Source organism: Oerskovia sp. NPDC057915, from assembly GCF_042887685.1.
Taxonomy (GTDB): Bacteria; Actinomycetota; Actinomycetes; order Actinomycetales; family Cellulomonadaceae; genus Oerskovia.
The window spans coordinates 130,145-187,815 of the sequence record NZ_JBHVOS010000003.1; the positions used below are offsets into that span (position 1 = coordinate 130,145).

49 protein-coding genes and 2 tRNA genes (2 of these 51 running past the window's edge) are annotated in these 57,671 nt (G+C 69.8%); 32 read left to right on the top strand and 19 right to left on the bottom strand.

Annotation, left to right across the window (positions count from 1 at the left end; all coding sequences use genetic code 11):
* Window positions 1-1,322, top strand: partial view of an MATE family efflux transporter gene (locus tag ACFVQ3_RS03105; protein ID WP_387634947.1) — the 3' portion only. 187 nt of this gene lie to the left of the window's left edge; the window shows 1,322 of its 1,509 coding nt (coding positions 188-1,509); its start codon lies beyond the left edge, outside the window; its stop codon occupies window positions 1,320-1,322.
* A 179-nt stretch (window positions 1,323-1,501) separates the two neighbouring features.
* Entirely contained in the window at window positions 1,502-2,860 is a 1,359-nt protein-coding gene (locus ACFVQ3_RS03110) for an MFS transporter (RefSeq protein WP_387634950.1), read from the top strand.
* A 47-nt stretch (window positions 2,861-2,907) separates the two neighbouring features.
* On the opposite strand, the gene ACFVQ3_RS03115 is transcribed toward ACFVQ3_RS03110, so the two are convergent.
* A complete protein-coding gene (locus ACFVQ3_RS03115; RefSeq protein WP_387634953.1) occupies window positions 2,908-4,209 on the bottom strand; it encodes an MFS transporter in 1,302 nt (433 codons plus the stop codon).
* An 86-nt stretch (window positions 4,210-4,295) separates the two neighbouring features.
* On the opposite strand from ACFVQ3_RS03115, the gene ACFVQ3_RS03120 reads away from it, so the two are divergent.
* Window positions 4,296-4,937, top strand: a complete 642-nt coding sequence (locus tag ACFVQ3_RS03120; RefSeq protein ID WP_387635140.1) for a GntR family transcriptional regulator — start codon at window positions 4,296-4,298, stop codon at window positions 4,935-4,937.
* Between the two features lie 190 nt (window positions 4,938-5,127).
* Here the strand turns inward: ACFVQ3_RS03120 and rplI are convergent, their stop codons facing one another.
* From rplI to ACFVQ3_RS03145, 5 genes are all read right to left on the bottom strand, one after another.
* Complete coding sequence (rplI, locus tag ACFVQ3_RS03125) at window positions 5,128-5,577, bottom strand: 50S ribosomal protein L9 (protein WP_138827012.1); 450 nt, start codon at window positions 5,575-5,577, stop codon at window positions 5,128-5,130.
* 17 nt (window positions 5,578-5,594) lie between these two features.
* Entirely contained in the window at window positions 5,595-5,831 is a 237-nt protein-coding gene (gene rpsR, locus ACFVQ3_RS03130) for a 30S ribosomal protein S18 (RefSeq protein ID WP_030152654.1), read from the bottom strand.
* A 97-nt stretch (window positions 5,832-5,928) separates the two neighbouring features.
* Window positions 5,929-6,468, bottom strand: coding sequence for a single-stranded DNA-binding protein (locus tag ACFVQ3_RS03135; protein ID WP_387634956.1), 540 nt, complete (start codon window positions 6,466-6,468; stop codon window positions 5,929-5,931).
* 148 nt (window positions 6,469-6,616) lie between these two features.
* On the bottom strand, window positions 6,617-6,907 hold the full coding sequence (gene rpsF, locus ACFVQ3_RS03140) for a 30S ribosomal protein S6 (protein WP_030152648.1): 291 nt from the start codon (window positions 6,905-6,907) through the stop codon (window positions 6,617-6,619).
* Window positions 6,908-7,103: 196 nt separating this feature from the next.
* The gene (locus ACFVQ3_RS03145; RefSeq protein WP_387634960.1) at window positions 7,104-9,524 is read right to left on the bottom strand and encodes a transglycosylase domain-containing protein; all 2,421 of its coding nucleotides are present in this window, start codon (window positions 9,522-9,524) and stop codon (window positions 7,104-7,106) included.
* Window positions 9,525-9,881: 357 nt separating this feature from the next.
* On the opposite strand from ACFVQ3_RS03145, the gene ACFVQ3_RS03150 reads away from it, so the two are divergent.
* From ACFVQ3_RS03150 to ACFVQ3_RS03165, 4 genes are all read left to right on the top strand, one after another.
* Window positions 9,882-10,490, top strand: coding sequence for a PadR family transcriptional regulator (locus tag ACFVQ3_RS03150; protein WP_387634963.1), 609 nt, complete (start codon window positions 9,882-9,884; stop codon window positions 10,488-10,490).
* 52 nt (window positions 10,491-10,542) lie between these two features.
* Window positions 10,543-11,634 carry an inositol-3-phosphate synthase gene (locus ACFVQ3_RS03155; protein WP_191791221.1) on the top strand — a complete coding sequence of 364 codons (1,092 nt, stop codon included), beginning with the start codon at window positions 10,543-10,545 and terminating at the stop codon, window positions 11,632-11,634.
* A 463-nt stretch (window positions 11,635-12,097) separates the two neighbouring features.
* Window positions 12,098-13,429, top strand: coding sequence for an MFS transporter (locus ACFVQ3_RS03160; protein WP_387634965.1), 1,332 nt, complete (start codon window positions 12,098-12,100; stop codon window positions 13,427-13,429).
* 225 nt (window positions 13,430-13,654) lie between these two features.
* Window positions 13,655-15,187, top strand: a complete 1,533-nt coding sequence (locus tag ACFVQ3_RS03165) for an MDR family MFS transporter (protein ID WP_387634967.1) — start codon at window positions 13,655-13,657, stop codon at window positions 15,185-15,187.
* A gap of 165 nt (window positions 15,188-15,352) precedes the next feature.
* Here the strand turns inward: ACFVQ3_RS03165 and ACFVQ3_RS03170 are convergent, their stop codons facing one another.
* Window positions 15,353-16,831: a CCA tRNA nucleotidyltransferase gene (locus ACFVQ3_RS03170; RefSeq protein ID WP_387635143.1), complete on the bottom strand. Its 1,479-nt coding sequence runs from the start codon at window positions 16,829-16,831 to the stop codon at window positions 15,353-15,355.
* A 123-nt stretch (window positions 16,832-16,954) separates the two neighbouring features.
* Between ACFVQ3_RS03170 and ACFVQ3_RS03175 the strand changes: the two genes are divergently transcribed.
* The 8 genes from ACFVQ3_RS03175 (at window position 16,955) to ACFVQ3_RS03210 (ending at window position 27,914) form a co-directional block, all read left to right on the top strand.
* Complete coding sequence (locus ACFVQ3_RS03175; RefSeq protein ID WP_387634969.1) at window positions 16,955-17,614, top strand: NUDIX hydrolase; 660 nt, start codon at window positions 16,955-16,957, stop codon at window positions 17,612-17,614.
* Entirely contained in the window at window positions 17,611-19,941 is a 2,331-nt protein-coding gene (locus ACFVQ3_RS03180) for a DUF6049 family protein (RefSeq protein WP_387634971.1), read from the top strand. The genes ACFVQ3_RS03175 and ACFVQ3_RS03180 overlap by 4 nt, the downstream gene beginning before the upstream one ends.
* Before the next feature lie 107 nt (window positions 19,942-20,048).
* The gene (murJ, locus tag ACFVQ3_RS03185) at window positions 20,049-21,782 is read left to right on the top strand and encodes a murein biosynthesis integral membrane protein MurJ (protein WP_387634973.1); all 1,734 of its coding nucleotides are present in this window, start codon (window positions 20,049-20,051) and stop codon (window positions 21,780-21,782) included.
* Window positions 21,783-21,841: 59 nt separating this feature from the next.
* On the top strand, window positions 21,842-23,746 hold the full coding sequence (locus ACFVQ3_RS03190; RefSeq protein ID WP_387634976.1) for a protein kinase family protein: 1,905 nt from the start codon (window positions 21,842-21,844) through the stop codon (window positions 23,744-23,746).
* Between the two features lie 141 nt (window positions 23,747-23,887).
* Window positions 23,888-24,934 carry a thioredoxin-disulfide reductase gene (gene trxB / locus ACFVQ3_RS03195; protein ID WP_387634979.1) on the top strand — a complete coding sequence of 349 codons (1,047 nt, stop codon included), beginning with the start codon at window positions 23,888-23,890 and terminating at the stop codon, window positions 24,932-24,934.
* On the top strand, window positions 24,931-25,257 hold the full coding sequence (gene trxA, locus ACFVQ3_RS03200) for a thioredoxin (protein WP_387634981.1): 327 nt from the start codon (window positions 24,931-24,933) through the stop codon (window positions 25,255-25,257). The genes trxB and trxA overlap by 4 nt, the downstream gene beginning before the upstream one ends.
* A gap of 214 nt (window positions 25,258-25,471) precedes the next feature.
* Entirely contained in the window at window positions 25,472-26,803 is a 1,332-nt protein-coding gene (locus tag ACFVQ3_RS03205; protein WP_387634983.1) for a PLP-dependent aminotransferase family protein, read from the top strand.
* 133 nt (window positions 26,804-26,936) lie between these two features.
* Window positions 26,937-27,914: a D-alanine--D-alanine ligase gene (locus tag ACFVQ3_RS03210; RefSeq protein ID WP_387635146.1), complete on the top strand. Its 978-nt coding sequence runs from the start codon at window positions 26,937-26,939 to the stop codon at window positions 27,912-27,914.
* 118 nt (window positions 27,915-28,032) lie between these two features.
* Here ACFVQ3_RS03210 and ACFVQ3_RS03215 read toward each other — a convergent pair whose 3' ends face one another.
* The 8 genes from ACFVQ3_RS03215 to rpmH form a co-directional block, all read right to left on the bottom strand.
* Entirely contained in the window at window positions 28,033-29,271 is a 1,239-nt protein-coding gene (locus ACFVQ3_RS03215) for a ParB/RepB/Spo0J family partition protein (RefSeq protein ID WP_387634986.1), read from the bottom strand.
* Complete coding sequence (locus ACFVQ3_RS03220) at window positions 29,268-30,278, bottom strand: ParA family protein (RefSeq protein ID WP_387635148.1); 1,011 nt, start codon at window positions 30,276-30,278, stop codon at window positions 29,268-29,270. The genes ACFVQ3_RS03215 and ACFVQ3_RS03220 overlap by 4 nt, the downstream gene beginning before the upstream one ends.
* Before the next feature lie 374 nt (window positions 30,279-30,652).
* Window positions 30,653-31,333, bottom strand: coding sequence for a 16S rRNA (guanine(527)-N(7))-methyltransferase RsmG (gene rsmG, locus ACFVQ3_RS03225; RefSeq protein ID WP_387634989.1), 681 nt, complete (start codon window positions 31,331-31,333; stop codon window positions 30,653-30,655).
* Window positions 31,334-32,123: 790 nt separating this feature from the next.
* The gene (locus ACFVQ3_RS03230) at window positions 32,124-32,597 is read right to left on the bottom strand and encodes a protein jag (protein WP_387634991.1); all 474 of its coding nucleotides are present in this window, start codon (window positions 32,595-32,597) and stop codon (window positions 32,124-32,126) included.
* Between the two features lie 120 nt (window positions 32,598-32,717).
* On the bottom strand, window positions 32,718-33,782 hold the full coding sequence (gene yidC, locus ACFVQ3_RS03235) for a membrane protein insertase YidC (RefSeq protein ID WP_387634994.1): 1,065 nt from the start codon (window positions 33,780-33,782) through the stop codon (window positions 32,718-32,720).
* A gap of 58 nt (window positions 33,783-33,840) precedes the next feature.
* Window positions 33,841-34,155 (bottom strand): membrane protein insertion efficiency factor YidD, encoded by a 315-nt coding sequence (gene yidD / locus ACFVQ3_RS03240; RefSeq protein WP_387634997.1) that lies wholly within the window; start codon window positions 34,153-34,155, stop codon window positions 33,841-33,843.
* Window positions 34,152-34,517 (bottom strand): ribonuclease P protein component, encoded by a 366-nt coding sequence (gene rnpA / locus ACFVQ3_RS03245; RefSeq protein WP_191794689.1) that lies wholly within the window; start codon window positions 34,515-34,517, stop codon window positions 34,152-34,154. Before rnpA ends, yidD begins: the two co-directional genes overlap by 4 nt.
* 6 nt (window positions 34,518-34,523) lie before the next feature.
* Window positions 34,524-34,661, bottom strand: a complete 138-nt coding sequence (gene rpmH / locus ACFVQ3_RS03250; RefSeq protein WP_010849920.1) for a 50S ribosomal protein L34 — start codon at window positions 34,659-34,661, stop codon at window positions 34,524-34,526.
* A gap of 494 nt (window positions 34,662-35,155) precedes the next feature.
* Here rpmH and dnaA point away from each other — a divergent pair, with 494 nt between their 5' ends.
* From dnaA to ACFVQ3_RS03305, 11 genes are all read left to right on the top strand, one after another.
* A complete protein-coding gene (gene dnaA, locus ACFVQ3_RS03255) occupies window positions 35,156-36,589 on the top strand; it encodes a chromosomal replication initiator protein DnaA (protein ID WP_387635000.1) in 1,434 nt (477 codons plus the stop codon).
* Between the two features lie 1,342 nt (window positions 36,590-37,931).
* Complete coding sequence (dnaN, locus tag ACFVQ3_RS03260; RefSeq protein WP_205307270.1) at window positions 37,932-39,062, top strand: DNA polymerase III subunit beta; 1,131 nt, start codon at window positions 37,932-37,934, stop codon at window positions 39,060-39,062.
* A 49-nt stretch (window positions 39,063-39,111) separates the two neighbouring features.
* Window positions 39,112-40,011, top strand: a complete 900-nt coding sequence (gene gnd / locus ACFVQ3_RS03265; RefSeq protein ID WP_387635004.1) for a phosphogluconate dehydrogenase (NAD(+)-dependent, decarboxylating) — start codon at window positions 39,112-39,114, stop codon at window positions 40,009-40,011.
* A gap of 178 nt (window positions 40,012-40,189) precedes the next feature.
* Window positions 40,190-41,404 carry a DNA replication/repair protein RecF gene (gene recF / locus ACFVQ3_RS03270; RefSeq protein WP_387635007.1) on the top strand — a complete coding sequence of 405 codons (1,215 nt, stop codon included), beginning with the start codon at window positions 40,190-40,192 and terminating at the stop codon, window positions 41,402-41,404.
* Window positions 41,405-41,465: 61 nt separating this feature from the next.
* A complete protein-coding gene (locus ACFVQ3_RS03275) occupies window positions 41,466-41,984 on the top strand; it encodes a DUF721 domain-containing protein (RefSeq protein WP_387635150.1) in 519 nt (172 codons plus the stop codon).
* 316 nt (window positions 41,985-42,300) lie between these two features.
* Window positions 42,301-44,370, top strand: coding sequence for a DNA topoisomerase (ATP-hydrolyzing) subunit B (gene gyrB / locus ACFVQ3_RS03280; protein WP_387635152.1), 2,070 nt, complete (start codon window positions 42,301-42,303; stop codon window positions 44,368-44,370).
* 217 nt (window positions 44,371-44,587) lie between these two features.
* On the top strand, window positions 44,588-47,272 hold the full coding sequence (gene gyrA, locus ACFVQ3_RS03285; protein WP_387635010.1) for a DNA gyrase subunit A: 2,685 nt from the start codon (window positions 44,588-44,590) through the stop codon (window positions 47,270-47,272).
* Window positions 47,269-48,258 (top strand): DUF3566 domain-containing protein, encoded by a 990-nt coding sequence (locus ACFVQ3_RS03290; protein ID WP_387635013.1) that lies wholly within the window; start codon window positions 47,269-47,271, stop codon window positions 48,256-48,258. The genes gyrA and ACFVQ3_RS03290 overlap by 4 nt, the downstream gene beginning before the upstream one ends.
* A gap of 128 nt (window positions 48,259-48,386) precedes the next feature.
* Window positions 48,387-48,460 (top strand) — tRNA-Ile (locus tag ACFVQ3_RS03295).
* A 30-nt stretch (window positions 48,461-48,490) separates the two neighbouring features.
* Entirely contained in the window at window positions 48,491-48,610 is a 120-nt protein-coding gene (locus ACFVQ3_RS03300; protein WP_210410998.1) for a DLW-39 family protein, read from the top strand.
* A 30-nt stretch (window positions 48,611-48,640) separates the two neighbouring features.
* A tRNA-Ala gene (locus tag ACFVQ3_RS03305) sits at window positions 48,641-48,713 on the top strand.
* Window positions 48,714-48,874: 161 nt separating this feature from the next.
* Here ACFVQ3_RS03305 and ACFVQ3_RS03310 read toward each other — a convergent pair.
* Window positions 48,875-49,849, bottom strand: coding sequence for a hypothetical protein (locus ACFVQ3_RS03310; protein WP_387635016.1), 975 nt, complete (start codon window positions 49,847-49,849; stop codon window positions 48,875-48,877).
* A gap of 149 nt (window positions 49,850-49,998) precedes the next feature.
* On the opposite strand from ACFVQ3_RS03310, the gene ACFVQ3_RS03315 reads away from it, so the two are divergent.
* Complete coding sequence (locus ACFVQ3_RS03315) at window positions 49,999-50,538, top strand: peptidylprolyl isomerase (protein ID WP_138826988.1); 540 nt, start codon at window positions 49,999-50,001, stop codon at window positions 50,536-50,538.
* 155 nt (window positions 50,539-50,693) lie between these two features.
* Window positions 50,694-51,422: a rhomboid family intramembrane serine protease gene (locus tag ACFVQ3_RS03320; protein ID WP_387635019.1), complete on the top strand. Its 729-nt coding sequence runs from the start codon at window positions 50,694-50,696 to the stop codon at window positions 51,420-51,422.
* Window positions 51,423-51,610: 188 nt separating this feature from the next.
* Here the strand turns inward: ACFVQ3_RS03320 and ACFVQ3_RS03325 are convergent, their stop codons facing one another.
* On the bottom strand, window positions 51,611-51,865 hold the full coding sequence (locus tag ACFVQ3_RS03325) for a cell division protein CrgA (RefSeq protein WP_387635022.1): 255 nt from the start codon (window positions 51,863-51,865) through the stop codon (window positions 51,611-51,613).
* Window positions 51,866-52,040: 175 nt separating this feature from the next.
* On the opposite strand from ACFVQ3_RS03325, the gene ACFVQ3_RS03330 reads away from it, so the two are divergent.
* From ACFVQ3_RS03330 to ACFVQ3_RS03345, 4 genes are read left to right on the top strand one after another with little or no spacing between them, the layout of a single operon-like run.
* Window positions 52,041-52,877, top strand: coding sequence for a DUF881 domain-containing protein (locus tag ACFVQ3_RS03330; RefSeq protein ID WP_387635024.1), 837 nt, complete (start codon window positions 52,041-52,043; stop codon window positions 52,875-52,877).
* Complete coding sequence (locus tag ACFVQ3_RS03335) at window positions 52,874-53,755, top strand: class E sortase (RefSeq protein WP_387635027.1); 882 nt, start codon at window positions 52,874-52,876, stop codon at window positions 53,753-53,755. Before ACFVQ3_RS03330 ends, ACFVQ3_RS03335 begins: the two co-directional genes overlap by 4 nt.
* On the top strand, window positions 53,752-53,922 hold the full coding sequence (locus tag ACFVQ3_RS03340; RefSeq protein WP_157283436.1) for a hypothetical protein: 171 nt from the start codon (window positions 53,752-53,754) through the stop codon (window positions 53,920-53,922). Before ACFVQ3_RS03335 ends, ACFVQ3_RS03340 begins: the two co-directional genes overlap by 4 nt.
* A 4-nt stretch (window positions 53,923-53,926) precedes the next feature.
* Entirely contained in the window at window positions 53,927-54,574 is a 648-nt protein-coding gene (locus tag ACFVQ3_RS03345) for an aminodeoxychorismate/anthranilate synthase component II (RefSeq protein ID WP_387635155.1), read from the top strand.
* 159 nt (window positions 54,575-54,733) lie between these two features.
* Here the strand turns inward: ACFVQ3_RS03345 and pknB are convergent, their stop codons facing one another.
* Window positions 54,734-56,788 carry a Stk1 family PASTA domain-containing Ser/Thr kinase gene (gene pknB, locus ACFVQ3_RS03350; RefSeq protein ID WP_387635030.1) on the bottom strand — a complete coding sequence of 685 codons (2,055 nt, stop codon included), beginning with the start codon at window positions 56,786-56,788 and terminating at the stop codon, window positions 54,734-54,736.
* Window positions 56,789-57,671, bottom strand: partial view of a serine/threonine-protein kinase gene (locus ACFVQ3_RS03355; protein WP_387635032.1) — the 3' portion only. It continues 842 nt past the right edge of the window; the window shows 883 of its 1,725 coding nt (coding positions 843-1,725); its start codon lies beyond the right edge, outside the window; its stop codon occupies window positions 56,789-56,791.

Genomic DNA, 57,671 nt, shown 5'->3' on the forward strand with positions numbered 1-57,671 from the left:
CGAGCCGGCGTCTCATCGACAGGCAGATCCTGGCCCTCGCGATCCCCGCCCTGGGGGCGCTCGTCGCGGAGCCGATCTTCGTGCTCGTGGACAGCGCCGTCGTCGGGCACCTGGGGACCGCCGAGCTGGCCGGGCTCTCCCTGGCCTCCACGGTCCTGCTGACCCTCGTGGGACTGTGCGTCTTCCTCGCGTACGCGACCACCGCGGCCGTGGCCCGACGCATCGGCGCGGGCCACCGGCGCGAGGCGCTCCAGTCGGGGATCGACGGCATGTGGCTCGCGCTCGGCCTGGGCCTGGTTCTCGCGGCGACCCTGTGGATCGGTGGCGGGTGGGCGATCGGCGCGATGGGCGGCACGGGCGAGGTCGCCGAGCACGCCCTGGTGTACCTGCGCTGGTCCGGGCTGGGACTGCCGGGCATGCTCGTGGTGCTGGCGTCCACGGGCGTGCTGCGCGGCCTGCAGGACACCCGCACGCCCCTCTACGTCGCCGCGGGCGGCGCGACGTTCAACGCGGTCCTCAACGTCGTCCTCGTGTACGGCGTGGGCCTGGGGATCGCGGGCTCGGGCATCGGGACGGCCGTCGCTCAGCTCACGATGGGCGCGGTGCTCGCGGTCGTCGTCGTGCGCGGTGCCCGACGCGAGGGCGCGTCTCTGCGCCCCGCCGCGGGCGGCATCTGGTCGAACGCGCGCGCGGGCGCGCCGCTGTTCGTGCGCACGCTCTCACTGCGCCTCGCGATCCTCCTGACGGTCTTCGTCGCGACGGGCCTGGGCGAGGTCACGCTCGCGGGCTACCAGGTGGTCGCGTCGGTGTGGGGGCTCGCGGCCTTCGCGCTCGACGCCCTCGCGATCGCCGCGCAGGCCCTCGTGGGCCACGGCCTGGGCGCGGGCGACCGCTCGCACGTCCGTTCGGTGCTGCGCCGCACGCTCCAGTGGGGCGTCGCGGCGGGCGCGCTGCTGGGCCTCGTGATGGCCGTGGGCGGCTGGTGGTTCGCGCTGTTCTTCACGTCCGACCCGGACGTGCGCACCGCGGTCGCGCTCGGCATGGCCGTGTGCGGGCTGCTGCTGCCCATGGCGGGCTGGGTGTTCGTCCTGGACGGGGTGCTCATCGGCGCCGGGGACGGCCGCTACCTCGCGTGGGCGGGCATGGTCACGTTCGTCGTGTACGTCCCGGTCGCCCTGGCGGTCCGCGCTCTCGCGCCCGACGGCGCCGCTGGGCTCGCGTGGTTGTGGGCAGCCTTCGCGGGGGTCTTCATGGCGGCGCGCGCCCTGACGACGGGGCTCCGTGCGCGCGGCGACCGCTGGATGGTCACCGGGGCTCCCTGACCGACCGCTCGGCGGCAGCGGCGCCGACAGCGGCACCGGCGGCGGCACCGGCAGCGGCACCGGCAGCGGCGCCGACGCTCGGCCGCCGCACCTCGTTCGCCCGTCGTCGACCACGGGATACTCAGCTCTACTCGATTGTCATACAATCCACTCACACGTCTAGCACGAGGGAGTGACTGATGACAGACCCGAGCACGAGCACCATCGCCGCAGCGGCCGACGGGAAGCCCGGCGAACAGCCCATCGACCAGTACCAGCGGCAGCAGCCCGAGAAGTTCTCCACCTACATGTCCCGGCGCAAGGTGGTCTTCCTCGTCGCCTACGTCGGGTACGTGTGCGCCTACATGGTGCGCAACAACTTCAAGCTGCAGAGCGAGACGATCCGCCTCGAGAACGGCTGGGAGCTCAGCCAGGTCGGCCTGATCCTCACGGCCTTCACCATCACCTACGGGTTCGCGAAGTTCTTCATGGGGGCGCTGGCGGACCGGGTGAGCCTCAGGCGCATCTTCGCCGGCTGCCTCGGCCTCTCCGCGGTCCTGTGCATCGGCATCGGGTACGTCGACAACTTCTACCTGCTCTTCGGGCTCATGCTCGCCCTCGGCGTCGTGCAGGGCGCGCTCGCTCCGTCGTCCATGGCCATGATCGCCAACTGGTACCCCAACAAGTCACGCGGCTCGGGCATCGCGATCTGGAACACGTCGCAGAACCTGGGCGGCGCAGGGCTCCCCCTCCTGCTGACCTGGCTCGTGACGACCGTGAGCCCCGGCTCGACCTCGATCGGTTTCCTGATCCCTGGGATCCTGGTGCTCGGCCTGAGCTTCATCTTCTGGAAGTTCGGCGGCGACCGCCCCGACCGCGAGGGCCTCGACCGTCTCTCCACGATGTACGGTGCCGCGGGCGAGCCCCAGGTCGAGGTCGTCCCCGACGAGTCGTACCTGCGCAGCTTCGTGCGCTACGTGCTCACGTCGCAGGTCGTCCTCACCATCGGCCTCATCAACGCGATCCTCTACTTCGTGCGGTTCGGCGTGCTCAACTGGATGCCGGCGTTCCTCGGGACGGAGATGGGCTTCTCCGAGGCCCAGTACCTGACCGCGTTCGCGCTCCTGGAGTGGGTCGCGATCCCGGGCTGCTTCTTCTTCGCGTGGATCGCCGTCAAGATGCCGAACAAGCAGGCTCTCGTCGGCGGGATCGGCCTGCTCGTGCTCGCGGCCGCCGTGTACCTCTACATGGGCAACACCAGCTACCCGGCCCTGCTCGTCATCAGCGGTGTCATGGGGGCGCTCATCTACGGGCCCCAGCTGATCGTGAACATCATGACGCTCAACGTCGTCCCGCTGAAGGCCGCCGGGGTGGCCGTCGGATTCGTCGGCCTCTTCGGCTACATCGTCGGTGAGATGGCCGCGAACCTCGTCATGCCGATCCTCGCCGAGCGCCTGAGCTGGAACGCCAGCTTCCTGGTGCTCTCCGCCTTCGCCGTCCTCGGCGGGGCGCTGTACCTCTCGCTCTCCCGTTACGAGCGCCGCATCGTCGCTGCCTGAGAGCACGACCGACCGTCCGGGCGGGGCACCGCCGCCCCGCCCGGACGTCACCCCCCGATGCCCAGGCCCATCTCGTGGCGCCGCAGCCGCAGGCAGATCAGCGCGCACGCCCCGCAGACGGCCACCAGCACCCACAGGCTCACGTCCCACGTCGACCGCTCGGCGATGCGAGGGATCGCCGTGTTGGCGAGGAGGGCCCCGACGAGATAGCCCCCCAGCCCGACCCACCCGACCGCGACCCCCACCGCGCGCGGCGACACGAAGTTCAGGGTCAGCACGTTGACGATGACCTGGGGCCCGTACACCAGCGCACCGAGCGGGACGACCGCCGCGACGACCATGTCGGCCGTCCCGCTCGCGGAGTAGACGACGACCGCCACCCCGAGCAGCAGCACCGCGACCGTCGCGGCCGTCGCCATACGGTCGGGCCAGCGCGCCGCGACGACCGCGAAGACCAACGACCCCGGGATGGCTCCCCACTCGAACGCGGTGATCGCCAGCGACGCCTCGAACTGCGTGAGGCTGTTCTCCTGGATCTGGTAGATCGGGATCCAGTTCAGGACACCGAACCGCAGCAGGTAGAGCAACGAGTTGAGCACGAGCAGGAGGCCGAGCACCCGGTTGCCGATGACGTGCACGCGCACGAGCTTCCAGTACGACACCTCCCCCGGCACCGTGAGTCCCGGGTTCGCGTCCGCCCCGTAGAGGGTCCGCAGGGTCGGGTACCCCTCCTGCCACGGGCGCTCGCCACCGACCTTGCCCACCAGGAACGCGCACGCGAGCGCGACGAGCCCGGGCGCCCAGAAACCGATCCGCCAGTCCGTGGGGCCGGTCAGCGCGAGTCCTCCCGAGATCATCATCGGCAGGGCGAGCGCCCCCACGTTCTGCGACGTGTTCCAGACCGCGACCCTGCTCCCACGCTGTGCGGGCGGGTACCAGGCCCCGATCATCGCGAGCGCTGCGGGCGCGCACGCGCCCTGGACGAGGCCGATGAGGACGAGCGCGAGGCCGAGCGCCCACGGGTCGCGCAGGAAGGCCATCGCGCAGCAGAGCACGGCGGAGATCCCCAGTCCCCATGCGAACGCGTAGCGCAGGGACAGCTGGTCCACGACCACGCCCATGACGAGCTTGCCGAGCCCGTAGCTGAGGGTGAATCCCGCGAGCAGGGCCCCGACCTGGGTCACGCTGACGCCGAGCTCGCGCGTGAGGAGCTCGCTCACGACCGCGACGTTGTTGCGCACCAGGTAGCACGCGGCGTAGCCGAGGTAGGCGACGAGGAAGACCCGACGGCGACGCGCGACGAAGCCCGTCACGGGGGAGATCCCACGTCCGCCGGTGACGTCGCGCACTCACCCTCCCTGGTCGTCCTGACGCCGCTTCGCGCCACTCGGCCATACTAGCTGGATCGTCATACGATGAGCAGGGAGGGATGACCATGGCACGGCGTGCAGGACCACTTGCAGAACAGCTCGCACAGCATCTGAGAGACCGCATCCTCGGTGGGGACCCCCCGGGTGGGGATCGCGTCTCCGAGCTGAGCGTGACCAACGAGTACGGCGTGGCCCGCCCCACGGCCAAGGCGGCGCTCGACATCCTCGTCATGGAGGGACTCGTCTCACGCGAGCCCTACTCGGCGTTGCGCGTCACCACCGTCGCCGCCGGGGAGGTGCCCGAGCTCCTCGCCCTGCTCGAGGTCGTCGAACAGCTCGCCGTCGGCCGCATCCTGCGCGAGGGACCGGACCTGCGCAGCCTGCGCGACGCCGCCCGGAGCGCAGCCGACCGTGTGCTCGAGGTCATGGTCGAGGCCGCAGCCTCCTCGCGGCTCTCGCGGACGCATCGGCAGGGCACGCTCGAGCTCGCACTCGCCACGGGGCGGCGCACCCCGTTCCCCGCGGCGACCGATGCCGGCCTGCGCGTCCGGGCCGAAGCTCTCACGGAGAGCCTGTTCCTGCTCCAGGAGGCACCGGCCCGCACCGCCCTGAGCGACCTGCAGGAGCAACGACGAGAGCTCTCCGGTGCACCGGGGACACCCAGGTTCGCCCTCGAAGGGACTCCGGCAGCAGCCGTCGATCGCTGAGCAGACCGCCCCTACCACGCCGCCCCGCCCCACCTGGCGCGGACACCGGTCGCACGCGCGCGAGCACGACCAGGCGCCGGTGCACGTCCCGGGCAACGCCGACGGCCCGGCCCCCTCCGCAGAGGGGACCGGGCCGTCGGGTGAGATCTCCGATCCATCCATCCCTCACGGGACAGGGGCGATCAGTCGATCAGGCAGCCACCACGTTGACCGCGATGTTCGCCGAGACCTCGGCGTGCAGGCGGATGGTGACCGTGTACGAACCGGTCGACTTGATCGGCTGGCCGATCTCGATCTTGCGCTTGTCGACGGACGGGCCGCCGGCGGCCTTGACGGCCTCGGCGATGTCACCGGTGGTGACGGCACCGAACAGACGGCCGCCCTGGCCCGCCTTGGCCTGCACGACGACAGGCTTCGACTGCAGCGAGTCGCGCGTCGCCTTGGCCTCGTCGAGCGTCGCGATCTCGCGAGCCTTACGAGCCTTGCGAATCGCAGAGATCTGCGACTCGGCGCCCTTGGACCATCCGGTCGCCAGGCCACGGGGCACGAGGAAGTTACGGGCGTACCCGTCCTTGACCTCGACCACGTCGCCGGGCTCGCCCAGGCCGGTGACCTCGTGGGTCAGAATGAGCTTTGCCATGTTCTATCCCCTCTCGATCAGCGTGCGGACGACGAGTACGGCAGGAGCGCCATCTCGCGAGCGTTCTTGACGGCACGTGCGATCTGACGCTGCTCCTGGACGGAGACGCCGGTCACGCGACGGGCACGGATCTTCCCGCGGTCGGAGATGAACTTCCGCAGCAGGGTCGTGTCCTTGTAGTCGACCGACTCGATCTTCGCCGACTTCAGGGGGTTGGACTTCTTCTTGGGCTTGCGCACCACTGGCTTCGCCATGGTGTTGCTCCTTCACAAGGTGCTATCCCCGGCCGGGGCGAGTGCCGTCGTCGGGCACCTGCCCTGCCGGGAAGGGTTTGTCTGGGGTGAGCGGTGACTAGAAGGGGGGCTCGTCCGAGAACGAGGACCCACCCGACGACGCCGGGCCAGCCGTGGCCCACGGGTCGTCGTTGTTCTGCTGGCCACCGCCGGAAGCGCTGAAACCACCGCCGCTCGAAGCGCCGCCGCCGCCGAAACCGCCGCCGCCACCACCGAAGTTGCCGCCACCCGAGCGCTGGGCCCGGGTGACCTTCGCGGAGGCGTACTTCAGTGAAGGACCGATCTCCTCCACCTGCAGCTCGACGACTGTGCGCTTCTCCCCCTCGCGGGTCTCGTACGAACGCTGGACCAGACGGCCCTGAACAATCACGCGCATGCCCTTGGTCAAGGACTCGGCGACGTTCTCCGCGGCCTCGCGCCAGATCGAGCAGCGCATGAACAGCGTGTCGCCGTCCTTCCACTCGTTGCTCTGGCGGTCGAAGGTGCGCGGCGTGGACGCCACGGTGAAGTTGGCGACGGCAGCCCCTGCGGGGGTGAAGCGAAGCTCCGGGTCCCCGGTCAGGTTTCCGACCACCGTGATGACGGTTTCACCAGCCATGCCAGCTCCTCATTGTTCGTTACGTATCGAAGAAACTTCGAAGGGGATGACCCCCGTCCGCGGACATCCCACCACGTGCCACTGACGGCGTCCGTGAGGACGCGCAGGGCACCGGGACGGCGCGAGGGAAGTCAGACGTGCGAGGCGATCAGCGAGCGTCGGTGCGCAGGACCTTCGTGCGCAGGACGACCTCGTTGAGGCCGAGCTGACGGTCCAGCTCCTTGGCCGTGTCCGACGTCGAGGTGAAGTCGACGACGGCGTAGATGCCCTCGGACTTCTTGTTGATCTCGAAGGACAGGCGGCGACGGCCCCAGATGTCCACCTTGTCGACAGTGCCACCGTCGGTCTTGATGACCGTCAGGTACTTGTCGAGCGACGGAGCAACGGTGCGCTCCTCGATCTCGGGGTCGAGGATGATCATCAATTCGTACTGACGCATGCGGTTAACCCACCTCCTGCGGACTCAGCGGTCACGGTCTCTCCGTGACAGGAGGGTTGTGCGTCGCTGTGCCGTCCCCGTGCTGATGGCAGCACGGATCGAGACACAGCAAGATCCCAAGGTACCCGGTCAGGGCCGGGGTCGGGAAATCTGGGGCCGTGCGGCGGCACGGTACGTGCCGCCGCACGGGCCGGCGCTAGTTCGTCCTGCCCCCGCCGTTCGACCCCGGGACGGCGGCGGCGTCCTCGGGTGGGACGCTGGGCGTGGGCGTCGGGGTCGGTGTCGGTGTCGGCGCGACGGGCTTGGGTCCCTTCGACAGGACGATCGAGACACGGGAGCCCTGTTCGACGGCCTTGCCTCCGGGAGCCCGGATGACCACCCCTGGGGGCTGGTCGGACCAGTCCTCCGTGAAGCTCACCTCGAGCCCCATCCCGGCCAGGATCTGTGCGACGTCGTCCTTCGACCTGCCCACCAGGTCGGTCGGCACCGTCAGCGTGGTCGGCTCGACGGGATCGGGCACCACGGGCTCCTCGACCGGCGGGATCTCCGTGGGCACCTCGCTCGGCGTCTCGGTCGGGACCGGCTTCTTGGGCGTGTACTGCGGGAACTCCTGGACGTCGGCGTACTGCGGCAGCGCCATGACGCCCTGCATGTACCCCGTCCACGCCTCGACCGGCCACGTACCACCCGTGATGGGGGCGGGCTTGCGCCTCTCGGCCCACTTGCCGAACGACGTGATCGACTCCTGCGTCTTCGTCTCCTCGTTGGTCTGGTAGAGACCCACGACGGTCGCGAGCTGGGGCACGTACCCGGCGAACCAGGCGGACTTGTTGTCGTTCGAGGTGCCCGTCTTGCCGGCCACCGGACGGTCCAGCGCCTGGGCGAACTCGCCCGAACCACCCTTCTGCTCGACGACCTGGGTCATCGCGTAGGTCGCCGCGGCCATGACGTCGGGCTCGAAGACCTTCCCGTTGCGCCCGGCAGGCTCCCAGATCTCGGCCTGGTTGCTCAGCATCTTGACCGACTGCACGACGTGCGGCGTCGACTCGTAACCCTGCGCGGCGAACGTCGCGTAGGCGTGCGCGAGGTCCAGCGGTCGCACCGACGCAGAGCCGAGCACGTTCGACGGGACGGCCGCGAGGTCCTGCGTCTCCTGCGGGATGCCGGCACGGACGGCCACGTCCACGGTCTGCTCGGGACCGACCTCCATGTTGAGCTCCGCGTACACCGTGTTGACGGAGTTCGCGGTCGCCTTCACGAGGTCGATCTGCCCGTAGCTCGCGTCGGAGAAGTTCACGACCTTGCGGTCGCCGTCGTAGAAGCCGGGGACCTGGCGAGCGTTGTTGCCGTCGTACGTGGTCGACAGGTCGATGCCCTTCTCGAGCGCTGCGACGAGCGTGAACGGCTTGAACGTCGAACCGGCCTGCGCCACTCCTCGCGTCGCCGAGTTGTACGACCTGGTCACGAAGTCCGGCCCGCCGTACACGGCCTTGACCGCGCCGTCCGCCGGGTCGATCGAGACGATCGAGGGCGTCAGGTACGGCGAGGCCGCGTAGTCGCCTTCACGCGGGATCGTGGTCTCCGCCGTCTGGACCGCGAGATCCTGCATGGCCTTGTCGATCGTCGTGACGATCGTGTACCCCTTCACCTGCAGGTCCCCCGGGTCGTTCCCGGCCGCGACCCACTCGCGTTCGACCAGGTCGAGGAGGTAGCCCGCCTGACCGCCCTTGGTGTTGGTCTGCACCTTCTCCTTGACCTCGGGGAACGCCGCGGCTGCCTTCTCCTCGGGCGTGATGTATCCCTGGTCCGCCATGCGGTTGATGACACGCTCCCACTTGGCCTGCGCGACCTCGGGGCTGACCGCGGGGTCGTAGTTCGTGGGGTTCGGGATGACGGCGGTGATCATCGCCGCCTGCGAGATGGTGAGCTGGGCCGCGGGAACGCCGAAGTACATCTGCGCCGCAGCCTCGATCCCGTGCGCGCCACGGCCGAAGTAGATCGTGTTGAGGTAGTTCCCGAGGATCTCCTCCTTCGGCTGCTCCTGCGTCAGGCGCAGCGCGAGCATCGCCTCGCGGAACTTGCCCACGTAGCTGGAGATCGTCTCGTCGGAGTAGTAGCGCTCGGCGTACTGCTGGGTGATGGTCGAGGCGCCCTGCCGGGCACCGCCCGTGAGGTTGTTGACGACGGCGCGGCCGATGCCCTTGACGTCGATGCCGGAGTTCTCCCAGAAGCTGGCGTCCTCGGACGCGACGACGGAGTTGCCCACGTAGTCGGGGAGCGTCTCGAAGGGGACGATGACGCGGTTCTCCTCCTGGAAGGTCCCGATCTCCGTGACCCCGTCGGCGTAGTACACCGTGGTCTTCTGGTTCTGCACGGCATACGCGGGATCCTTCGGGACCGACGTCGTCGCGTAGGCGGCGATGAACACACCGGCGACGAGCGCAACACCGGCCAGGAACGTCCCGAGGAGCACGCGCCACGACGGGAGCCAGCGGCGGAACCCCTTGACGTGGGACCGGGGGTAGTTGAAGAAGCGGCGCTTGCGCGCCGTCGTGCCCGTACGGGCTGCGTCGGCGGTGCGCGCCGTGCCCTTCGTCTGCCTCGCGGAGCTCGCCACGGTTCACCTTCCTCTGGGGGTCACTTCTGGTCCGGACCGGACCGCGCTGCGCCCAGGGGGGAGGGCGACGGGGACGCGGGACATGCATCGGACCACCCTGAACAATAGGCCGTCAGTCCGTGAGGACAAGGACCTGTACGGGGGGAGAAGCATTGTTTCGCCACAGCCCCGCTGCAGTTCCGCCAGTCCTTCACATCTGGTAGGTCGTGAGGCCCGCACAGCGTTCTATGCACCGGCGCATTGCGCAGCGGTCCGATTGCACCTAGCCTGTCGATGTATCGACTCGATACATCGAGTAGGTGAGCAAGCCCGAACCGCCCTCCGCGCGGCCACGGTCCCGTCGGAGGAGGAGGTGTCATGGCACGCAGTCGTTCGGACGTGCTGGAGACCGCCATACTCGGCCTCCTGAACGAGTCCCCCCTGCACGGGTACGAGCTGCGCAAGCGGCTCAACCTGATGCTCGGCTCGTTCCGCGCCTTCTCCTACGGTTCTCTCTACCCGGCGCTCAAGGCGATGGTCGCGCACGGCCACATCGTCGGCACCGAGTCCCCCACCACCCCTCCTCACGCACTGTCCGGCAAGCGTGCCCGGATCGTGTACCAGCTCACGGCCGAGGGCAAGGAACGTCTCCAGACGGTCCTCGCGACCTCGGGACCGGCGGCCTGGGAGGACGAGAGCTTCGACGTCCGGTTCGCGTTCTTCGCGCAGACCGACGCCGAGACCCGTCTCCGCATCCTCGAGGGCCGGCGCACCCGGCTCACCGAGAGGCTGGAGTCGGTCAAGGAGTCCGCCGCCCGCACCCGCGAGCGGCTGGACGAGTACACCCTTGAGCTGCAGCGTCACGGCCTCGAGCAGGTCGAACGTGAGGTTCGCTGGCTCGACGGACTGATCACGACCGAGCGCGACCGTCGTCGCACCCGGCCGTCGAGCGGCCCCGAGAACCATCACGGGCAAGACAACCACTAACTACGAAGCCGTCGGCGCGCAGCGCCCCCGGCACTGACAGCAAGGAGCGAGGATGTCCTCCATCCGCGTCGCCATCGTTGGCGTCGGAAACTGCGCATCTTCCCTGGTCCAGGGCGTGCACTACTACCGCGATGCTGACCCGAGCAGCACCGTGCCCGGACTGATGCACGTGCAGTTCGGTGACTACCACGTGTCCGACCTGGAGTTCGTCGCCGCTTTCGACGTCGACGCCAAGAAGGTCGGCTTCGACCTCTCGGAGGCGATCAACGCCTCGGAGAACAACACGATCAAGATCGCCGACGTGCCGCCCCTGGGTGTCACCGTCCAGCGCGGTGTGACGAACGACGGTCTCGGCAAGTACTACCGCGAGACCATCGAGGAGTCCGACGCCGAGCCGGTCGACATCGTCGCCGCGCTCAAGGAGTCGGGCGCCGACGTCCTCGTCTGCTACCTGCCCGTCGGTTCGGAGATCGCCGCGAAGTACTACGCGCAGTGCGCGATCGACGCGGGCGTCGCGTTCGTCAACGCCCTGCCGGTCTTCATCGCCTCCGACCCCGAGTGGGCCGCGAAGTTCGAGGCCGCCGGTGTCCCGATCGTCGGCGACGACATCAAGTCGCAGGTCGGCGCGACCATCACGCACCGTGTGCTCGCGAAGCTCTTCGAGGACCGCGGCGTCGTGCTGGACCGCACGTACCAGCTGAACGTCGGCGGCAACATGGACTTCAAGAACATGCTCGAGCGCACGCGCCTCGAGTCCAAGAAGATCTCGAAGACGCAGGCCGTGACGTCGAACCTCGAGGGTCCCCTCGGTGGCAAGACCGAGGACCGCAACGTCCACATCGGCCCGTCGGACTACGTCGCGTGGCTCGACGACCGCAAGTGGGCGTACGTCCGCCTCGAGGGCCGCGCGTTCGGCGAGGTGCCCCTGAACCTGGAGTACAAGCTCGAGGTCTGGGACTCCCCCAACTCGGCCGGCATCATCATCGACGCCGTGCGCGCCGCGAAGATCGCCAAGGACCGCGGTGTCGGTGGCCCCATCCTCTCGGCGTCGACGTACTTCATGAAGTCCCCGCCGGTCCAGATGGAGGACACGAAGGGCCGTGCGGCTCTGGAGGCCTTCATCTCCGGTGAGAACGAGCGCTGATCCGGAACGTAGTGGAGGTTGAGGGCCCGGCATGCTTCTCGCCGGGCCCTCGGCCGTCACGGAGTGCAGGACCAGCGCGACCGTAAGTACCTGCGCTGATCCGCACGCTCACGAGGAGGGTCCGGAACCTGAGGGTTTCCGGACCCTCTTCGCATGCCCGGCTGTGCCTCGCACCGAGGGCCCGACGGCGCCGCTCCCGGCTCCCGTCGGCTCGCCCGGGCCACGGGGCACGGGGACGAGATGGGAGATCGGTCGTGCGGACGGTGCCCCAGGCACCCGTCTCGGACCGAACCACCCGTCTCACCGGCCGGGTCCGGCCACTGCCCACCTCACCCGCGGGACGAGCCCCTGCCCACCCCACCCCCGCGCCCCGGTGGTCCCCCGGATCCGGAGGGGCGCGCCGCCGTCGGGCCGTACCGGGGCGGGGATCGCTCTCACCACCGCATACCCTGAACCGGTGGGTGTGATCTCGGAACTCGGCGTCCTGCTTCGGCTGCGCGACTTCAGGAAGCTCTTCGCCGTCCGGCTCGTCAGCCAGGCGGGCGACGGGATGTTCCAGGTCGGGCTGGCGTCGCTCCTCTTCTTCTCCCCGGAGTCCCAGGGCACGGCGGCGTCGATCGCCGCCGCGTTCGCGGTGATGCTGGCCCCGTTCACGATCGTGGGTCCGTTCGCCGGCGTGTTCCTCGACCGGTGGAGCCGCCGTCAGGTCCTGGTGTGGGGCAACGCGGTGCGTGTGGTCCTGACGGCCGCGACCGCGGTCCTCATGCTGACCACGGGCGTGACCCCGTGGATCTACGTGCTGGCGCTGGCCACGCTCTCGGTCAACCGCTTCCTGCTCGCGGGCCTGTCGGCGGGCCTGCCCCGGGTGGTCGACGGCCCGCTGCTGCTCACGGCGAACTCTCTGACGCCCACGCTGGGCGCCGCGGCGGCCTTCGTGGGCGGTGGCATCGGCTTCCTGCTGAGCCTGACGTTCGAACCGGGGCGCGAGAAGGACTCGGTGGCGCTGGTGTGCGCGGCCCTCGTGTTCGGGGCGGCGTCGTTGCTGGCGCTGCGCATGTCGCGCGGGCTGCTGGGGCCGGACAAGCCGGCGGAGGCGGCGATCACGACGGAGATCGCGAAGGTCGCGCGCGGGCTCGCGGACGGCGCCCGCTATCTCGTCGCGCGCCGCACGCCGGGCCAGGCCCTCGTGGTCATGGCGACGCACCGGTTCCTGTACGGCGTCACGTTCATCGCGTCGATCCTCATCTCGCGCAACCTGCTCTCGGACCCGGGCAACACGAACGCGGGCCTGGCGACGTTCGCGACGGTCGTGGGGCTCACGGGGGTCGGTGGTGCGCTCGCCGTCGTGCTGACCCCGACGCTTTCGCGGTACACCGGGCCGCACCTGTGGATCGCGCTCATGCTGGGTCTGGCCGCGTTGAGCCAGCTCCTGCTGGCTACGACGCCGTCGCGCACGATCGTGTACTCGGGCGCCCTGCTGCTGGGCCTCGCGGCGCAGGCGACGAAGATCGCGGTGGACACGATCGTGCAGCGCGACACCGCGGACGCCTTCCGGGGCCGGGCCTTCGCGTTCTACGACGTCCTGTACAACGCGGCGTTCGTGGGTGCCGCGGCCCTCGCGGCGTTCACGCTGCCGGACACGGGGTACTCGCGTCCGGTCTTCGTGGTCCTCGCGGTCGCGTACGCGGCCGCCGCGCTGGTCTTCGGCCGCTTCGGCGCGCGTCACGCCGCAGGGCCCGACGGCGCCGCTCCCCTTCCCGAGGCGGCTCCCGACGGGCACCCCGCGGCGGGTTGAGGCAGCCCACCCGCTCGTCCTTCGCACCACCCCGGTACCGCGGCGACCCGCCGTCGTGCCGCCGATGAGTCCTGTCCGGAAAAGGAGTCGTCAGGACCGGGGGAATATCCGAGGATGGGTGAGCGTAGTTCTCGTAGGGCGTACGACATCCCGACCGACGCTCCCCCCCCTCGCTGCGCGCCGTCCCCCGTCGCGTGAGTGCGCACCGACACCACAGGAGAGCCCATGCAGGTACCGCAGAGCACCGCCCCGTCCTTACCCGTCTCGGAGAAGCTGTCGCGGGAGAACTTCCTCGTGATCGCCCTCCTCCTGGTCTCGGCGTCGGTTGTGATCCTCAACGAGACGACCATGGGCGTCGCTCTCCCTCACCTCATGGAGGAGATGGGGATCACGGCGTCGACCGGCCAGTGGCTGACCACGGCCTTCATGCTCACGATGGCGGTCGTCATCCCGGCGACGGGCTTCCTGCTCCAGCGTCTCGGGACCCGCGGGGCGTTCCTGCTCGCGATGTCCCTGTTCAGCGCGGGTACGGCTCTCGCGGCGTTCGCACCGGGCTTCGGCTGGCTCCTGGGTGCGCGCGTCGTGCAGGCGTCGGGCACGGCGATCATGATGCCGCTGCTCATGACGACGATCATGACGCTCGTCCCGCCGTCGGCCCGCGGCCGGATCATGGGGAACGTCGCGATCGTCATGGCAGCGGCCCCGGCGCTGGGCCCCACGCTGTCCGGCTTGATCCTCGAGACCCTGTCCTGGCGCTGGATCTTCGGCCTCGTGCTGCCGATCGCCCTCGTCGCCCTCGCGTTCGGCGCGAGGTACGTCAAGGACTCGGCAGACCGGACGCACACCCGCCTCGACCCGCTGTCGTTGTTCCTCGCCGTCCTCGCGTTCGGTGGCCTGGTGTTCGGCCTGTCCAACCTGGGTGAGGCCGCGCGCGCCACGCCGGCCGTGCCGGTGTGGATCCCGCTCGTCGTCGGGCCCGTGTTCCTCGTGCTGTTCGTCGCGCGTCAGCTCGTGCTGCAGCGGCGCGACGCGGCGCTGCTCGACCTGCGCGTGTTCTCCTCGCGCGGCTTCACGGTGTCGCTCGGCATCATGTCGGTCGCGATGATCGCGCTGTTCGGCTCGATCATCCTGCTGCCGCTGTACCTGCAGAGCTCGCTGGGGCTCGACCCGGTCTACACGGGTCTGCTGATGCTGCCGGGCGGCCTGATCATGGGTCTGCTGGGCCCGACCGTCGGTCGCCTGTACGACCGTCTGGGCCCGCGCCCGCTGGTCCTGCCTGGGCTCAGCGCGGTCGCGGTCTCCCTCGCGACGCTGACCACGGTCGGCGCGACGACGTCGCCGTGGTTCGTCCTGGGCGCGCACGTCGTGCTGAGCCTGGGTCTGGCGTTCGTGTTCACGCCGCTGTTCACGGGTGCCCTCTCGGCGCTCAGGCCGTCGCTGTACTCGCACGGCAGCGCCATGATCGGCACGGTGCAGCAGCTCGCGGGCGCGGCGGGGACGGCCCTGTTCATCGCCGTCATGACGTCGCACGAGGTCGCCCGGGCGGCGGAGGGCGCGAGCCCGCAGGTCGCCCTCGCCGACGGTGTGTCCTCGGCGTTCGTCTGGGGCGCCGTGGTCATGCTCGTCGCGGTCGGGCTGTCGTTCCTGCTCCGCAAGCCGGCGGTCGTGGAGGCCCCGGCGGTCCTGTCCGACGGCGTCGCTCCCCTCGCGCAGGACGCTCCCGTCCTCGAGACGGCGGGCGAGGCGACCGAGCGCTGACGGCTCGACCGGTCCCGCGAGGGACCGTGCACGAAGGGCGGGCACCGACGGTGCCCGCCCTTCGTGCGTCCGGACCGGTCGGTACCCGGACGGCCTGGGCTGCGCGGTCGTCTCGGGACCGCGTCCCCCCGGGTGCGCCGGGTCGCGGCCGTCAGGACCGGCAGGTCACGCCTCGCGCCCCGCCCACCAGGTGAGCAGCTCCTCGCGGGCGACGTCCTCACCGAGCGGTCCGCGGTCCAGGCGCAGCTCGAGCAGGAACTTGTAGGCCTGGCCCACCTCGGGCCCCGGGGCGATGCCCAGGGCGTCCATGATCTGCTGCCCGTCGAGGTCGGGGCGGATCGAGGCCAGCTCCTCCTCCCCGCGGAGCCGCTCGATGCGCTGCTCGAGGTCCGTGTAGGCGTCGGAGAGGCGCTGCGCCTTGCGCTTGTTGCGCGTGGTCGAGTCCGCACGCGTGAGCCGGTGGAGACGCTCCAGGAGCGGACCGGCGTCGGTCACGTAGCGACGCACCGCGGAGTCGGTCCACTCCCCCTCGCCGTACCCGTGGAAGCGCAGGTGCAGCTCGACGAGCCGGGCCACCTGCTTCACGGTGTCCTTGTCGTAGCGCAGCTCCTTGAGACGCTTCGCCGCGAGCTTGGCGCCCACGACCTCGTGGTGGTGGAAGCTCACGCCGCCGCCCGACTCGAACCGGCGCGTGGCCGGCTTGCCGATGTCGTGCAGGAGCGACGCGAGACGCAGGACGAGGTCCGGGCCCGGCACCGCGCCGTCGGGCCCGGTCTCCTGGGCGATCGCCTGCTCCAGCACCGTCAGCGAGTGCTGGTAGACGTCCTTGTGCCGGTGGTGCTCGTCGATCTCGAGGCGCAGCGCCGGGAGCTCGGGCAGGACGTGGTCGGCCAGGCCCGTCTCGACGAGGACCTCGAGCCCCTTGCGCGGGTCCTCGGACAGCAGCAGCTTGGTCAGCTCGTCCCGGACGCGCTCGGCCGAGACGATCTCGATGCGCGACGCCATGTCGACGATCGCCGCGTGCGTCGCTTGCTCGACCTCGAAACCGAGCTGGGCCGCAAACCGTGCCGCCCGCATCATGCGCAGCGGGTCGTCGTCGAACGAGCGCTCGGGGGCGATCGGGGTGCGCAGGACACCCAGTGCGAGGTCGCCGAGCCCGTCGTGCGGGTCGACGAACAGCATCTCCGGGACCCGGACCGCCATGGCGTTGACCGTGAAGTCGCGCCGCGACAGGTCGCCGACCAGGGTGTCGCCGAACGCGACGAGCGGCTTGCGCGACGCCGGGTCGTACTCGTCCGTGCGGTACGTCGTGACCTCGACGACCAGCTCACCCGCGCCCCGCGGGCTCCCCTTGGGCGCGAAGCGCTTGGCGCCGATCGTGCCGAACTCCTTGCCGATGTCCCAGTGCGCGTCGCCCCACGCCGCGAGCAGCGCCTGGGTCTGGTCCGGGTCCGCCGACGTGGCGAAGTCGAGGTCGTTGCTCGCCCGCCCCAGGAACGCGTCCCGGACCGGACCGCCGACGAGGGCCAGCTCGTGGCCGGCCGCACGGAACAGCTCGCCCAGCTCGATCGCCGCAGGCGCCATCTCGGTCAGCACCGCCAGCGCACGCCGGAGGAGCTCGAGCTGTTCGGGCGTCGTCGGCACCCCACGAGACCCCTCTGCAGGCAGCGCGACGGGGTCGGGGACGGGAGAGTTCTGGGAAGGAGTCGGCACGACATCCAAGCGTGCCAGATCAGGCCCGGACTCCACACTCGGTAATGTTGGGTCATGTCCACCCCAGCGCACTCTCCGGACCATCGCGGTGTACCTGCACCGCCCGGTGGTCACGCGCTGCGGAGAGACCCGGAGACCCACCGGGACCCCACCCCGTCGCCGGGCCCGCCCCCACCGCTGCCCGTCGTCGAGGAGATCTCCGCAGGTGGGCTGGTCGTCGACACGTTCGAGGGCCTGTTCCGCGCGGCCGTCATCGCCCGCCGCAACCGCGGCGGTCGCCTCGAGTGGTGCCTTCCGAAGGGGCACCTCGAAGGTGAGGAGACCCCGGAGGAGGCCGCCGTCCGGGAGATCGCCGAGGAGACGGGGATCACGGGATCCGTCCAGACACCGCTCGGGAGCATCGACTACTGGTTCACGGGTGAGGACCGCCGGGTGCACAAGGTCGTCCACCACTTCCTGCTCCGGGCGACCGGTGGGCGGCTCACCGTCGAGGGCGACCCCGACGGCGAGGCGGAGGACGTCGCCTGGATCCCGTTCGACGAGCTGCCCGATCGCTTGTCCTACCCCAACGAGCGACGGCTCGCCGCGGTCGCCCACGACGTCCTCCGGGGGCGGCGCACGAGCGCCCACTTCCGGGGTACCGTGACTCGCACCGTCGTCCGAACCAGCCGGCCGGCACCCGACGACCCACGGAACCCGACCGACCACCCATGAGCTTTCACTTCCCCGGCGACGCACCCCGCGCCTCGACGCGCCGCCCGGCTGAGCACGGCCGGCGCCCGTCCCCGGGCACACCTGCCCACGGCCCCTCCCGGTCCTCGTCACCGACCGGCCGACGAGCGGCGCGCTCGCGCACGCGTGCTCTCCTCACCTCCCTGTTCGTCCTCGGGCTCGCCGTCCTGCCCTCGGCCGCTGCCGCGACGCCCGCCGCGCCCTGGGTGGTCGACGACGTCCGGACCGCGGCCGCGCTCGGGACGGTCCGCGTCACCGCCGACACGGACCCGACGGCCTCACCGTCCTCGTCGGCGGGTGCGGTCTCGACGACGCTCGTCTCGATGTCACCGACCCCGGTCGGGCCCGGCGACACGCTCACGGTCGTCGCACAGATCCACAACGGCACCCAGGACACGCTCGAGAACCCGCGAGCCACGCTCGGCGTCAACTGGCGCCCCGTCGGCACACGGTCGGCGCTCGACGCCTGGGCCGACGCCCCCACGTCGCAGCAGGTCGCCGGGCGCATGGCCGTGGAGAACCTGGATCCCCTCGGCCCCGGCGAGGACACCACCGTCACGTTCTCCGTCGCGGCCGACGACCTCAACCTCGAGCCCGGCTCGGTGTGGGGCCCACGTCCCCTGTCCGTCACCGTCGAGGAGGACGGCGAACGCCTCGACGTCCTGCGCACGTTCTTCGTGTGGGGAGAGTCGGCGGCGCCCCTCCCGGTCAAGGTCAGCCTGCTCGCCCCCGTGACCGGCCCCACCCTCGGACTCTCGGCGACCACGGGCGACGCTGGGACGCCGGGCACGACGAGCGTCGAGCTCCACGCCGTGGACGAAGCGATCGGCACCGACCGGCGCCTGGGACGGCTGGTGTCAGCGACGGCGGACGTCCCGGACATCGCCTGGGTGATCGACCCCGCGGTCCTCGCGGCCGCCGAGGCCTCCGCGGACCCCACCTCCCACGCGTGGGCGACAGAGCTGCGCGGCGGTACCGCCGCACGGACCGTCTTCGGTCTGCGCCCCTACGACCCGGACCCCGCCGCCTACGCCCAGGTGGGTGCACCCCTGCCCGCGACGACGACACCCCTCCCGGGCGGCGCGACGCTCGACCCTTCCTGGCGGACCGATCTCACCTATCCGGCCGACGACGAGCTCGACCTGCGGACCGTCCGGACGAGCGTCCAGTCAGGTTCGCCTCTGGTGGTCGTCCGGGGCGACGGGCTCACCCCCGAGAGCTCGGTGAACCACACCCCGACCGGCCTGGCCACCGTCCCGACCACAGCGGGCGCCGCGACCGCCCTGGTCGCCGACGACCGGCTCACCGAGGTCTTCACCGCCGCGACCAGCGTCGAGCGGGCCGCCGACGAGCCGTCCACGGCCGACGCGACGCAGCGACTCCTCGCAGACCTCGCGGTCGTCGCGTCCGAGCGCCCGACCGAGAGCCGTCATCTCGTCGTCGCGCTCCCCCGCTCGTGGGACCCGGACGCCGCCGCTCTCTCGACCGTCCTCGGAGACCTCCACGAGGCGAGCTGGGTGGACGTCGCCCCCGTCGACGAGCTCCTCGCGTCTCCGGTGCCGGACGTGGCGCGGACCCCGCTCGCCGAGGCCGAGGTCACCGAGGGAACCCTGCCGGCCGCCGAGATGAACGAGCTCCAGCGGGCCCGCGCCGAGATCTCCGACTTTGCGACGATCGCCACCGATCCCGCGCCGGTCGTCCAGGGGGCGGAGCCCGCCCTCGTGGTTCCCACCGCGATCGCCTACCGGACCCTTCCCGACGAGCGGACCGAAGCGGTGGACACCGCGGTCAAGGGGGCGGCCATGGTCCGGTCGGCGGTGTCCGTCGTCCCCCGCGGCCTCGACGTCATGCTGATCAACACGTCGGGCAACCTCCCCGTCAGGGTGCGCAACACGCTCGACCAACCCGTCACCGTCCAGGTGGCCCTGCGGCCCGACAACGGCCTCCTCAAGGTCGTCTCGTTCCCCGCGGGCCCGGTCCCTGCCGGGGCCGAGGTCGACTTCAAGGTTCCCGTGAGGGCCATCGGCAGCGGCGACGTGCGCGTCTCGGTCGAGCTCCTCAGCGTCCCGGCCGGCACCGTCGTCTCACCGCAGTCGGAGTTCGTCGTGCAGGTTCGGGCCGAGTGGGAGAACACCGGGACGGCGATCTTCGCGGGTGTCGTCGCGCTCCTCATGATCGGCGGCATCTGGCGCACCATCCGACGAGGTCGGTCACCGCGCCGCGTGGCCGAGCTGACCCCCGCGACGGGTGTGCCGGGAGCTCAGGGTGGTGCGACGCCGTCGGGCCGCTCGACGGGGCACGACGAGTGAAGCACGTCCGACCCGCCGGTGCTCCACGGACCCGCCCTACCGGCCCGGGCACCACGCCGACGTCCGTCGACGCCTCCCGTGAGACCCCGGACGCTCCCGACGAGACCGTGCCCGCCGCTGCCCCCGCGAAGAGCAGCCTCGGACGCAGCTCGGCGCTCATGGCCTCCGGTACGGCGGTCTCCCGCATCCTGGGGCTCGTCCGCAACGTCCTGCTCGTCACCGCGATCGGGACCACAGGCCTGGCCGCAGACGCGTTCGACGTCGCCAACAAGATCCCGAACGTCCTGTTCGCGATCCTCGCAGGCGGCGTCCTCAACGCGGTCCTCGTCCCGCAGATCGTCCGCGCGTACCGCTCCAAGAACCCCCAGGAACGCCTCGACAAGCTGCTGACCCTCTCCGGGGTCCTGCTCCTCGGGCTGAGCCTGATCCTCACCGCGGGCGCCGCGGTGATCGTCACCCTCTACACCGACGGGTGGGGATCGGCGCAGTTCTCGCTCGCCGTCGCGTTCGCCTTCTGGTGCACGCCACAGCTCTTCTTCTACGGTCTGTACACGCTGCTCGGCCAGGTCCTCAACGCACGCGGGCAGTTCGGCCCGTTCATGTGGGCCCCGGTCGTCAACAACATCGTCTCGATCGTCGGCTTCGGCGCGTTCATCGCGATCTACGGGCCCTACGCGACGGGAGCGGCCGACGACCTCGGGACGTGGGACGGCACCAAGATCGCCGTCCTCGCCGGGACGGCGACGCTCGGCGTCGCGGCACAGGCGCTCATCCTGATCCTGCCCCTGTGGCGCGCGGGGTTCCGCTGGCACTTCCGCCTCGGGATGCGCGGGATCGGACTGCGCTCGGCCGGGCAGGTCGCCATCTGGACGTTCGGCGCCGTCATCCTCGAGCAGGTCGGCGTCCTGTTCACCACGCAGTTCGCCTCGAGCGCCCCCGCCGCCGCGCTCCAGCAGGCCTTCGGCGCCTACGCGGGCGACCCCATCGCGAACGGCGTCGTCACCGGCGTCGTCACGGGCGCCCCCGAGGCGTTCGCGGTCGCAGGCAACGCCGCCTACACGCAGGCGCTCATGATCTACCTGCTGCCGCACTCCCTCGTCACGGTGTCGATCGCCACGGCGCTGTTCACCGGGATGAGTGCCGCCGCCGGCGCGGGCGACTTCGCGCGGGTCCGGCACGACCTCTCGCGCGGGGTACGGACCGTGGGCGTCTTCACGGTGTTCGCCACGGCCGTCTTCGCGATCCTCGCACTGCCGATCACCAAGCTCCTGCTCATCAACGTGACGCCGTCGAGCGCGGTGGCGGTCAGCCAGATCCTCGTCGCCATGGCGTTCGGGCTGGTCCCTCTCGGCGGCATGGTCCTCATGAAGTGGGTCTACTACGCGTACGAGGACGGGAAGACGGTCTTCTGGATCCAGGTACCCGCGACGCTCGCCCTCGTGGGGATCGCCTGGCTCGCGACCCGCGCGCTCGACCCCGTGTGGTGGGTCGTCGGGGTCGGTGCGGCGATGTCGCTGTCGAACGTCGTCGCCGTCCTCCTGCGGACCGCCGGACTACGGCGCAAGCTGCACGGGCTCGACGCCTTCCGCATCGTGCGGATGCACGTCAAGACCGTGCTCGCCGCAGGGATCAGCGCCGCGGCCGGCTGGGGGGTCCTCCAGCTGTTCGGCGACCTGTACGGACTCTCGTGGCTGCGTGCCGCCGTGGTCACTACAGTCGTCGGGATCGTCATGACCGTCGTGTACGTCGGCGGGCTCAAGGTCATGAGGGTCCGCGAGCTCGACCAGCTCGCAGACCCGTTGCTCCGCAAGCTCGGGCGGCGACGCCCGGCCACGAGATAGAGGACGCCCGTACCATGTGGGGGGAAGATGTCAGCGGCAAGGAAGTTCGAGGTGGGCAGGTGACCGCAGCAGGACCCGGCACGACACTGGTGGGGCGCTACCAGCTGGCCGAACGGCTGGCGAGCGACCTGGTCGACGTCACCGCCTGGTCCGCGCACGACTCGATCCTCAACCGTTCCGTGAGGGTCTCGTTGCTCACCGGAGAGCACGTCGCGGAGACGATCGACTCGGCGCGGCGCGCCGCGCTCGTCACCGACCCCCGACTGACCCGAGTCCTCGACGTCGGCACCGACGACGGCACCGCCTACGTCATCACAGAACCTTTCGCCGGGATCACGCTGTCCGAGGTGGTGGCGGGCGGGATCGTCGACGCCCAGCAGGCGCGCGCGATCGTCGGCGAGGCCGCAGCAGCGCTCGAGGTCGCCCGGCGACGCGGCGTCCACCACCTGGCGCTGCGCCCTGAGGCCCTGCGCGTCGACGGGGACCGGGTCGTCGTGACGGGTCTCGGGCTCGACGCAGGCATCAGCGGTCAGGACCAGCACGACGCCGACGAGACGTCGCGCACCGACACCTTGGGACTGGTCGCCCTGCTGTACTACGCGATGACGGCGCGCTGGGCGGGCGCCAGCCTCGACGTCCCGTGGATCAGCCCCGACTCCGTCCACCCCCTGCCCGCGCAGCGCGACGCCGCGGGCGTGGTCCCGCTGTCGACGCTCGTCCCCGGGGCACCCGCCGACCTGTCGGAGTTGTGCACCAAGGTCTTCGCCGACGCCGAGACCGCGCGGGCTCGCGCGGGCACCGACCGCGCGACGACGAACGACGACACGCAGGAGTTCGACAGCCTCGCCGCGCCGCCGTCCTCCCCTGCGGACCTGGTGAGCGCGCTCGAGCCATGGGGCGCCCTCTCCGTGGTCGCCGCACTCCCGACGTTCGTCCAACCCGCGGCGCCCCCCGCCGCGACCCGTGTCAGCCGTCAGTCGATCCGGAGCGCGTTCGACGTCCCGCTCTCGACTCCTCCGGGAACCCCTCCACCAGCGGTCCCCTTCCACCGGCCCGCCACCGGGCGCATCCACCGAGTCCCTCTCGCGGGCTCGTCGGCGCTCCCCGACGGTGCCAGCTACCCCGCTCCCACCTACGCCGATGCGCCGGCCACCTACCAGGCGGCTGCGGCCGGGCTTTCGACCGGTTCCTACCCGACGGCACCGACGTCTCCGCCGCCGCCCCCTCCCGTGCCGCCGGCCCCGGTCGGGCTGGCCGAGAACGCGCCGGATGCCGTGCCTGCCCCGGAACCGCGGACGGGACCCTTCACGACGACGAGCGCGAAGACGAAGAGCGTCAAGACCACCTGGATCATCATGCCCATCGTGCTGCTCCTGGTCGTCGTCGCCGTGGTCTGGGGAGTGAAGTTCGGTCTGAGCAACTTCGGCGCCGTCGTCACCCCGGACTCCGGACAGGGCGGATCGGGCACGAACGGCGCCGAGACACCGAGCGGGACACCGGGCGCCGATGCGCCGGTGAACACCGAGCCCCTCGCCATCGCCGCAGGCGGCCTGCTGGACCCTGACGTCGCGGACCCGAACGACATCGGCGAGAAGCCCGAGGCCGTGCCCCTCGCGATCGACGGCGACCCGTCGACGTTCTGGTACACGTACTCGTACAACTCGGCCGCCTTCGGCGGCAACAAGCCGAAGACGGGCTACACCTTCACGCTCGAGGACGAGGCGACCGTCCAGCGCATCGTCCTCGACACGAACAACACGGGTGGCCGCGTCGAGGTTCGTGCCATCACCGACGACGAACCGACCGGTGGCGACGTCCTCGCGTCGGCGGCCTTCTCGCAGAACGTCGAGCTCGAGCTCGACCCCGCGACGGAAGGCACCACGTTCGTCCTCTTCATCACGGAGCTCCCGACGAACCCCGAGGGCAAGTTCCGCGTCGAGCTCAACGAGATCACGGTCTACTGATCCCGTGGCCGCGCCCCGGACGGGGCGCAGCCACTCGCTCGTGCTGACCATCCGCAGGCCGACCGGCCGACGGTGCCCTCGGAACAGAACGACGCCGCTCGGCGTTGGACCCGGTGCACCACCCACCACTGAGGAGTACACGTGACGGAACAGACCCCCACGACCGCACCGCGGAACGTCATCATCGTGGGTTCGGGCCCCGCCGGGTACACGGCTGCTGTGTACGCCGCGCGCGCGGGCCTCGAGCCCCTGGTCCTGGCCGGTTCGATCACCGCGGGTGGCGCGCTGATGAACACCACCGAGGTCGAGAACTTTCCCGGCTTCCCCGACGGAATCATGGGCCCCGAGCTCATGGACAACCTGCAGAAGCAGGCAGAGCGCTTCGGCGCCCAGGTCGAGTGGGACGACGCGATCGAGCTCCAGCTCGACGGCCCCGTCAAGACCGTGGTCACCGGCAACGGCGAGACCTACACGGCACGTGCCGTCATCCTCGCGACCGGCTCCGCGTACCGCGAGCTGGGCCTCGAGGACGAGAAGCGTCTGTCCGGTCGCGGCGTCTCCTGGTGCGCGACGTGCGACGGGTTCTTCTTCCGGGACCAGCACATCGTGGTCGTCGGTGGCGGGGACTCGGCCGTCGAGGAAGCGACGTTCCTGACACGCTTCGCGTCCAAGGTGACCATGGTCCACCGCCGCGGCGAGCTGCGCGCCTCGAAGATCATGGCGGACCGCGCCAAGGCCGACCCCAAGATCGAGTTCGCCTGGAACAGCGAGGTCGTCGGCATCCACGGCGAGAACAAGGTCGAGTCGCTGACGCTCCGTGACACGATCACCGGCGAGGAGCGTTCGATCGACGCGACCGGCCTGTTCGTCGCGATCGGGCACGACCCGCGCTCCGAGCTCGTCAAGGGGCAGATCGACCTCGACGACGAGGGCTACATCCAGGTCGTCGGCCGCACCACCGCGACCAACCTCGAGGGTGTCTTCGCGTGCGGCGACGCCGTGGACCACACCTACCGGCAGGCCATCACGGCTGCCGGCTCGGGCTGCTCCGCGGCACTCGACGCCCAGCGCTACCTGACCGAGCTCGTCGACTCGGTCGAGGACGCCGAGGGGCTCCCCGAGATCGCCGGCACGCCCGAGTCCCCCGCCCCCGACGAGCTGCCCCGCGCACTGGAGGAGATCCGATGAGCAACACCGTCAAGGTCACCGACGACACCTTCAAGACCGAGGTCCTCGAGTCCGACATCCCCGTCATCGTGGACTTCTGGGCCACGTGGTGCGGCCCGTGCCTCCAGATCGCCCCGATCCTCGAAGAGCTCGCCGGGGAGTACGCCGGCAAGGTCAAGATCGCCAAGCTCGACTCGGACGAGAACCCTGCGATCACCGCGGCGTACGGCGTGATCTCGATCCCGACGCTGAACTTCTACTCCGGAGGCGAGCTCGTGAAGTCGATCGTCGGTGGGCGCCCCAAGCGCATCCTCGCCGAGGAGATCGACGCACTCATCGCCTGACACGCACGTCACGCACGACGTCCCGAAGGGGCGGACGGCCCGGTGGACCGTCCGCCCCTTCGGCGTCCCGGTCCGCGTCCCGGCCGCGTCCCACCCCGCGTAGTGGTCCTGCCCACCGCTCGACGTGGGACCCGGGTTGAGCAGCCCTCCTGCTCCGGTCCGTGAAGCGACCCCTTCACGGTTTCCCCCGATTCGTCGTGGGAGACTGGGGAGCGTGAGCACGACACCGACGCACCCCGCTCAGCCTGCCGCCTCGGGCGGCACCCGCCTCGACCCGTGGTTCGGCGCCTACGCCGAGCGCGCCCACGGTATGCGAGCGTCGGAGATTCGCGCCCTGTTCGCGGTCGCGAATCGCCCCGAGGTCGTCTCGCTCGCCGGCGGCATGCCCTACCTCGAAGGCCTCCCCCTCGACGTCATCGCCGACGCGATGCAGAAGCTCGTCGCGACGCGTGGCACGACCGCGTTGCAGTACGGCTCTGGCCAGGGCGACGAGTCGCTGCGCGAGAAGATCGTGGACGTCGTCCGCCTCGAGGGCATCGACTGCCACCCTGACGACGTCGTCGTGACCACCGGCTCGCAGCAGGCGCTCGACCTCGTGACCAGGATCTTCGTCGACCCTGGTGACGTGGTGGTTGCCGAGGCGCCGAGCTACGTCGGAGCCCTCGGGGTCTTCCGCTCGTACCAGGCCGACATCGTCCACGTCCCCCTCGACGAGCACGGACTGATCCCCGAGGCCCTCGAGGAGACCCTCACCCGGCTCGCTGCGGAAGGTCGCCGCGTCAAGCTCCTCTACACCGTGCCCAACTTCCACAACCCTGCGGGCGTGACGCTCTCGGTCGAGCGCCGTCCCCGCATCCTCGAGATCGCCCAGCGCTTCGGCGTGCTGGTGATCGAGGACAACCCGTACGGCCTGCTCGGCTTCGAGGGCGATCCGCTGCCCGCGATGCGCTCGCTCGACGATCAGGGGGTCCTCTACCTGGGGTCCTTCTCCAAGACGTTCGCACCGGGCTACCGGGTGGGCTGGGTCGTCGCGCCGCACGCGGTCCGCGAGAAGCTCGTGCTGGCCAGCGAGTCGGCGATCCTGTGCCCGTCGAACGCCTCGCAGCTCGCGATCGCGACCTACCTCGAGACCTGCGACTGGCAGGGTCAGATCAAGCAGTTCCGCGAGCTCTACCGGGAACGGCGCGACGCCATGATCGGCGCGCTCTCGGAGCACCTTCCGTCGGCCTCGTGGAACGTGCCGAACGGTGGCTTCTACACGTGGGTCAAGCTGCCCGACGGTCTTGACGCCCGCTCGATGCTCCCGCGAGCCGTCACGGCCCGGGTCGCATACGTCCCGGGGACGGCGTTCTACGCCGACGGGACGGGCGCGGACCATGTCCGCCTCTCCTACTGCTTCCCGACGCCGGAGCGCATCAAGGAGGGCGTCCGCCGGTTCGCCGGGGTCGTCTCCGCCGAGCGCGAGCTCGTGGACCTGTTCGGCACCTCCGGAGCCCAGGACGCCGACCTCACCGACGTCGAGAACCCTGGCCCCAACCTCGCGTGAGCGCCACCCCTGCCCCGTGAGAACCCTGCCGAACGTCGAGAGGACCAAGACCGTGGGTACCGCTGCGGATTCACCGATCACCGAGGACGTCGCCGAGGTTGCCTCGGCCACTCCACCGCCCCCCGCCGATGGCATCACGACCAGCGCTGACCGGCGCCCGGTCGAGCGCGTCGTGGTCCTCGCAGGCGGGCTCTCGCACGAGCGGGACGTCTCGCTCCGCTCGGGCCGTCGTGTCGCCGACGCCCTGCGGGGGACGGGCATCGAGGTGTCGATCCGCGACGTCGACGCGTCCCTGCTCCCCTTCCTGGCCCAGGAGAAGCCCGACGTCGTCTGGCCGCTCCTGCACGGGGCGAGCGGTGAGGACGGATCTGTCCGTGACGTGCTGGAGCTGCTCTCCCTCGACTACGTGGGGACCGGCCCGCGGGCCTCGCGTGCCGCATGGAACAAGCCCATCGCCAAGAACGTCGTGCTCGGCGCGGGACTCTCCACACCCGACTACGTCACCCTCCCCCAGAGCCTCTTCCGGGAGCTCGGCGCCCGACCGGTGCTCGACGCGATCGTCGGCCGCCTAGGCCTCCCCCTTGTCGTCAAGCCCACCCGTGGCGGCTCAGCGCTGGGGGTCACGCTCGTCCATCGGGCCGAGGACCTCCCCCGTGCGATGGTCGACTGCTTCTCGTACGGGGACATCGCCCTCATCGAGCGTGCCGTCGAGGGCACCGAGATCGCCGTGAGCGTCGTCGACGGGCCTGAGGGACCGGAGGCGCTCCCCGCGGTCGAGATCGTCACCGACGGCACCTACGACTATGACGCGCGCTACAACCCGGGCCGCACGAGCTACTACGCACCGGCTCGCCTCAGCCCCGAGGTGGCCTCACGAGTCTCGGACATGGCCGTCCGGGCCCACGTCGCGCTCGGGCTCCGGGACCTGTCTCGATCGGACCTCATCGTCGACGCCGAGGGGATTCCTCACTTCCTCGAGGTCAACGTCGCCCCCGGGATGACCGAGACCTCGCTGTTCCCTCAGGCGGCACAGGCTGCGGGCCGCGACCTCGGCGAGCTCTACCGCACGATCGTCACGCAGAGCGCTGTCCGACAGAGCGCCACACGCTGACCTTCAGACGCCCGACCACATGACATCGGCCCCGACGAGCGCGTGCTCGTCGGGGCCGATGTTTCACGTGAAACGTCCTGGTCGTGGTCCGGCCTGACTGGCCTTCGGACCCGCTGACCTACTGACGCAGAAGACCCGGGTCCTGCGGCGCCATCAGGTCGAGAATCCGGTTGAGATCCTCGACCGACGCGAACTCGACGGTCAGCCGGCCCTTGTTCTTCCCCAGGTCGACCTTGACCCGGGTCTCGAAGCGGTCCGAGAGCCTCGAGGCCAGCTCATCGATCGCCGCACTGCGCTGACCAGGCCGCGGCGCACGCTCGACCGGACGCTTCGCATCCAACCCGCCCAGGGCGACGATCTCCTCGGTGGCACGTACCGAGAGCCCTTCCGAGACGATGCGCTGGGCGAGGCGCTCGATCTCCGCACCATCCGTCAGTCCGAGCAGCGCACGCGCATGCCCGGCCGACAACACACCGGCGGCCACACGACGCTGGACCAGCGGAGGAAGTCGGAGCAGGCGCAGCATGTTGGAGATCTGAGAGCGGCTCCGGGAGATGCGAGCACCCAGCTCCTCGTGCGTGCAACCGAAGTCGTCGAGGAGCTGACGGTAGGCCGCAGCCTCCTCCAAGGGATTCAGCGCGCTGCGGTGCAGGTTCTCGAGGAGAGCATCTCGCAGGAGGTCGGCATCGTCCGTCTCCCGAATGATCGCGGGGATGACGTCGAGACCCGCGGCCTGGGTCGCCCGCCAGCGGCGCTCACCCATGATGAGCTCGTAGCCACCCGGGCTCTCGGGGTCACGGCGCACGACGACAGGCTGCAGGACACCGATCTCCTTGATCGATCCGACGAGCTCGTCGAGCTCTCCTTCGTCGAAGACCGTACGGGGCTGGCGCGAGTTGGCGCGGATGAGACCGACAGGCAGCTCGGCGAACGTGGCGCCCGGAACCGGGACCAGGTCGACCGACGCCGGCTCGGGCGCAGCTTCCGCGCTCGCGTCGGCCTCTGTTTCACGTGAAACATCGTCGGCGTCGCCCGTCTCGACGTCTCCCGGCACGACGTCTGCAGCAGCCGCATCCGCGGTCACCTGGTCGCTGGTACCGAGCGCGAGGCCAGCCCCGTCTCCCTCGTCGACACCGAGAAGCGACGCCGGGGAGTCGGCACCCGTCCGTTCGATCGTCAGCACTGCGGCGCTGGCCTCGCCAGCCTCCACTCCCCTTGCCTCGGGGTTGGCGTTCTGGACAACCTCGGCCACGCGCGGGGCGGAGGGGAAGAAGACATCGACCGGACGCTCACGCTCGGGACTGGTCGGAATCAACGCTCCGAGACCACGACCGAGCCCACGGCGCTTCTCACTCATCGTGCATCCTCCTGGTAGCTAGGCAGGACTGCCCATCGCTCGGCGAGGTAGTTCTGCCGCGAGACGTTGCGAGACGCTCCGTCGACTGATTGGACTGGCAAGGGTTCGGGCCGACCTCTGTCAGCCACCTCACGGGCCGCCTCGAGATAGGCGAGCGCACCCGTGGAACTCGGGTCATAGGTGATCACGCTCTGACCATGGCTCGGCGCCTCGGAGATCCTCACGGAACGAGGGATCGACGTCTTCAGGGTCTGCTCGGGGAAGTGCTCGCGCACCTCGGCCGCGACCTGCTGGGCAAGGTTGGTCCGACCGTCGTACATCGTGAGGAGGATCGTCGAGACGTGCAGACGTGGGTTCAGGTGAGCCTTGATCAGCTCGATCGTCTTCAAGAGCTGGCTGAGGCCCTCCAGCGCGTAGTACTCGCACTGAATGGGAATCAGCACCTCGCGGCCGACGACGAAGGCGTTGACAGTGAGAAGTCCCAGACTGGGCGGGCAGTCGACCAGGACATAGTCGATCGGTTCGAGGCCTTGAGCGATCCGCTCCTCGAGGAAGTCGTCGACGGCCTTCCGCAAGCGTGTTTCACGTGAAACCAGCGAGACCAGCTCGATCTCGGCGCCCGACAGGTCGATCGTGGCCGGCACGCACCACAGCGTCGGTAGGTCGGGGCACTGCTGGACCGCGGAGGACAGGGGCGCGCCATCGACGAGCACTTCGTAGACCGACGGCGTCCCTGCTCGGTGTTCGACACCCAGCGCGGTCGACGCGTTGCCCTGTGGGTCGTTATCGATCACCAGCACGTTGAGCCCGGCCTGTGCGAGACCCGCCGCCAGGTTGACGGTCGTCGTCGTCTTCCCGACGCCACCCTTCTGGTTCGCGATCGTGATGATCCGCGTCGATGCCGGACGGGGGAAGCGTCGTCCCTGAAGGTCGATCCGCCGTCGGGCGTCGATCGTCAGCTGGGCGGCGAGCGGAGTCTCATCGTCCATCTCGGGGAGGCTCGCCATGAGCGCCTCTCGCCGGCTCTCGTCGAAGCTCTCCGCCAGGTAGCCATCGGGTGTTTCACGTGAAACATCCGCGAGGTACGCCACCTCCGGGCTCTCGAACGGGATCTCCTGCTGCTGGTCGGAACTCTCCGTCACGCCCATCTCCCTCACTTGACCTACTCCAGCATGCGCCCCGCCGCAGCCTCATCTGTGGACCGCCGAACGCGTGTCGCCACCGAGTCTTTCGGCCGGCGGGGCGGCTCATTAGACCGCCACCCTGTGCCACCCTACGTGCTCCGCGCGAACGTCCACTCACGACGCACGACGGTCGACCCAGGGCAGTCTCCCCGGCCAGCGGACGGAGTCGAGCGACGGCGAGAAGAACCACCACTGCGTCAGACGGGAGCTGCCGTCCGCCGGATGCGGAGCACCGTCGTCGACTCCACTCCTTCGACGCTGAACGCCTCGAGGATCTCTGGCTCCTCCGTCTTGTACTTTCGCAGCACCTTGCGCGCGGGCTCGATCTCGTTGACCACGTTGCGTCCCTTGAGGACCACCATCTCCCCACCGCGCTCGACCAGGGGGAGGGACATCCGCGCCAGCTTCTCCAGCGCAGCAACGGCACGCGAGGTCACGGCGTCACACTGGAACGCACCGTGATACTCCTCGGCTCGTCCTCGCTTGACCTCGACGTTCGTGAGCTCCAACTCGTCCACCACCTCGGACAGCCAGGCACAGCGACGCTCCATGGGCTCGATCAGGAGGACCTGAGACTCAGGACGCATGGCTGCGATGACGATCCCTGGGAGCCCGGCACCCGAACCGATGTCGGCGATGGTCCCCTTCTCGGGAAGGAACTGGACCACTGCTGCGGAGTTGAGGATGTGCCGCTCCCAGATCCGGGAGACCTCGCGCGGGCCGATCAGTCCTCGCAGCTCCCCTTGGTCGTGCAGCATGTCGGCGAATCGAGCGACAGGCGGGTACGCGTCGCCGAAGTACGCCCGTACCTCTGGAGAGTCGGCAAGTGTTTCACGTGAAACATCGCTCTCGACGGAGTCGCTCATCTCGTTGGTCATCTACTCCTCTTTCAGTGCTCAAGCCCCACGGAATGCAGGGCTCGGCCGAACAGCCCGGGGTCCATGGTGTCACGTCTCGCACGACTGCGGTGGGGCGCCCCACCGCGACGGGGAAGCCACCGGGATGTGGCCACAGAAGGCGGGCCGCGGCCCTGCGTCGACGCCGGTCGACGGCGGTTGACGGCGGTCGACGGCGGTCGACGGCGGTCGACGGCGGTCGACGGCGGTCGACGAGCGTTTCGACAGCGTCACACACCGCGCACGCAGATCTCTCGGCTGCGCCTCGTTGTCGGTGTCTAGAGCAAAGGGCCACCATCTGGCTCCGCGATGTGCAGTCGCCGCCCACGACGTGCCTCTCCCCACCGATCATCGGCCGGGTGCGTCCGAGGAGCGCGCCGCTCTGCCCTGCGTCCTCGCGGCACATGGGTTGACGCCCGTTCCCCCCGGGGCGCTAACTCCCCCGCCCGGCGCTCGACCTCGTCCGAGGCCCGCTGGGTGACGACTCCGGACTCCGGTGACGAACCCGAGCTCAGCGCTGCTCAGAACCTCGCGGCGAGCTGCAGCGATCCTAGTGACGCGACGTCGGCTGACGCGTCCGGGTCTCTGCTACGGCGACGGATCGCCTACCATCGCGTTCGACGCGGCGCACGCCCTCGGCCGACCCGCCGCGTCGCACCGTAGCCGCCGCGGCGCGTCGTACCTCTCAAGACACTCACTCACGCCATACGTACGAAGCCGCCCGGTGTTTCACGTGAAACACCGGGCGGCTTCGAGCGAGGATCAGTCGAGGTCAGGACTCCTCGGCGGGGCGGATCACGACGTAGCGCTCAGGATCGGTACCCCGGGAGTCGCTCGTGAGTCCAGCCGCAGCCACCACGTCGTGAACGACCTTGCGCTCGAACGCATTGAGGGGCTCCATCGAGAGCTCGGTACCCGACTCGCGGACCGTCGCGATCGCCGTCGTCGCGAGCTCCGTGAGCTCGACCTTGCGCTGCGCACGGAAGCCTGCGATGTCGAGCATCAGCCGGCTCCGCTCGCCTGTCCGTGCCTGGACCGCGAGCCGTGTGAGCTCCTGGAGGGCGTCGAGGACCTCGCCCTCCTTGCCCACCAGGTGTCGGAGTGACGCGGGCTCGTCGGCGACGATCTCCAGCGCCGCCCGGCCGTGGTCGATGTCGATGTCGATGTCACCGTCGAGGTCGGCGATGTCGAGGAACTCCTCGAGGTAGTCCGCTGCGACTTCGCCTTCCTCTTCGAGGCGAGTCATCTCGTCAGGGGCTTGGTCTTCGGCAGCGGGTGCGTCGGTCGACGACATGCTGGCTCCTTGGGGTCATGAGAACCCCGGGGTCTCGAAGGAACCTCGGCGCTCTCGGAACAGGACTGGGGGCTACTTCTTCGGCTGCTTCGGCTTCGGGGAGCCCTTGCCGGTCCCCTTGGCCGGGCCGTCGGTCTCGTCGTCGACCGGGGCATCGTTGACCTCGTCCGACGGAGCCGTCGTTCCGTTGATGACACGGGGCGCGCCGGGCCTCTGGCGGTCCTTGCGCTTGGGCTGCTGGCGCTGGCCACGGGGCTGCTCGATGACCGGAGCGGCCTCCTCGACGATGCCCTTGGCTGCCGCCTTGCGGGCCTTGCGCTCCTTCATCAGGCGCTCGGCCTCGGACCCCGGGGCGGGCATGCGCTTGATCGTGTAGAACTGCTGGCCCATCGACCAGAGGTTCGTCGTGGTCCAGTAGACGAGGACACCGACGGGGAAGTTCACGCCGGAGACCGCGAAGATGAAGGGGAAGACGTAGAGCATCATCTTCTGCGTCGACGCCATGGGGCCTTCGAGGGCCGACTTCGGCATGTTCTTCATGGTCAGCTGACGCTGCGTGAAGAAGGTCGTGGCGCACATCGCGACGATCAGGGCCCCGATGACGATCTTCGCCTGCATGTCGTCGGTCTTGAGGAAGATGTCCGAGAGGTGCGCGCCGAACAACGACGAGCTCTCGATGTCCTTGGCGACTGCCGCGTTGATCGGACCGATCGGGTCGAGCTCCCCGGTCGAGATCGGCACGAGCCCGTTGAGCACGCGGAACAGAGCGAAGAAGATGGGCGACTGCAGCAGGATCGGCAGGCAGGAGGCGAACGGGTTCGTCCCGTGCTTCTTGTAGAGCTCCATGGTCTCGCGGCTCATGGCCTCGCGGGACGCCGGGTCCGACTTGCCCTTGTACTTCTTCTGGATGGCCTGCATCTCGGGCTGCAGCATCTGCATGCCGCGCGAGGCCTTGATCTGCTTGAAGAACAGCGGGATCAGGAGGATACGGATGATGATCACGAGCCCGACGATCGAGAACACCCAACCGAGACCGGGGCCGTCGCCCATGCCCAGGAACACGAGTCCCTGGTGGCACAGGTACATGATCCACGCGACGACCCATTCGATCGGCTCGAGGAACTTGAAGAAGTCCATCCGTACTACTCCCTAACCTTCAACAAACTGGGTCCCGCCGACGTCGCCGGCAGGAGGACTAGTGCGAGTGCTTCCTTGCCTCGGGGACGTCGTCGACGCCACCTCTGCTCCAGGGGTTGCACCTCAGCAGCCGCCAGACGGCGAGTCGTACGCCTCGCAGCACACCGTGCCGTCGTATCGCGACGAGCGCGTACTGCGAGCACGAGGGGTAGTACTTGCAGGTCGGGCCGGTCATCGGTGAGATGACGCTCTGGTACGCCCTGATGAGCCCGACCAGCACGAGCAGCGGGATCCTTCGGACGAACCGCCACGAACGGGTGACCCAGCCTGGCGAGCCGATCCCTGCGTGATCGGCCTGGACGGTCGTGCTCATGCTTCAGCCGATCTGCGGTCCCACTGGGCGACCGCGCGCTTGATGCAGGACGCGAGGTCCTGGTCGAGCCGGGCGAAGTCGCTGTCGGAGGACGCGGGAAGGGCCCTCACGACCACTCGGGTCCGTGGCGGCAGCGCGTCCAGGTACGCCGAAGACGCGGCGCGCAAGCGCCGCTTCACCTTGTTCCGGTGCACGGCGTTGCCCACGGCCTTGGATACGACAAAACCGACCTGTGGTGGCTCGTCACCCCCAGGGTCTTGGGAGAGATGAACCACCACGGTCGATCGTCCCGCGCGCACGCCACGTCGCACCGCCCGTTCGAAATCTACGGAACGGCGCAAGCGGTGCGCCGCGGGTAGCACCTGCTGTCAGGCAGAGAGCTCGGCGCGGCCCTTGCGACGACGGGCTGCCAGGATGGCGCGGCCGGCGCGGGTGCGCATACGCAGCCGGAAACCGTGGGTCTTCGCACGGCGCCGGTTGTTCGGCTGGAAAGTCCGCTTGCTCACGAGGTACTCCAAGAACGTCGGGGAGGTACACCGTCTATGTCCTCGACGATGCAGTGCTACAGCTGGAAGGGATGCAGTTCTGCACCCCAGCCGCCCGTGTACCCGCCACGATCAGTCCGTGGATTCGCCCCCGTGAGGGCGCGCGAAAGTACCTGGAACGGCTGTATGACGTTACGCCGCGGACCCCCCTCGGGTCAAACCCGGGCTGCATCACACCGAGCCTGTCATGATATGTCGCTCAGCGGCCGGTACGTCTACTCTGATCCTGGTGCCGTCGGGCCCGGACGCGAGCGAGAGACGGTCGGTGGTCAGGTCACGGGCGCCGCAGCGGACCTTCCGACGACCGGCACGACAGGCGGTACGTCGCCGGCGGTGTCGGCCGTTGCCACTGCTCCCCACAGGTTGTGGAAAACTATGTGGATAACGGGTCCGCGTGGCACACTCCAGACTGATCCTGATCATCATGCAGCACCCGACGACGAAGGAATCACCTGGTGTCCAACCCCGACGAGAACATCACTGACGTCTGGGCTCAGACCATCGCCGTCCTCGAGGCCAGCCCCGACATGACGCCGCGGCAGATCGCCTTCATCAAGCTGGCCAAGCCGCTGGCCATCCTCGACGACACCGTGTTCATCGCCGTTCCTCACGAGCAGACCCGCACCTACCTGGAGACCCGGGTACGCGACGAGCTCGTCTCCGCGATGGCAGGGGCCCTCGGCCGGGACGTCCGGTTCGGGATCACCGTCGACCCCGAGCTCGCCGCCGAACCGCCGTCTCCCGCTGCACTGACCGCAAGCGTGCCCGAACCCGCCATGCCGGTCCGCGTCGAGCCCGAGCACGAGCGTGAGCGGATGCTCCCCGCGCCGGTCCCGCAGCGCCCGCACGCCGAACCGACCCGCCTCAACCCGAAGTACATCTTCGAGACGTTCGTGATCGGGTCCTCGAACCGGTTCGCCCACGCAGCCGCCGTGGCCGTCGCCGAGGCGCCGGCCAAGGCCTACAACCCGCTCTTCATCTACGGGCAGTCCGGGCTGGGCAAGACCCACCTGCTGCACGCGATCGGTCACTACGCGCACAACCTGTACCCCAACGTCCGGGTGCGCTACGTGAACTCCGAGGAGTTCACCAACGATTTCATCAACTCCATCGGAGAGGGCAAGGCCGGCGCGTTCCAGCGCCGCTACCGTGACGTCGACGTCCTCCTCATCGACGACATCCAGTTCCTGCAGGGCAAGGAACAGACGATGGAGGAGTTCTTCCACACCTTCAACGCGCTGCACAACGCCAACAAGCAGCTCGTCATCACGTCGGACCTGCCGCCGAAGCAGCTCAACGGCTTCGAGGACCGCCTGCGGAGCCGGTTCGAGTGGGGCCTCATCACCGACGTCCAGCCCCCGGACCTCGAGACCCGTATCGCGATCCTTCGCAAGAAGGCCGCGAGCGAACGCCTTGCCGTACCCACGGACGTGCTGTCCTATATCGGCTCGAAGATCTCGACGAACATCCGTGAGCTCGAGGGCGCACTCATCCGCGTCACGGCTTTCGCGAACCTGAACCGGCAGCAGGTCGACCTTGCCCTCGCCGAGATCGTCCTCAAGGACCTCATCACCGACGACGACGCCTCCGAGATCACTCCCGCGAGCGTCATCGCGCAGACGGCGGCGTACTTCGGGCTGACCATCGAGGACCTGTGCGGCAGCTCCCGATCACGTGTTCTCGTGACCGCGCGCCAGATCGCCATGTATCTGTGCCGAGAGCTCACCGACCTCTCCCTGCCCAAGATCGGCCAGCAGTTCGGCGGTCGCGACCACACGACGGTCATGCACGCGAACCGCAAGATCACCGAGCAGATGGCCGAGCGTCGCTCGACGTACAACCAGGTCACCGAGCTGACGAGCAGGATCAAGCAGCAGCACAGGGGTTGAGCCCTGGTCGTGCCACGGTGGGGTCGCCACGGGTGGGGTGCGTCGCTATGGGTGGGGTGCGTCGCCCTGGTGGGTGGGGACAGGATGCCCCGCGCTACCTTCCGCGCCCTCGTCACTCGGGCGCTCCCGCCATGCCCACCCACGAGCCGGGCCCCCTCGCCCACCCTTTGACGTCGCACCATGGGCGCTCCGTGGCGGGGCATCGGCATGCCGGCCCGAGGTGCCTTCGTCGACGCTCAGCAGGTCGTGCGCCGTGCATCCGATCGCCCCAGCGACCGCGGCGCGACTCCCCCGCTGTTCGGCATCGTCCACAGAGGCTGTTCACGCAGCCATGAGTGCTGTCCGATCGAGCGGCAGGGCGGGAGGACCGGGTCACGCCCGGCTTCCGACCCCGGTCAAGGGGTCCGCTGTCCCCAAGCGTCGGAGCCTGTCCCCAAGCGTCGGAGCCCGCTCTGCCGTTTATGCACCTTAAGCGGCTTTCCTGTGGATGAATTCCGTCGCCGTGTCGAGCTTTGTGCACAGAGGCCCGACGACGGCGCTCGTCCTCCGATCTGACGTCTCTCCACAGTCCTGTGGATGCACAGGCGGTTCACGCCCATGTGTACAAGTACCGGTGGACATCCACTTGTCCCCACAGTTGTCCACAGGGCCTGGGGGTATGTCCACCGCTGGCCGACGGCCGTCCCCAGATGCGCAGCTCTGCGTCCCCAACGGCCTGTGTACAGGGCACTCTGTGCTGTGTACAGATCAATCGGCAGCCAGCACGCCCCACAAGGTTGTGCACCTACCTGTGGATAACTGTGGACGAAGGGGCACTTCGTGTGGACAGAGGAGGTCCTGTCGGTGGACGGCCATCTGTGGACAACTCGTCGTCAACAGTGCCTGCGATTTACCCACAGGCCCGTACCCACTTCGTCCACACGCAGAATCAGCCTCTGACCTGCGGGAAGACCCGTTTTCCACACTTTGCACAGCACCGATGACTACGACGAATGATCTCTAAGCAGGAAAAATCCACACGCCTTCATCTGGTCCCGCGCCGTTCGAGCTGCCCCAACTCGCGCCTGTGACCGCGGTCACAGAGAGCCCAGGAGTCGAGCAGGAACGAGAGAGCATCCACGATGATCCACAGAGCGTGCCAGAGGTACCGGGCAGTGCCTGGTCTCGCGTAGGGTTCATGCGGGCACGACGACCCGTACAGGTCTCGTCCTCCCCGACGGTGAGGAGGACGACGCGAGGAACCGCGACGTGTGGTCTTCATTCACCAGCGAACTCACCCCTGTGTACCGCGCGGTCGGGTGCCTGACATGTGAAGATCGATCCATGGACGAGAGGGTGTGGGATGAAGTTCCGGGTTGAGCGTGATGTCCTGGCCGACGCAGTGACCTGGACGGCCCGTACGTTGCCGACGCGGCCTCCGGCTCCCGTTCTTGCCGGGGTGCGCATCGAGGCCGACGCCGTCGGGACGATCGGGCTGTCGAGCTTCGACTACGAGGTCTCCGCGCGCTCGGAGATCCCTGCCGAGGTCGTCGAGCCCGGTACCGTCCTCGTCTCCGGCCGCCTTCTCGCGGAGATCTCGCGCGCGCTGCCTGCCAAGCCGGTGGACTTCGCGGTCGAGGGCAACAAGGTGATCGTCACGTGCGGCGCGAGCCGGTTCACGCTGCTCACGATGCCGGTCGAGGACTACCCCGCGCTGCCCGCGATGCCGGAGCTCTCGGGCACGGTCTCGGGAGACGAGCTGACGCACGCGGTCGCCCAGGTGACGGTGGCTGCGAGCCGCGACGACACGCTGCCCCTGCTGACGGGCGTACGCATGGAGATCGACGGTGAGCGCATCACGCTGCTCGCGACGGACCGTTACCGTCTCGCCCTGCGCGAGCTCACGTGGACCCCGTCCTCGCCCGACTTCAACGCGGTCGCCCTCGTCCGTGCGCGGACCCTCAACGACGTCGCGAAGTCCTTGGGCAGCTCGGGCCTGGTGAACGTGGGTCTCACGGCCGGCACGGGCGTCGACCTCATCGGTTTCGAGGCGGGCGGCCGCCACACGACGTCCCAGCTCGTGGACGGCGACTACCCCGCGGTCCGTCGTCTCTTCCCCGACGAGACCCCGATCCACGCGGTCATGGCGACCGCTCCGCTCATCGACGCGGCCAAGCGCGTCTCGCTCGTCGCGGAGCGCAACACCCCGATCCGCCTGTCGTTCACGGACGGTCAGGTCGTGCTCGACGCCGGCCAGGGGGACGACGCGCAGGCGTCCGAGGCCCTCGAGGCAGTCCTGGTGGGCGAGGAGATCTCGGTCGCGTTCAACCCGCAGTTCCTGCTCGACGGTCTGGGGGCGCTGGGGACGGACTTCGTCCGCCTGAGCTTCACGCACCCCAACAAGCCGGTCGAGTTCACCGGTCAGGAGTCGCTGGACGGCGAGGACTCGTCGCACTACCGCTACCTGCTGGTCCCCATCCGCTTCGCGAGCTGACGGCGGCGACGCCGCGCGAGGCTCGAGCTCAACGGTACGGAGGCACACGATGGTCACCCACATCGGTCTGGTCGGACTCGGCAAGATGGGCGCGAACATGCGCGCCCGTCTGCGCGCCGGGGGGATCGAGGTCACCGGGTTCGACCGGAACCCCGAGGTCTCGGACGTCGCCTCGCTCGCAGAGCTGGTCGCCGCCCTGCCCCCCGGGCGGCGGTTCGTGTGGGTCATGGTCCCGTCGGGGCCGATCACGCGCGGTGTCGTGACCGAGCTCGCCGGGCTGCTGTCGGCGGGCGACGTCGTCATCGAGGGCGGGAACTCCCACTTCTCGGACGACGCCGTGCACGCCGCGGAGCTCGCTCCCCTGGGCATCGGCTACCTGGACGTCGGTGTCTCCGGCGGCGTCTGGGGCCTCGAGAACGGCTACGGCCTCATGGTGGGTGGCGACGCCGCGCTCGTCGAGGCCGCGATGCCCGTCTTCGACGCGCTGCGCCCCGAGGGGCCGCGCGAGGAGGGCTTCGTGCACGCCGGGGCCGTGGGTGCCGGGCACTACGCGAAGATGGTGCACAACGGCATCGAGTACGGCCTGATGCAGGCCTACGCAGAGGGTTACGAGCTGCTCGAGGCCAAGGACATCGTGACGGACGTCCCCGGCACGCTCAAGGCCTGGACCCGCGGGACGGTCGTCCGCTCGTGGCTCCTGGACCTGCTCGTCAAGGCGCTCGAGGAGGACCCGGAGCTCGGCGAGATCAGCGACTGGGTCGAGGACTCGGGCGAGGGGCGCTGGACCGTGGACGAGGCGATCGACAGCGCGGTGCCGCTCCCCGTGATCTCGGCCGCGCTCTTCGCGCGCTTCGCGTCGCGCCAGGGTGCGTCGCCGGCGATGAAGGCCGTCGCCGCGCTGCGGCAGCAGTTCGGTGGGCACGCCGTGAAGCCTGCCGGCGGTTCCTGAGGGCGGACGTGCTCCCTGCCCGACGACGTCGCTCGCCCGGTAGGTCGACGTACCGGGGAGGCCGCACACTGGTAGGCGTCGTCCGGTGCGTCTCTCCACAAACCGTCCACGTGGTGTGGACGGTCCGCCCCGGAACGATGAACCCCACGACCTGTTCGACCCGACGCCGTAGGACCTGATGTACATCTCCCACCTCTCGCTCGCGGACTTCCGCTCGTACACGTCGGTCGACGTCGAGCTCGAGCCCGGTGTGAACGCCTTCGTCGGACCGAACGGCCAGGGCAAGACGAACCTGGTCGAGGCGATCGGCTACGTCGCGACCCTGGGCAGCCACCGTGTGCCGTCGGACGCGGCGCTCGTGCGTGCGGGGGCCTCACGGGCCGTGGTCCGGGCACGGATCGTCCGGGGTGACCGGGCGAGCACGGTCGAGATCGAGATCGCGGCCGGCAAGGCCAACCGTGCACGGATCAACCGTGCGCCGGCCGGCAAGCCGCGAGACGTCCTGGGGATCGCACGGACCGTGCTGTTCGCGCCCGAGGACCTGGCGCTCGTCAAGGGGGACCCGGACGGTCGTCGCCGTTTCCTCGACCAGCTCGCGGTGCTCCTGGTGCCGCGGTTCGCGGGGGTCCTCTCGGACTACGACCGGGTCCTGCGGCAGCGCAGCGCGCTCCTCAAGTCGGCCGGGGGCGCGATGCGGGCTTCGCGCTCGTCGACCCCGGACCTGCGCACGCTCGACGTGTGGGACGCGAAGCTGGCCGCGACGGGGGCCGAGATCGTCGCGCTGCGTCTCCAGCTCGTCGCGGCCCTCGAGCCGTACGCCGCGGCGGCCTACGAGCAGGTGAGCTCGGGCCAGGGCGAGGCGCACATCGCCTACCGCTCCTCGGTGGCTGCCGCGCTCGAGGACGCGCGCGACGGCGTCGGGCAGGAGGCCGGGCCGCAGACCGTCGAGGTGCTTGAGGCCCAGCTCCTCGAGGCCATGACCTCCTTGCGGAGCAAGGAGATCGAGCGCGGGGTGTGCCTCGTGGGGCCGCACCGGGACGACCTCGTCCTGACCCTGGGCGGCCTGCCCGCCAAGGGGTACGCGAGCCACGGCGAGTCGTGGTCGTTCGCGCTCGCGCTGCGCCTGGCGTCGTACCGGCTCCTCACGGACGGGGCGCCGGAAGCGGCCGGCTCGCTCCTGTGGTCGCCGGACTGGGGGCCCGACGGCGAGCCCGTCCTCCTGCTCGACGACGTCTTCGCCGAGCTCGACGTGCGTCGCCGCGACCGGCTCGCGGAGCTCGTGGCCGGCGCCAACCAGGTGATCATCACGGCGGCCGTGCCGGAGGACGTGCCGCGACAGCTCTCGGGGCTGCGGCTCGACGTGCTCGACGGCATGGTGACCAGGCGTGCGTGACTTCCCGGGCGAGGACGGCTCGGCCCGCGAGGACGACGACGAGGCCGCCCGTCCCGCGGGGCTGCCGGTCGGTGAGGTCGTGGACCTGACCCCTCCTGCACAGGTCGCGCGCGAGGCCCTCAACCGTGCTCGTGCGGCCGCTCGTGCGAAGGGCATCCGCCCGGGGCAGCCGTCGCGCCGCGTCCTGGCGGACCCTCCGCCGTCCACAGGGGCGCGTCCTGGTGGTCGGGACCCGCAGACGTTCGGTGCGGTCGTGCAACGCCTGCTGCACGAGCGCGGATGGGTCCAGGACGTGTCGGTCGGCGGGGTGATCGGACGGTGGCGCGAGGTCGTGGGCGACCAGGTCGCCGACCACTGCGAGCCCGAGACCTTCGAGGACAAGGTGCTCGTGGTGCGTGCGGACTCGACCGCGTGGGCCACCCAGGTGCGCCTGCTGACGCCCCGGCTGCTCGAACGTCTCGCGCAGGAGGTCGGTGAGGGCGTCGTCGAGTCGGTGACCGTGCTGGGCCCGTCGGGACCCAGCTTCCGGCGTGGCCCGAAGTCCGTCCGGGGTCGCGGACCGCGCGACACCTTCGGCTGATCGGATGCCCGATTAGCCCTGGTATGTCCGTCCGGGTGCGGCGCCGGCCACCGTTGCCGGCGCGCAGATCCACCACCCTGTGGAGAACCTTGTGGAGAACTTGCCCGGAGGGGCTCAGAATCCGCTGTTTCGGCCACCTCCCAGGTAGAATGGAGAGGTCATTCCGGGTACCTCCGCGAGCACCGTCTGGTGCACTGCGCGAGCCGGAACCGATGAGCCGTGCAGCGATCCTCCCCAGCGGGTGAACCTGTCGCGTGCATGATGACGAGGAGCGCTTCCGCCCGTGGCAGACCACACAGACAACGTCCCATCCAGCCTGCCTCCGGAGAGTGGTGAGGGGCCGGGCACGGACCGGGATCCCTCTGGCGGCACGTACGACGCGAGCAACATCACCGTCCTCGAAGGGCTCGAGGCCGTCCGCAAGCGGCCCGGCATGTACATCGGGTCGACCGGTGAGCGCGGGCTCCACCACCTCGTGTACGAGGTTGTGGACAACTCTGTGGACGAAGCCCTCGCGGGGTACGCCGACACGATCGACGTGACACTTCTGGCCGACGGAGGTGTACGAGTCACGGACAACGGCCGTGGCATCCCCGTCGCGATCCACCCGACCGAGGGAAAGCCGACCGTCGAGGTCGTCATGACGATCCTCCACGCCGGCGGGAAGTTCGGCGGCGGCGGCTACGCGGTCTCGGGCGGTCTGCACGGCGTGGGCATCTCCGTCGTGAACGCCCTGTCGCGCAAGGTCCAGACCGTCGTCAAGCGTGACGGCTACACCTGGAGCCAGAACTTCAAGGACGGCGGCAAGACCGACGGTCCCCTCGTCCAGGGCGAGGCCACCACGGAGACGGGCACGACCCAGACGTTCTGGGCCGACCCGGAGATCTTCGAGACGACCGAGTTCGACTTCGAGACGCTGCGCTCGCGCTTCCAGCAGATGGCCTTCCTCAACAAGGGCCTGCGCATCACCCTGACGGACGAGCGCCGCCAGTTCCTCGACACCGACGACGAGGTCACGGGGCAGGTCACCGACCCCGCCGAGGACCTCGTGGCGGCCCCCGAGGGCGAGAGCGAGTTCAAGCCTCGCGTCGTGTCGTACAAGTACGACGGCGGCCTCGTCGACTACGTCAAGCACCTCAACGCGGCCAAGAAGGTCGAGCTGATCCACGACGAGATCATCGACTTCGAGTCCGAGGACAAGGAGAAGCGCATCTCGGTCGAGATCGCGCTCCAGTGGACCGGTTCCTACTCGGAGTCCGTGCACACCTACGCGAACACGATCGCGACGACCGAGGGTGGCACGCACGAGGAAGGGTTCCGTGCGGCGATGACCTCGCTGGTCAACGAGTACGCGCGGGCCAAGACGATCATCAAGGAGAAGGACGACAACCTCACGGGTGACGACATCCGCGAGGGTCTCACCGCGGTCCTGTCGATCAAGCTCGGCGAGCCCCAGTTCGAGGGCCAGACGAAGACCAAGCTCGGCAACACCGAGGCCAAGTCGTTCGTCCAGCGCGTGGTCCGGGCGCAGCTCACGGACTGGTTCGACTCGCACCCGACCGAGGCGCGCGACATCATCCGCAAGGCGATCCAGGCCTCGCAGGCACGGCTCGCGGCCCGCAAGGCGCGCGAGGCGACCCGCCGCAAGGGCCTGCTCGAGTCCGGCGGCATGCCGGGCAAGCTCAAGGACTGCCAGTCGAACCGTCCGGAGGAGTGCGAGGTCTTCATCGTCGAGGGCGACTCGGCAGGTGGCTCGGCGGTCCGTGGGCGCAACCCGCACAACCAGGCGATCCTCCCGCTGCGCGGGAAGATCCTCAACGTCGAGCGTGCCCGCCTCGACCGGGCCCTGGGCAACAACGAGGTCCAGGCCCTCATCACGGCGTTCGGCACGGGCATCGGCGAGGACTTCGACATCGCCAAGCTGAGATATCACAAGATCGTCCTGATGGCCGACGCCGACGTCGACGGCCAGCACATCTGCACGCTGCTGCTGACGCTGCTCTTCCGGTACATGCGCCCGCTCATCGAGCACGGCCACGTGTATCTCGCGCAGCCGCCGCTGTACCGCCTCAAGTGGTCCAACGCGCCGCACGACTACGTGTACTCCGACCGCGAGCGTGACGCGTTCCTGCTCGCCGGCCAGGCCGAGGGCAAGCGCATCCCCAAGGAGAACGGGATCCAGCGCTACAAGGGTCTCGGCGAGATGGACTACTCGGAGCTGTGGGACACGACCATGGATCCCGAGCACCGCACGCTCAACCAGGTCACGCTCGACGACGCCGCTGCCGCGGACGAGATCTTCTCGGTCCTCATGGGCGAGGACGTCGAGTCGCGACGCAACTTCATCCAGCGCAACGCCAAGGACGTGAGGTTCCTGGACATCTAGCGGGGACGTGGTCCGGGGCCGCACGGCGGTCGGGTCGTCGACCCGGCCGCCTGCCACGGCCCGGACCAGGCCCCGGCCCAGGCACGGAACCCGACCAGCCCGGCAGGGCTGCACGGCTCGGGGGCTCCGCCCCGACGGCGGCGAACGGACCACCGGCTCCGTGCCACGACGCAGCTTCACCACCCAGCAGGACCACGACAGGACGAGGTAGACGACGGTGACGGACGAGACTCCCGAGCAGGACGAGAACCAGGGAACCCTCCCCGGTGACGGGACCGAGGCAGCGCTGGGAGCGGACGGCACGGTCGCCGTGCACCACGGCCGGATCGAGCAGGTGGACCTGCAGCTCGAGATGCAGCGCTCGTACCTCGACTACGCGATGAGCGTCATCGTGGGGCGCGCGCTCCCGGACGTGCGCGACGGGCTCAAGCCCGTGCACCGCCGCGTGCTCTACGCGATGTACGACGGCGGCTACCGCCCAGACCGCGCGTTCTCCAAGTGCAGCCGCGTCGTCGGCGACGTCATGGGAAAGTTCCACCCGCACGGTGACACGGCCATCTACGACGCGCTCGTGCGCCTCGTGCAGGACTGGTCGCTGCGCTACCCGCTGGTCGCGGGGCAGGGGAACTTCGGCTCCCCCGGCAACGACCCCGCGGCGGCCCCGCGGTACACCGAGTGCCGCATGGCCCCGCTGGCCATGGAGATGGTGCGGGACATCGACAAGGAGACCGTCGACTTCCAGGACAACTACGACGGTCGCACCCAGGAGCCCGTGGTCCTGCCCGCGCGCTTCCCGAACCTGCTGGTCAACGGGTCGGCCGGCATCGCGGTCGGCATGGCCACGAACATCCCGCCGCACAACCTGCGCGAGGTCGCCGACGGCGTGAAGTGGCACCTGGCGCACCCCGAGGCCTCCAAGGAGGAGCTGCTCGAGGTCCTGCTCACCAAGATCAAGGGCCCCGACTTCCCCACGGGCGCGACGATCCTGGGCCACAAGGGCATCGAGGAGGCGTACCGCACCGGCCGCGGCTCCATCACGATGCGCGCGGTCGTCAACGTCGAGGAGATCCAGAACCGGATCTGCCTCGTCGTCACCGAGCTCCCCTACCAGGTCAACCCGGACAACCTGGCGCTGCGCATCGCGGACCTGGTCAAGGACGGCAAGGTGCAGGGCATCGCGGACATCCGCGACGAGACGTCAGGTCGTACCGGCCAGCGCCTGGTCATCGTGCTCAAGCGTGACGCGGTCGCCAAGGTCGTCCTGAACAACCTCTACAAGCACACCTCGCTCCAGGAGAACTTCGGGGCGAACATGCTCGCGCTCGTCGACGGCGTGCCCCGCACGCTGAGCATCGACGCGTTCGTGCGCCACTGGACGACGCACCAGATGGACGTCGTCGTGCGGCGTGCGCGCTTCGAGCTGCGCGCCAAGGAGGAGCGCGCCCACATCGTGCGCGGCTACCTCAAGGCGCTCGACGCGCTCGACGAGGTCATCGCGCTCATCCGCGCGTCGGCCACGGTCGAGGACGCACGCGAGGGCCTCATGGCCCTGCTCGAGGTCGACGAGATCCAGGCCCGCGCGATCCTGACCCTGCAGCTGCGCGCGCTCGCCGCGATGGAGCGTCAGAAGCTCATCGACGAGTACGCCGAGCTCGAGGCAGCGATCAAGGACCTCAACGACGTCCTGGCCCGCCCGGAGCGTCAGCGTCAGATCGTGGGCGACGAGCTCGAGGAGATCGTCTCGCGCTACGGCGACGAGCGCCGGACCACGATCCTCCCCTACGACGGCGACGTCTCGATCGAGGACCTCATCGCCGAGGAGGAGGTCGTCGTCACGATCACGCGCGGCGGCTACGCCAAGCGCACGCGCAGCGACAACTACCGCCAGCAGAAGCGTGGCGGCAAGGGCGTGCGTGGCACCCAGCTGCGCGAGGACGACATCGTCGACCACTTCTTCGTCACGACGACGCACCACTGGCTCCTGTTCTTCACGAACCTGGGCAGGGTGTACCGGGCCAAGGCGTACGAGCTGCCCGAGGGCGGCCGCGACGCCAAGGGCCAGCACGTCGCGAACCTGCTCGCGTTCCAGCCCGGCGAGAAGATCGCGCAGGTCCTCGACCTGCGCGACTACGACGCCGCCGAGTACCTGGTCCTCGCGACCCGCCGCGGTCTGGTCAAGAAGACGCGTCTGTCGGAGTACAACTCCCCGCGCTCGGGCGGCCTCATCGCGATCAACCTGCGCGAGGACGAGGACGGCAACACCGACGAGCTGGTCTCGGCCCGCCTCGTGGACGCCACGGACGACCTGATCCTGGTCTCGCGCAAGGGGCAGTCCATCCGCTTCACGGCCGACGACGACGCGATGCGCCCGCTCGGCCGCTCGACGTCGGGCGTCACCGGGATGAAGTTCCGCGAGGAGGACGACCTCCTCGCCATGGACGTCGTCCGCGACGACGCCTTCCTGTTCACGGTCACCGAGGGCGGCATCGCCAAGCGGACTCAGCTCACCGAGGACAACTACCGCGTCCAGGGCCGCAACGGCTTCGGCATCAAGGTGGCGAACCTTCCCGAGCGCAACGGCGACCTGGTCGGGGCGCTCGTCGTGGACGACGACGACGAGGTGCTCGTCATCATGGAGCGCGGCAAGATCGTGCGGTCCTCGGTCGACGAGGTGAAGCCCACGGGCCGTACGTCGCAGGGGGTCATCTTCGCCAAGCCGGACAAGAACGACAAGATCATCGCCGTTGCCCGTAATGTCGAACGTCGGCTGGGGGAGGATCGGGATACCGTGGACGAGGACGCGTCCGAGCAGGGGCAGTCCGAGGTCGCCTCTCCCGCCAGCAACACCGGGCAGGAGGCTTCGTCGGAAGCGACCCCCGGAGCCACCGAGGATGGTAGATGAGCAGCGAGAAGAAGTCCCCGCCGACGATCGTGCCGAAGGCGGTGCAGCCACGCCCTGACGAGGTGACGAGCACCGCGACCCGCCCACCGGCGAGCAACGGCACCGCACGGACCGCAGGGGGCGGGACGACCAACGGTGCGCAGAACGGGGCGAGCGCCCCGGTACCGCCGCCTCCTCCGGCGACGGGAGCGACGCCGTCGGGCTCGACGCCCGCGAGCGAGAAGCCCGTCCCGCCGCCGCCACCGGCCGCGGGCGGTCCTACCGCCCGGTCCGGTGCGTTGAAGGCGGCTGCCGCCGCCATGGCGACCGCCAAGGCCGCCGCCAAGAAGCTGGCCGAGCCCTCACCGGCGCCCGCGCCCGCGAAGCAGAGCGAGAAGTCTTCCGACGAGATCGACGACCGAACGGTGCCACGCGTGAACAAGACCCCGACGAGCGCAGGTACAGCCCCTGCGGGCGGTACCCAGGAGGTGCCCGCCATGCACTACACCGCGGCGGGCTTCAGCGGGACGGCGAGCCCGGTCACGGGTGCCACGCCCGTGGCTGCGGCCGCGGCGCAGGCGGGGCAGGTTCCGCGCCCGGCGCAGCCGGCGACGGGGGCGACGCCCGCGGCGCGTCCGGCCGACGGCCCTCGCCGGGTACGGCTCGCGATCTCGCGCGTCGACCCGTGGTCGGTCATGAAGCTGTCGTTCCTGCTCGCCGTCGCGATCGGGATCATGACGGTCGTCGCGACCGCGGTCCTGTGGACCGTGCTCGACGGCATGGGCGTCTTCACGGAGACCGACGCGCTCATCCGCAGCATCGTCGGTCAGGAGTCCAAGGTCGACGTGCTCCAGTTCGTGGAGTTCAACCGGGTGGTCGCGCTGTCGACCCTGATCGCGATCGTGAACATGGTGCTCATCACAGCGCTGTCCACGATCATGGCGTTCATCTACAACATCGTCGCGGCGATGGTGGGCGGAATCCACCTCACCCTGACGGACGACTAGGACATAGCACCCCATACCGGGACGTCGTCCGAGGGCCCTGGGCCTGCTTCGGAGCACGTCGGACGATGTCCCGGTTTGGGCGCACCCCGAGAAGTGCGGTAGTCTCAAGCGCTGCCGCAGCACAGCAAGGGCCTATAGCTCAGACGGTTAGAGCGCTTCCCTGATAAGGAAGAGGTCAGAGGTTCAAGTCCTCTTAGGCCCACTGCAGGAAACCCACCCGAGGGGGAACGTCATGAAGAAGTTCTTCGTACTGCTGCTCGTTGCCGGCGCCGGATTCTTGATCTGGCGCAAGGTGTCCGAGGACAACAACGAGCGCGATCTCTGGGCAGAGGTCACCGACACCTTCGAGTGACGGTCTCTGCGAGGTAGTTCCGCACGATCTGGGGCCATGGCGCAATTGGTAGCGCACCTGCTTTGCAAGCAGGGGGTTAGGGGTTCGAGTCCCCTTGGCTCCACAGAGTGAACAGGCCGTCGGCCGGGTGTCAGACCCGGTGGGCGGCCTTTCGCGTTCCCGCACCACGCGACGGCCTCGGGCGGCCCCCGTCGTCCGTGCCTCGAACGCAGAGAGCCCCGACCGGCACTGCCGGTCGGGGCTCTCGGGTGCTGCGAGGTGGACTCAGGCGGTCGGCTTCTTGCCGTCGGTCGTGGCGTCGCCCTCGTCGCCCGACGGCGCCGCGTCCTTCGAACGGGAGGTCGCCTTGCGTGTGGCCTCCTTGGCGTCGCTCACGGCCTCCTGGACCTTCCCGGTGATCTTCTCGCCCGCGTCCGTGACGGCCTCCTGGACCTTCCCGCCCGTCTCCCGTCCCTTGGCGACGGCGGCACCGGCGGCCTCACCGACGGCCTCGGCGGCGTTGTTGACGGCCGCGCGCGCGTCCTCGAAGCTCGAGGCCGGGACCTGGTCCCAGGGCTCTGCCCAGGGGTCGGTCGTCGGCTGCGCCCGGCGCCACAGGACGTAGGCGCCGCCGGCGGCAGTGACCCCACCGACGACCCACCAGAGGGTCTTGCTCTTCTTCTGGGGGTCGGCCTTCTCCGCGGCGGCGGTGATCTTGGCGGGAGCGGCCTTGGCGGCCTTCTTGGCGGACGCAGCCGTGGCGTCGAGGTGCTTCTTGGCTGCCTTGGCCGCCTTCTTCGTCGCCTTGCGGGACAGCTGCTCGGCGGACGCCGCCGACGCGACCGTTGCTGCTGCCGCCGCCTCGGCGTTGCGCGAGGCCGCCTCGGCGGCTGCTGCCGCGGCGGCGTTGAAGCTCGCGACGATCTTGGGCAGGACCTCCTCGACCAGTTTGTCGTGGGCCGTGTCGATCGCCGGGCTGGCCTTCTCCGCGGCCTTCTCCACGCGCGGGGCCGCTGCCTGGAGGCTGTCCTGCCACGCCTTCTCGAGGCGAGGCGTGAGCCACTCGACGAAGGCCTCGACCTTGGGCTGGCCCCATTCCTTGGCCTGGTCCGCGAGCTGGGCTGCTGTCGTCTGCGCCTTGGTGCCTGCGTCTCCGACGAGCGCGGCGACCTCGGCTGCCTGATCCTTGATCTTCTCGGAGTCGATCGACGAGATCGTGTCGTTCACGACTCGGGCGGAACGGCGGGTGCGGTCGGACATGGAGCCTCCTGTGTTCGCTGTGCTGGTGATGCTCGCTGGGACTCCACTCTGCCACCGTGCCAGGGGACCCGCGAGACAAGCGCGCCGAGGCGTTCGACACCAGTCGGGCGGCTGGCCGGGGGCACAGGCCGTCGTGTGAGAATGAGGGCATGTTCGCAACCCTCCACACCACTGCTGGTGACATCCGCATCGAGCTCCTGCCGAACCACGCGCCCAAGACGGTGGCGAACTTCACCGGTCTGGCGAAGGGCACCACGACGTGGACGGATCCCCGTACGGGCGCCGAGAGCAACGCGCCGTTCTACGACGGGCTGATCTTCCACCGCGTGATCCAGGACTTCATGATCCAGGGCGGGTGCCCCCTGGGCACCGGGACCGGTGGTCCTGGCTACACGTTCAACGACGAGATCCACCCCGAGCTCCAGTTCGACCGCCCGTACCTGCTGGCCATGGCCAACGCCGGGTCGCGTCGCAACCCGGTCTCGGGCGAGGTCGAGGGCACCAACGGGTCGCAGTTCTTCATCTCGACGATCCCCACGCCGTGGCTCAACGGCAAGCACACCATCTTCGGCGAGGTCGCGGACGACGAGTCGCGTGCCGTGGTCGACGCGATCAACACGACGCGGACGCGCCCGGGTGACCGCCCGGTCGACGACATCGTCATCAGCTCGGTCACCATCGAGGACTGACCATCTCCGTCCCCGCCTTCGGGACACCGGAGCCGGCCCAGCCGGCTCCGGTGTGTCCCCGACACCCCGACCGAGTCTCCTACGTCCGCTGCCAGCGCTGCGGGCGTCCGGCCTGTCCCGAGTGCCAGCGGCCCGCCGCCGTCGGGGTGCAGTGCGTGGACTGTGTGCGGGAGCAGGCACGCAGCGCTCCGCGGACCCAGACCGTGCTGGGCGGCACGGTCCGTGGCGGGAGGCCCGTCGTCACGCTGACGATCATCGCCCTGTGCATCGGCAGCTGGTTGCTCCAGCTCGCGACGGGCGGCGAGTGGACCCAGCAGCTGGCCTTCGCACCCTTCATCGGCGAGGTCGAGCCCTACCGCTTCCTCACCGCCGCGTTCCTCCACTCCACAGGTGTCTTCCACATCCTGTTCAACATGTACGCGCTGTGGATCACGGGGCCGTTCCTCGAGCAGATGCTCGGGCGGGTGCGGTTCGTCGCGCTGTACGTGCTCGCGGCGCTCGGCGGGTCCGTCGGGGTCCTGCTCCTGGCCGACCCGGCGACGCAGAGCTGGTACACGGCGGTCGTGGGCGCGTCGGGCGCGGTCTTCGGGCTCTTCGGAGCGATCCTGCTCGTCCTGCGACGCCTCGGGCGCAACGCGACCCAGATCCTCGTCCTGATCGGGATCAACGTCGCGATCGGCTTCATCCCGGGCACCAACATCGCGTGGCAGGCGCACCTGGGTGGGCTCGCCGTCGGGCTGATCCTCGGGGCGGGCTACGCCTATGCGCCCAAGACGCGTCGTACGGCGTGGAGCGTGGGTGTGACCGTTCTCGTCGCGGTCGTCCTGGTGGCGCTCACGGTGCTCAAGTACTCGTCGGTCGCCCCGGGATACGTGGCGTTCTGAACCGACTATCCGACCTCGAATAGTTATCCACAGACTTACTCACACCTGTGGAACTACACCTGTGTAGTTATCCACAGGCCCTGTCGGGAAGCGTCTTGGGAGCGTCGAACGAGCACAGGGTGGGTCCGCAGCACTGCGGACCCACCCTGCACCTCGACCGACGGCGGGCGACGAGCGCCTCCGGTCGGCTACTTCCAACGTGTCGTGAGGACGAAGCCCGCGATGATGAGCGAGAACCCGATCGCCAGGTTCCACTGGTTGATCGCCGGGATCGGCAGCCCCAACCCGTTGCTGGTGAGGTAGAAGATGACGATCCAGGCCAGACCCAGCAGCATCAGGGAGAGCATGGTCGGGACGAGCCAGCGGGGGTTGCCCGTGTCAGGCTTCTTCACCTGCGGGGCCTTCACCTTGACTGGCTTCTTGCGAGACTTCGACTCGGGCACGAGAGCTGGCTCCTGTCCTCGGTATGCGTGGTCCTGGCACGGGAGCCGTGCAGGAGCTGTGTCGGGTGGGACGAAGCGGCGCTGCGCGACGTCGTGAACGGCAACGCCATTCGACGTCTAGCGTAGTGGGCGGACACAATGGCCGTGTGCACGGTGACCGGAGGGGAGTCAGGGAATGAGCCAGGACGACCGGAGCCTCGACGCGCCCCGACGCGACGGCCAGGACGACGGCAGGCCGGAGTCGTCCGCAGACCGTGACGCTCCCGCGGCGACCACCCCCCCGATCTCCCGTGGACGACGCATCCGCTCGGGCGTCACGGTCCTCCTGGTGCTCGCGCTGTCCGGGCTCATGTTCACGGCGAGCGCCAAGCTCGCCCGCAACCAGGACGGGCGCCACCCCCAGAACCTGACCGACCTCGTGCAGAACGAGGAGCGCCGCGTCGAGACCATGACCGGGCAGGTCGTCGACCTCGAGGCCGAGGTGACGGCCCTGGCCCAGGACCTCGCTCCGGCAGAGCTGACCTCCCCCGAGGTGGCCGTGAACACGGGCATCGTGGCCGGCTCGGTGCCCGTCACCGGACCCGGCCTCAGCGTGACCCTCGACGACGCCCCGCCCACCCATCAGTCCCGGAGCGCCAACGTCGACGACCTGGTCGTCCACCAGCAGGACCTGCAGGAGGTCATCAACGCCCTCTGGGCCGGCGGTGCCGAGGCCATGACCCTCCAGGGCCAGCGCGTGACCCCGACCACCGCGTTCCGCTGCGTCGGCAACGTGCTCAACCTGCACGGACGTGTCTTCTCGCCGCCGTACGTCGTCTCGGCCATCGGGGACGCCTCGGCGCTCCAGGCCTCGCTCGACCGTTCGCCCGCGATCGGCATCTACCAGGAGTACGTCGACGCGTACGGGCTCGGGTGGAAGGTCGAGAAGTCGTCCTCGATGGACATCCCCGCCTTCGAGGGCGCCACCGACCTGCGGTACGCGCGCGTGCCGGGCACGAAGGACCAGGCGTGACGGCGTCGTCGGGCCCCGTGCGCCACGTCCGACCCGAGCCCGGCAACCGCCCTCGCGCGCGCCGCGGCGCCGCGTCGACCGTCGCCGGGATCCTCGGCGAGGTCCTCATCACCGTGGGCGTCCTCCTCGGGCTGTTCGTCGTCTGGCAGCTCTGGTGGACCGACGTCCAAGGAGCCCGCGAGCAGGCCGAGGTCCTGCAGAGCATGGGCTGGGAGGTTCCCTCGGACGAGGCCGTCGACGTCCGGCGTGACGAACCGCCGGTCGCCGAGCAGCCCGCCGTCGGCGACGTGTTCGGACAGCTCTTCGTCCCGCGCTGGGACGACGCGGTCATCCCCCTCGCGCAGGGGACGGACAAGCGCACGATCCTCGACAAGGCGATGGCCGGCCACTACCCCGAGACGGCCATGCCGGGAGCCGTGGGCAACTTCTCGCTCGCCGCGCACCGCATGACGTACGGCGCACCCTTCCATCGCGTCGAGGAGCTCGAGGTGGGCGACCCGCTCGTGGTCCGCTCGAACGACACCTGGTACGTCTACCGCGTGACCGAGGGCTTCGTCGTCCAGCCGAACCAGGTCGAGGTCATCGCACCCGTCCCCGGCCAGCCGGGCGTCGAACCGACGCAGCGCTTCCTGACCCTCACGACGTGCCACCCGATCGGCCTGAACTCCCTGCGGGAGCGGTTCATCGTGCACGCCGAGCTCGACTACTGGCTGCCCGTCGCCGACGGTCTGCCACCCGACCTCGTGGGCCACGTGCCCGCCGACCTCGCTGCGGCCCCCCCGGAGGCCGCGGCAGGTACCGAGGGAGCTGCTCCCGCGGACCTCGCAGGAGCGCTCTCCGTGGACACCGTGACCGGCCCGACGAACGGGGGACGATGATGTACGGAGCGCTCTGGCGAGTGCTGCCAGGTCCGGCGTGGCTCCGGGTGCTGCTGCTGCTCGTCCTCGCGGCGGCAGTGGTGCTCGTGTGCTTCGAGTGGCTCTTCCCGATCGTCGCCGAGTACATGCCGTTCAACGAAACGACCGTCGAAGGAACAGGTGGGTAAGGGAATGGTCCGCATCCTCGTCGTGGACAACTACGACTCGTTCGTCTACACGATCGTGGGGTACCTGAACCAGCTGGGTGCCCGCACGGTCGTCGTGCGCAACGACGCCGTCCCCGCCGTGGGAGCGGACGGCCGGTTCCGGGACGACGACGGCGCGTTCGACGGAGTCCTCGTGTCGCCCGGTCCCGGCACCCCCGCCGAGGCAGGGCAGAGCGAGGAGGTCATCCGGGCCTGCGCCGCCTCGCGCACGCCGATGCTCGGGGTCTGCCTCGGGCACCAGGCGCTCGCCGAGGTCTACGGGGCGACCGTGACTCACGCACCCGAGCTCATGCACGGCAAGACCAGCCTGGTCGAGCACGAGGACACGGGCGTGCTGGCGGGCCTCCCCTCGCCGTTCACCGCGACGCGCTACCACTCGCTCGCGGTCGTCCCCGAGACGGTTCCCGCCGAGCTGGTCGTCACGGCCGCGACGGAGAGCGGGGTCGTCATGGCCCTCCAGCACCGTGACCTCCCGCTGCACGGCGTCCAGTTCCACCCCGAGTCGGTCCTGACCGAGGGTGGGCACCGGCTCCTCGCGAACTGGCTCACGCTGTGCGGGGCGCCGGACGCCGTCGCGCACTCGAAGGGCCTCGCGCCGCTCGTGCGTCGCTGACGGGCCCGCTGAGGGTCCAGAACGAGGGCGTTCAGGGCCGGACGGGTCCTCGAGCGTCGGCCGATGTGCGGCCGCGAGCCTGGGAAGAACGCGGGAGGGCCCGGCACCGCATGGTGCCGGGCCCTCCCGCGTCGCTGTCCTAGGGCTCGTGACGGGACGTCACGGGGTCGGGTTCCCGCCGCCCCCGCCGCCGCCGTTGCCGCCGCCGGGCGGGCCGCTCGAGACCACGATGTCGACCTTGTCGCCGACCTCCAGGACGGCGTCCTTGCCAGGGTTCGTCGAGATGACGTTCCCCTTGGGGACGGAAGCCGACTCCTTCTCGGTGACGTTGCCCGAGTTGAGTCCCGCCCCCCCGAGCAGCTCCTTGGCCTCGTCGAGCGACTTGCCCACCATGTCCGGCACGTTCGTCATCTCCGGACCCGTCGGCGCGGGCGCCTTGGCGATGGTCAGCGTGACCTTCTGGCCCTGCTTGCCCGGGCCCGCACCAGGGTTCTGCTTGATGACCGTGCCGGCGGTCTTGGTGCTCTCCTCCTCGATGATCGCGTACGAGAGGTCGATGTCGTCGAGAGCCTTCTCCGCGTCGGCCTGAGGAAGGCCGAGCAGGTCGGGGATGCTGATTAGCCCGCTCGAGATGAAGATCTTGACCGACGAACCGGCCGGGGCGCTCGCGTTGGCTGCGGGGTCGGTCCGGGTGACGAGCCCCTTCTTCACGGTGCCGTTGTCCTCCTGGTCGACGGTCGGGTCGACCGCGAGACCGGCACCCTCGATCTCGGCACGGGCCTGCTCCTGGGAGAGACCTGCGACGTTCGGGACGATCACGGCGTCCGGGCCTGCCGAGAAGTACACCGTGACCTCGGTGCCCTCCTCCACGGACTCGCCGCTCGCAGGGTTCGAGCTGACGAAGACGTCCTTGGGGAGATCCGAGTCCTGGTCGATCGCCTTGAGGAACTTCAGCCCCACGGCGTCGAGCGCCTGCTCGGCCTGCTCCGGGGTCGTGGTCGCGCTGAAGGTGGGGACGGTGACCGTCTCCGGCTCGGCGGGCTTCTGGTTGAGCAGGATCATGGCGATGATCGCGGCGATCGCGACCACGCCCACCGCGATGAGCGCCCACATGAGGCCGCGCTTCTTGCCCGACCCCTCGTCGTCCGGCTCTCCCTCGGCGAGCGGCCCACCGGGCTGGCCCGGGGGGACGGCTGCGGGGACGCCGGTGGTCTCCCAAGGGTTCGGCGGGCCCGCGACGGCAGGGCTCATGACCTGCGTCGCGTTCTCGAGGGGGCCCTGCACCTGGGTCGCGGCGAGAGCTGCCCCGGCGGCGGCAGCCGCCGCGACGCCGAGCGCGGGCGCGGTGATGTGCCCGCCACGGACCGCGTTCTCCAGGTCGTTGCGGAACTCGGCGGCGCTGCTGTAGCGGGCCGTGCGCTCCTTGGCGAGCGCCTTGAGCGTGATGCGGTCCAGGACCTCGGGGACGTCGGGGGCGAGGTCGCTGGGCTTCGCAGGGGCCTCGCGCACGTGCTGGTACGCCACGGCGACCGGGGAGTCCCCGATGAACGGCGGGCGTCCTGTGAGGAGCTCGAAGAGCAGGCATCCCGTGGAGTACAGGTCGCTGCGCGCGTCGACCGTCTCGCCGCGGGCCTGCTCGGGAGACAGGTACTGCGCGGTGCCGATCACGGCGTGCGTCTGCGTCATGGTCGCCGCGGAGTCCGCGACGGCCCGGGCGATGCCGAAGTCCATGACCTTGACGGCACCCGTCGGGGTGATCATCACGTTGGCCGGCTTGATGTCGCGGTGCACGATGCCGGCGTGGTGCGAGTACTCGAGGGCCGACAGCACGCCGGCGGTGATCTCGATCGCCTCGTCGATCGGGACGGCCTGGCCGTCGCCGAGGATGTCGCGGACCGTGTGCCCCTCGACGTACTCCATGACGATGAACGGCACGTGCGCCGTCGCGCCGCCGGGCTCGACGTGGGTGTCCTCACCCGTGTCGTAGACCGCGACGATCGCGGGGTGGTTCAGCGCCGCTGCGGCCTGCGCCTCCCGGCGGAACCGGGCCAGGAACGACGGGTCGCGCGCGAGGTCCGAGCGCAGGATCTTGATCGCCACGGTCCGTCCGAGACGGGTGTCGTGGCCGATGTGCACCTCGGCCATACCGCCTCGGCCGATGAGCTCACCGACCTCGTACCGGCCGGCAAGTACCCGGGGAGCGTTGTCCACCACTTAGGAGTCCTTCGATGTCGTCGGGGCCGAGGACCCAGAGGGACCCGGCACAGTACTGAGCATCATCCCATCGTCGGACGTCAGGTCCGGGGACGAATGCAACGATCTGGTCACGTTCGGGGCGGAACCGGCCCCCTCGGAGCGTTCGTCGCCGCCTCCCACGAGCGTCGCGACGAGCACGACCAGCAGGAGCCCGAGGAGCGCGAGGAGCGGCCACGAGAAGCCCTTGGCGAACCCGCCGATCCGCTGGCCGGTCGTGGTCGACGTCCTGACGGGCGGCGCGTCCTGGGACGCACGCCGCCGCTCGGCGCGGGTGACCCCTGCGGAAGCCGCCCGGTCGGGGCCACCCTGCACCGAGGTGCGCGACGGCGTCGGGCGGGAGTCGACGCGACGCGGACGTGCCGCCGGCGCACCACCGTGCAGATCCCGCCGCGGCGGGTATGAGCGCGGTGCGTCCGCGGGGTCCGCCGCAGCAGCGGTCGACGCGCGTTCCCACGGGAGCGCTGTCGGCTCGGCCGGATCGGGCACGGGAGGCGCGGGAGGCGGAGGCGGAGGAGGGGGGAAGGCCTGGCCGTCGAAGACGGGCGTGCCCGGGGGCGCGGTCGGCGCGCTCGGGGCCGCCGCCGCGGACGCCGCCGACGGCGCGGAGAGCGCCGAGCGGCCCGTCTGGGCGGAGTACCCGGAGGGGGCGGAGTAGCCCGACTGGGCCGGGTAGCCGGACTGGGCGGACAGCGCGGAGTCCTGCGACCGCGGGGTCGAGATCGTGGGCAGCGGGCGCGACCGCAGCTCCTCGGGGATCTCGAGCGGGGTCGGCGAGCTCGGCGGCGGTGCGGCGCCGTGGCGGGCGGGCTGCGCGCGACGAGACCGACGCGACGGGCCGCCC

Excerpts from the sequence above, each read along its gene's own strand:
- ACFVQ3_RS03300 (WP_210410998.1), top strand. The coding sequence starts at position 48,491 with ATGAAGAAGTTCTTCGTACTGCTGCTCGTTGCCGGCGCCGGATTCTTG.
- rsmG (WP_387634989.1), bottom strand. The coding sequence starts at position 31,333 with ATGACCAACGAGATGAGCGACTCCGTCGAGAGCGATGTTTCACGTGAA.
- ACFVQ3_RS03220 (WP_387635148.1), bottom strand. The coding sequence starts at position 30,278 with ATGGCGAGCCTCCCCGAGATGGACGATGAGACTCCGCTCGCCGCCCAG.
- ACFVQ3_RS03155 (WP_191791221.1), top strand. The coding sequence starts at position 10,543 with ATGTCCTCCATCCGCGTCGCCATCGTTGGCGTCGGAAACTGCGCATCT.
- ACFVQ3_RS03230 (WP_387634991.1), bottom strand. The coding sequence starts at position 32,597 with ATGACTCGCCTCGAAGAGGAAGGCGAAGTCGCAGCGGACTACCTCGAG.
- ACFVQ3_RS03310 (WP_387635016.1), bottom strand. The coding sequence starts at position 49,849 with ATGTCCGACCGCACCCGCCGTTCCGCCCGAGTCGTGAACGACACGATC.
- yidC (WP_387634994.1), bottom strand. The coding sequence starts at position 33,782 with ATGGACTTCTTCAAGTTCCTCGAGCCGATCGAATGGGTCGTCGCGTGG.
- recF (WP_387635007.1), top strand. The coding sequence starts at position 40,190 with ATGTACATCTCCCACCTCTCGCTCGCGGACTTCCGCTCGTACACGTCG.
- ACFVQ3_RS03180 (WP_387634971.1), top strand. The coding sequence starts at position 17,611 with ATGAGCTTTCACTTCCCCGGCGACGCACCCCGCGCCTCGACGCGCCGC.
- ACFVQ3_RS03165 (WP_387634967.1), top strand. The coding sequence starts at position 13,655 with ATGCAGGTACCGCAGAGCACCGCCCCGTCCTTACCCGTCTCGGAGAAG.
- dnaN (WP_205307270.1), top strand. The coding sequence starts at position 37,932 with ATGAAGTTCCGGGTTGAGCGTGATGTCCTGGCCGACGCAGTGACCTGG.
- yidD (WP_387634997.1), bottom strand. The coding sequence starts at position 34,155 with ATGAGCACGACCGTCCAGGCCGATCACGCAGGGATCGGCTCGCCAGGC.
- ACFVQ3_RS03290 (WP_387635013.1), top strand. The coding sequence starts at position 47,269 with ATGAGCAGCGAGAAGAAGTCCCCGCCGACGATCGTGCCGAAGGCGGTG.
- rplI (WP_138827012.1), bottom strand. The coding sequence starts at position 5,577 with ATGGCAAAGCTCATTCTGACCCACGAGGTCACCGGCCTGGGCGAGCCC.
- rpsF (WP_030152648.1), bottom strand. The coding sequence starts at position 6,907 with ATGCGTCAGTACGAATTGATGATCATCCTCGACCCCGAGATCGAGGAG.
- ACFVQ3_RS03135 (WP_387634956.1), bottom strand. The coding sequence starts at position 6,468 with ATGGCTGGTGAAACCGTCATCACGGTGGTCGGAAACCTGACCGGGGAC.
- ACFVQ3_RS03215 (WP_387634986.1), bottom strand. The coding sequence starts at position 29,271 with ATGAGTGAGAAGCGCCGTGGGCTCGGTCGTGGTCTCGGAGCGTTGATT.
- ACFVQ3_RS03120 (WP_387635140.1), top strand. The coding sequence starts at position 4,296 with ATGGCACGGCGTGCAGGACCACTTGCAGAACAGCTCGCACAGCATCTG.
- ACFVQ3_RS03345 (WP_387635155.1), top strand. The coding sequence starts at position 53,927 with ATGGTCCGCATCCTCGTCGTGGACAACTACGACTCGTTCGTCTACACG.
- ACFVQ3_RS03175 (WP_387634969.1), top strand. The coding sequence starts at position 16,955 with ATGTCCACCCCAGCGCACTCTCCGGACCATCGCGGTGTACCTGCACCG.
- ACFVQ3_RS03340 (WP_157283436.1), top strand. The coding sequence starts at position 53,752 with ATGATGTACGGAGCGCTCTGGCGAGTGCTGCCAGGTCCGGCGTGGCTC.
- gnd (WP_387635004.1), top strand. The coding sequence starts at position 39,112 with ATGGTCACCCACATCGGTCTGGTCGGACTCGGCAAGATGGGCGCGAAC.
- rpsR (WP_030152654.1), bottom strand. The coding sequence starts at position 5,831 with ATGGCGAAGCCAGTGGTGCGCAAGCCCAAGAAGAAGTCCAACCCCCTG.
- ACFVQ3_RS03315 (WP_138826988.1), top strand. The coding sequence starts at position 49,999 with ATGTTCGCAACCCTCCACACCACTGCTGGTGACATCCGCATCGAGCTC.
- ACFVQ3_RS03330 (WP_387635024.1), top strand. The coding sequence starts at position 52,041 with ATGAGCCAGGACGACCGGAGCCTCGACGCGCCCCGACGCGACGGCCAG.
- ACFVQ3_RS03150 (WP_387634963.1), top strand. The coding sequence starts at position 9,882 with ATGGCACGCAGTCGTTCGGACGTGCTGGAGACCGCCATACTCGGCCTC.
- trxA (WP_387634981.1), top strand. The coding sequence starts at position 24,931 with ATGAGCAACACCGTCAAGGTCACCGACGACACCTTCAAGACCGAGGTC.
- ACFVQ3_RS03110 (WP_387634950.1), top strand. The coding sequence starts at position 1,502 with ATGACAGACCCGAGCACGAGCACCATCGCCGCAGCGGCCGACGGGAAG.